Source organism: Arsukibacterium sp. MJ3 (assembly GCF_000987765.1).
In the GTDB taxonomy this organism is placed as follows: Bacteria; Pseudomonadota; Gammaproteobacteria; order Enterobacterales; family Alteromonadaceae; genus Alishewanella.
Genome location: NZ_LAHP01000017.1, coordinates 1 through 57,671, shown reverse-complemented (window position 1 = coordinate 57,671; position 57,671 = coordinate 1). Strand labels below are relative to the sequence as shown.

The following is a 57,671-nucleotide window of genomic DNA, read 5'->3' as shown; positions in this document are numbered from 1 at the left end:
GAGCAATCAACAGCATTACCGGTACAAATTTTTCTGTGGCAGGGAAACGAGTTACGAAACTTTTTTGAAGCCCGAACCTCTGCTGCCATTATTGTGCTGCTGGCGTTAATGTTGTCGTTAAACGCCCTGGCTATTTGGCTACGCAAAAAGTATGAAAAACGCTGGTAAGCAATTACAACCCAGCCTACTTAAGAATATTAACCGAACAAGTTGTAACTACGGCGGAATTAGCGATGACAGAAATTGATACTACTAGCAGCGGCAAAGTGAAAATGACAGCGCGTGATGTCAAGGTGTTTTATGGTGATAATGAAGCCATACACGGTGTCAATATGGATATTATTGAAAACGAAGTTATTGCTTTCATTGGTCCATCAGGTTGTGGCAAATCGACTTTTTTACGCTGTTTTAATCGTATGAACGATACCATTGATATTTGTCGGGTTACCGGCAGTATTAAAATGGATGGCCGTGATATTTATGACCCATCATTGGACGTGGTGCAATTACGTGCACAAGTCGGTATGGTATTTCAGAAACCCAACCCCTTCCCAAAATCAATTTATGAAAATATTGCTTACGGTCCGCGCTTACATGGCCTGGCTTCACGTAAGTCTGAATTGAACGACGTGGTCGAGTCAAGCCTGCGCCGGGCGGGTTTGTGGAATGAAGTTAAAGATCGGCTCGATCAGCCAGGTACCGGGTTATCGGGTGGCCAGCAGCAACGATTATGTATTGCCCGAAGCATTGCGGTAAGCCCTGATGTTATTTTGATGGATGAACCCTGCTCAGCATTAGACCCAATCGCCACCTCGATTATCGAAGAGCTGATTGATGAGTTAAAGCAAAACTTTACGATTGTTATTGTTACTCACAATATGCAGCAGGCAGCACGGGTATCTGATCGCACGGCGTTTTTTCATCTGGGCGACCTAATTGAAATTGGTTCTACCAACGAAGTGTTTACCAACCCAAAACTGAAAAGAACAGAAGACTACATTACCGGCCGCTATGGTTAAGATATTGCGGCACGTCATAAAAGCATCATTTAATAGTCATAAAAATGCCATGCTGTCATTTAAGTGTCATACAATAACCCTATCATGGCGGTCGATGGCAATGGTGGTAGCGGCTGCGGCAGCTTTAATCAGAATTAACTCAGGAACAGATGATGAAAAAATCAACTTTAGTTTTGGCAATGGCGTTGGCAGGGGCTGCCACTGTTCAGGCTGATCCGGTGACCGTGTATGGGCAGTTAAATGTATCAGCCCAGTCTAGTGACGAAGGCGATGGCCGATTTTCTGAGTTAAAGAGCAATAGCTCACGGTTTGGTTTGAAAGGTGATTATGCGCTGGACAATGACCTAACACTGGTTTACCAGTTAGAGTGGGGTGTGGACATGGCTGATGTTGGTGGTGGTGACAATATTACTTCACGTAATCAGTATGTTGGTGTAAAAGGTAACTTTGGTGAAGTACGTCTAGGCCGCCATGACACGGCACTAAAAGACGCCCAAGGTAAAATTGATTTATTCAGTGATTACGAAGCTGACGTTAAAAACCTGTGGCGTGGCGAAGTTCGTGCCAATGACTCAGTAACCTATTACACCCCAACTTACAATAACTTTGGTGTGCATTTAACCTATATTATGGAAGATGCTGCTGACGCTGAAGATGCGTTTTCTGCTTCAGTGTATTACGGTGATGAAAACCTGAAAAACACTGCTTATTATGCCGCGGTATCAATGGATTCTGATGTGGCAGGCTTTGATGCCATGCGTGTGCAAGCACAGGGTAAAGTGGCTGCAGTTAAGCTGGGTGCTATTTACCATAGCCAGGAAAATATTGTTAGTGGCCTGGAGCAGGATGGCTGGTTGTTAAGTGCCGCTTACCCGATGGGTAAAACTGAACTAAAAGCCCAGTATCAAACACTGGAGGATAACGATGCCGTTAGTGTTGGCGTAGATTATAAAGCGGGTAAAAATACCACGTTGTTCGCTTGGTACAGTAGTTTTAACTTTGACATTACTGCACCAGATCGTGACTATCTTGCTGTAGGCATTAAACATAAATTTTAATCTAATAGGTTAAACAATAACGCCGGTCATTGACCGGCGTTATTGTTTTTAGCAAAAGTATACTGTAGAAACCAGTTTAGTATTTATAGGAAAAACTTAAGCTAGCGCTCTGGCCTTCAACCCGTTTTTGCAAGATTTGCCCTTGCTGCAGTATTTCAACATCCTTATCCAGCAGATTTTTCAAGCTCAATTTCAGCGTCATGTTCTCCACTGGTGTATAACCATAAGTGAAATCCAGTGAATGAAACGGCTGCTCAAAAGCGTCGTCTTTGTCATTAACCCCGGCAAAGGCTATCCGTTTGCCAAACACGTTGTAAGTAACAGTGGCATTGTGCTGATTGTTGTCTGAGTCAAACCCCAGTTGCAGGTTAGCAACGTATTTGGAATGGCCGCTTAAACCGCGGGTTAAATTGGTTAAATCAGCACCAGGAAAAGGCTGAATGCTGATTTCCGATTCGCTTAGGGTTAAATTGCCAGCAACAAAGAAGTTATTGGTCACTTGCCAGAACTCACCACCAAACATATTGAGCTGTTGCAAAAACTCTGCTTCGGCGCCATACACCTTGCCACTTTGCGCGTTACGAAAAGACATTAACAGGTTACCGTCAGAGCCAGACAGTTCAATCGCTTCAATCGGATTTTCCAGGTCTTTATAGAACAGACCGAAACTGTAGTTACGGTTGTCATAGTACCATTCAAGACGGGCATCAAAACTGCTGATGTCGGTGCTCTTTAAGCCGGTAAAGCCCGTCACTTTAAAGTCAGTTAATGGGTCAACGTACAACACCGGCGTTACTTCACGTAAGTCAGGCCGAACTACGGTTTGGCTGTAACCAAACCGTGCTTGCAAATCATCGTTAACAAACCAGGTAAACGATAATGCTGGGTAGAAGCCGTCTTCCAGTAGAACTGAGTCTGTAATAGTGCCACTAATAGCACCATCCGCTTTTAAGGGGAGTGATAGCTGTTTAAAGTCTTCGTACCGCACCCCTACATTCAACCGGAACTGGTAATCATAAATAAGTTCCAGTGCGGCGTAGCCGGCGTCAATCATCTGGGCGGCCAGATAATCGTCTGCCTGAGTGGTGACATTAGAAATTTTAAAACGGTTGGCAGGGTTTACTATGCTACTGTCAGCGAAAATTTCTGAGAAACGACCAGACAGTTGCTGCAAGCTGAAGCCGACGGTATCAAAGTTAAAACGGTCAGTTTGCGCATTACGGCTGCGCTCAAAGTACGCATAGCCGCCGGTCAGGGTTAGTTCGGTTTTACCCAACGTCAGTGGTAGCGAGGCGTTCCAGCTAAGGTTTTCCGTGTTATCGCTCATATCACTGAAACTGTAATTTACCCCATTCTGGTTACGACGCAAAAAAGAGAATACGCTGCCATCAGCCTGTGTTTCATTCAGATAACGAAACTCTACTTCACCCGGGGCATAACGGCGTGCTTTAGCATCGGTATATTGCCAGTCAACGGCCAGGTCCATTAAATAGGGGAAGTTATGCTTGCCACGCAACTGGTTACTTAGCATGCTGCGCTCTTCGTATAAAATGCTGGTATCGGTATTAAAACGGTTAGTTTCGTTGATGGTTTCGATACTGTCACCGTTTTTAATTTTTATCTCATCTTTGGTGTCACGCAGGTAAATGGTTGACGTTTCCAGGCGGTGATCTACCCCAAGCTCCAGGCCAAAGTTCACCATACCCGACAGCTTTACCTGATGTTCAGTGCCTTTAATATCATCGTACAGGTTTAACGGCACCAGGTTGTCACCTGACACCGAGTAATATCGCTCCTGCTCTTCAATATTTTGGGTCGAACGATCGTAACTCAGGCCTGTCATCACCCCAAATACCACATTTTTTGCCAGGTCAAAACGGGTTCCGAACGAGACACTGCCATCAAAATCGGGTTTAACGCTGCTGCGGCTGATATCAATATCACGATTAAACGCTGTACCCAGTTCTCGGACAATTGTTTCAGCTTGTGCCAGATTAACCGCATTAATGCCGCCTAACGCTTCGGCAATATTAACCGGTGTTAACACCCCAAACTGCTGCTGTGCCGCTGCCAGCTCGGCTGAAATACCGCGCAAACCGTCATCTTTACCGCGCCAGTCATCACCACCGCCGTTATAGTTAAAGCCATCATCGCTGTTCAGGCTGTTGTAACTGGTACCAACGGCGATATTAAAACTGGTTTGCAAGGGAATAGCGGTGGTGCGGATGTTGACATTACCACCGCCAAAAGCGGCAGGTAGCTCAGGTGAGTAAGCCTTTTGCACCACCAGGCTTTCAATAATACCGGCCGGGAACATATCTAATGGAATAACGTTACGGGTTGGATCGGGACTTGGCACCATGGCACCATTTAATAGCGTGCTGGAGTAGCGCTCCCCTAAACCACGAACGTAAATAAACTTATCTTTTACCAGGGTTAAGCCTGTTACCCGACGCAGGGCGGCGGCGGCATTGCTGTCACCTGCACGAGAAATTTGTTCCATACCGAGCACCTCGGCAACATAGGGCTGCTCGCGGCGCTCTGCCGCAGCGGAAGCGGCGGAACTGAGTAGACGGCCCGATACAGAAATACGTTCAACATCGGCTTCATCTTGTAGCGGTGCGGCTGGGGTTTGCTGAGCGATGGTGCTCAGCGATACCAGTGCGGTTGCCGTGCTAAGCGCCAGCAACACGCTGCGGCCAACACGACTGAAATTAAACTTTTGTATGCTGCTCATCTGAACGTGTCCTATCAGCTTTTGCTATTACATCTGTGTCGCATTGCACTTACTTAGGGCAGTACAATGCGTTGGTATAAAACAACACTGCCAGGCTTAGCTGGCAGTGTGTGTTGCTGTTAGTCTTCTAAACCAACGGTCCAGCCTGCAGTCCAGTCATTGCTGGCGCCCACTGCACCAATAAAGTTGACGGCTTCGAAAAAGTTATCAAGCGCAGACATATCTTTTGGTGCAGTAGCATCGATAGTAAATATTCCGTTCAGTACCGCGGCCTGGTTGGCAGCTACACTGTTACTTTGTTGACCCAGGAACCACTGCTCGGTAGTGGTGCCGTTACCCAAGTCGCCTTTAAAGGGCTCTGCACAGGCAATGACCGAATGTGTCATGGTTAATGAACCGGCTGCCGCTAAGGCTTTTGTTTCAGCTGAGTCAAATTCCAGACATTCGCCCATAGTGGTTGGGCCGGTAATAACAAAGTTGGCTAACTGGGCGTTAGTGCCGGCACGCAGCAATACGCCTTCAGAGTCGTCATCGCCATCGAAGCTGTTGCCGATTATGGTCATGTTGGCGATCATTGGGTTAGAAACCGGCAGCGCAGTGAAGTTACCTGACTGGTTGTCGCCTTCAATACCACGGTTAGCTTTAGCGCCGTCAGCGGCATGCTTTACCAGTACAAATTGCAGTTTGCCGTTCCAGCCATCAGCCCAATCTACTGAGTCGTCGCCGTTGGCTGTTAACACCACGTTTTTACAACTCACGCTGCCACCGAACATTTCGATACCATCATCGACGTTCTGGTGTACCTGAATATTGCTGCATTTAGTACCTGAACCTACACCGGCAAAGGTAATACCGTTTAATTCGTTATCCGGGATAACTTCGAAACCGGCATGCTTAACCACTACGTAGTTTAATGTTCCGCTATTATCGGTGGTATTAGGGCCACCATAAGGGCCTGCTTCACCTTCTGCCTGAATTTCACATGCGGCCAGGTTAGCCTGGTCACATTTGTTCGATGGTGCTTTACCCAGCAATACCAAACCGCCCCATTGACCCGCTGCAGTGGGTGAGCCTATTACGTCTTGTACTGATGTCATGGTAATAGGGTTAGCCGCTGTGCCGTTAGCTTCGATTTTCGAGCCGCGGGTTACTACCAGGAAGTCGGCACCCGATTTACCATAAATCGTCACGCCAGGCTGTACCGTTAATGTTGCTGCTGTGCTGTTATCCACACCCACCCGTACCCGACCGTTTAACACATAGTCAGCGCCAGCCGCTAGCGTGACGTTAGTGGTAATGTCACCGCTTAATTGACAGTTAATTCGACCGGTTAAGCTGTTTACTTCAGAGGTGCCAGCGGGACAAGCTGCTAAGTCGTCATCTGCATGTAAGCCAAATGTCCAGCCTTCAGTCCAGTCGGTGCTGCCATTGAAAGCACCAATATAAGTGACATTGTCAAACCATGAGTCAACATTGTTTGACACGTTATAGCCATTTCCCAGTGCCGGTGAGTTTGGCGCCGGAATATAGCCACCTAGTAAGGCATCACCTACGATATTACCTGGCTGTGCCAGGAACCAGGCTTGTGCATCTAAGGTAACGTTGCCATTGCCATCAACACTATTTTTAAAGGGTTCAGCACAATCAATAATGGAGTTTCGAAATACAATACTACCGCTGGTAGCATTGGTTATTGTCTCAGCAGAGTTGATTTCAAAACACTCGCCCATGCCAGTCGGGCCGGTAACGATAATGTTGTATAATTCGCCCGCCGTGCCGGCACGCAGTAAAATACCTTCTGAGTCGTCATCACCATCGAAGTTATTACCAATAATGGTCATGTTAGCAATACGGGGGTTACTTACTGGCTGAGCGGTAAAGTTACCTGATTGATTATCGGCCTCAATGCCACGGTTAGCTTTAGTGCCATTTTGGTTGTGAACCACCAACACGTGCTGCATGCGGCCACTCCAGCCATCAGCCCAATCTAACGAGTCATCGCGATTACCGGTTAATACTACATATTTGGCATCTACCGTTCCGCCGAAAAATTCAACGCCGTCGTCCAGGTTGTTGTGTACCTGAATGTACTCGACGTCAGTGCCACTGCCCACGCCGGCAAAGGTAATACCGTTTAATTCGTTATCCGGAATAACTTCAAAGCCTGCATAACGCACCTGCACATAACGCAGTGCACCGCTGTCATCTTCTGGATTTGCACCGCCGTATGGGCCGGCTTCGCCTTCTGCTTGAATTTCACACGTGGCCAGACTAGCCTGATCACATTTATTGCTTGGTGCATTACCTAAAATAACCAAACCGCCCCATTCGGCATGCGAGTTTTCATCTGACAAACCTAGCATGTCATTAACTGAGGTCATCACGATAGGGTTAGACACGGTGCCAATGGCTTGAATTTTTGAGCCGCGTGCAACAACCAAATAATCGGCACCGCTTTTGCCATAAACAAAGGTACCTGGCTCGATAGTCAGGGTAGCGCTGTTCGCATTGTCGTTACCGACAGTCACTTTGCCGCTCAGAGCCCAGGCAATATCGTTACTCAGGCGGGTATCGCTGGTAATGTTACCGCTAATTTCACACACGGGCAGCTCAACACCGGCTAAGCTGCTACCTACGGTGGCAAAGGCTGGGCAGGCACTAGTTACTGGTGGCGGGGTAGGGGTGCCAGTTGGAGGCGGCGTAGGGGTGCTTCCGGCAGCATTCACTACCAGATCGCCGCCACAGCCCGCCAGCATTAATGCTGATGCTACTGCGCTTAGTTTTAATAAGTTGCGTAAAGCCATTACTGTTTCTCCGTATCAATTAATTTAGCTAGTGCGAAAAAGTTGGCTGAACACTAACCTTGCGTCGTGACGTTTTTATTACAGTGCGCACTGTAATAACATAACGATATGGCAGGGACAGTAATGACGCGGTTTAGCAGGTAGGGTGTCAAAAATAATTCACGCAACTGTCATATATAAGACTCGGGAGAAAGTGTATTTATTGTTTTTAATATGTATATTATTTGTTTTTTATGGGGTGAGCGCGAAGTTATGATTGCTGATTAAGTGTAATGCAGTAGTGATAAAACTAGCTGAATACAGCTTTTCATAAAAATGTCATACTTAGCGGTAATACTAGCCGGCATAACCTTAAATTAGTTAACCTATGTAGCCTTTGGTGGGATCCTATGTCGTCAAGAAGAATATTGGTAGTAGAAGATGAAGCGCCAATTCGGGATATGTTGTGTTTTGTGTTAGAGCAAAACGGCTATCAGGCCAGCACGGCAGAAGACTTTGATTCGGCGCTAAATCAGCTGATTGAGCCCTATCCTGATTTAGTTCTGCTTGACTGGATGATCCCGGGCGGCAGCGGTATTCAACTGGCTAAAAAAATGAAGCAGCATGAGCTAACCCGTGCTATTCCTATTATTATGATTACCGCCCGCGGCGAGGAAGAAGACAAAATACGCGGTTTAGAAGTGGGTGCCGATGATTATGTTACCAAACCCTTTTCACCAAAAGAGTTAATGGCGCGAATTAAAGCGGTGATCCGTCGGGTAGCCCCTACCAGTCTGGATGAAGTTATTGAGGTGCATGGTTTAAAACTGGACCCGGTATCGCATCGGGTGACGGCCGAAGAGCAGTCATTGGATATGGGCCCGACCGAGTTTCGGTTGCTGCATTTTTTTATGACGCACCAAGAGCGGGTTTATAGCCGTGAGCAACTGCTTGATCATGTGTGGGGCACCAATGTTTATGTAGAAGATCGCACAGTAGATGTGCATATTCGCCGTTTACGCAAAGCGATTTCTCTGGTGGGGCATGATAAACTGGTACAAACAGTGCGGGGCTCCGGCTATCGCTTCTCTGCTAAGTAGGTGTTATGCGGCCACAGCTTTCTAAAGGGAAGATCTTTAGCAAAATCCTGGTTTTTTATACCCTGGCAGGGCTAATTGGTTGGCCTTTTGGCCAGAGCACGTTATTTATGCTGCTGCTAAGCCTGATTTTGCTGGCATCTAATTATAAGCATCTGTATTTAATTACGAAATGGTTATGGCATGACCGTAAGCTCACGCCACCGGAAGGCAACGGCTTTTGGCAGCAAATTTTCGACGGAATTTACTACCAGCAGCGGCGTGAGCGTAAAAAGCGCAAAGAGTTACGTAATTTAGTGCGCCGTTTTCGAGATGGCGCCGAAGCCCTACCTGAGGCTGTGGTGGTGTTAACCAGCGATTGGAGCATTGTCTGGTGTAATAAACTGGCGCAAATGTTGGTTGGGTTACGCTGGCCCAGTGACGAGGGGCAGCGCATTGATAACCTGGTACGTAATCCTGAGTTTCAACATTTTTTAAAGCAAAAACAGTTTCAACAGCCGTTAGAAATCAGTGCCAGCGGCAGCAGTAATCTGGTGCTGGAATGTAAAATGATGCCATATGGTAGTGAACAATACTTACTGATTATTAGGGATATCACCCAGCTAAAGCAATTAGAGCAAATTCGCAAAGATTTTGTTGCCAACGTATCGCATGAACTACGAACACCATTAACGGTATTGCAAGGCTATCTGGAAGTGATTGATGCCGAGCATTTACCTGACCCCGCTATGTGGCAAAAAGCCCATAAAGTGATGCTGGAACAAACCCGAAGGATGGATGGTTTGGTGCAGCAATTGCTAACGCTGTCACGAATTGAAGCCTCGTCGCGGGTGCAGTTTGATGATGTGATTGATGTTCCTGCCATGTTGCATACGCTGGAGCAGGAAGCGCAGGCGCTAAACCGTGAAAAGCAGCATAACATCAGCTTTAATATCGATACTGAGCTAAACGTCACCGGCGTAACAGAAGAGCTACGTAGTGTATTTTCTAATTTGGTCACCAATGCTATTAAATACACGCCAACAGGGGGTGAAATAAGCGTTAGCTGGCAGCGACAGCATCAACGGGCGGTGTTCGCCGTGAATGATAATGGTGTGGGTATTGCCTCGCATCATGTAAAGCGCTTAACCGAACGTTTTTACCGCGTTGACCCGTCGCGAGCGCGCAATACCGGTGGTACTGGCCTGGGCTTAGCCATTGTTAAGCACGTATTATCACGCCACAACAGCCAGCTGATGATCTTTAGCGAACCTGGCCGCGGCAGTAGTTTCTCATTTACCATACCCGCCGAGCTGGTGCTGGGCAATACTAAGAGCGCCCCTATTAAGAAAGCCAAGTTTAAAGTGAAGTAGGCTATTATCCGATCAACGTTAATTGCTTAAACTTGTTGATACCTGAAGCAATCAACATGATGATCGTTCACCATGCCGCAGGCCTGCATATGGGCGTAAATAATTGTTGAACCGATAAAGGTAAAACCGCGCTTTTTTAAATCTTTGCTCATGGCCTCTGACTCGGGGCTGGTTGCGCGGTTATCTGCTGGGCTTACGATGTAGTTTTGCTGCGGTGTACCGTTAACAAAACGCCATTGATAGGCACTGAAACTGCCAAATGCTGCCTGCACCTCTAAAAATCGTGCCGCGTTATTAATCGCGGCAGCTATTTTCAGGCGATTACGGATAATACCAGAATTTTGCAACAACTCGGCGGCTTTAGTTTTATTAAAAGCCGCAACCTTAGCTGGGTCAAAATAGGCAAAAGCCGCGCGATAATTATCGCGCTTTTTAAGTACCGTATACCAGCTAAGCCCGGCTTGAGCCGCTTCTAAGGTTAAAAACTCAAACAGCGTGTTATCGTCATACACCGGAACGCCCCATTCGGTGTCGTGGTAGGCAATATAATCCGGTTTGCTTAAATCTACCCAATGACAGCGGCACGGTGCAGGCATGTGGTTGTCCTGGTTACTGGCTATGTTTTGGCGGCTGGGCCAGGTAGTCTAAAGCCAGTCCGGTTAATGCTCGTACCCCGTTTACTAACGCGTCTTCATTCACATCAAACATTGGCGAGTGATTGGGTGGCACGTCGCTAAGAGCTTTACCTTCAGGTGAAATGCCCAGAAAGAAAAACATTCCTGGTATTTGCTGTTGGTAAAACGAGAAATCTTCAGCGCCGGTAATTGGCTTTATTGATGCTACACCATGCTTACCAGCCGCCCATTGCAGGCTTGGCATGGCCCAGTGGGTTAATGTTGGGTCGTTCCAGGTAACCGCAGCAAAGTTATGTACATGAAATTCAGCCTCTGCGCCGCTGGCTTTGGCAATATGTTTGCTGGTATGCGCCATGCGGGCAATTAAGTCCTCGCGCATGTCGCTGTCAAAAGTACGAATGGTGCCTTCCAGTTTCACCTCATCAGGAATAATGTTCCAACGAATGCCGCCATGTACCTGACCAAAAGACACTACGGCAGGGGCTTTAGTGACGTCAATCTGTCGTGCTGGTATCAGGTTAATGGCGTTAATGAGTTGGCCCGTAACGTTTATCGGATCGATGCCGCGCCAGGGGCTGGAGCCATGCACTTGTTTGCCTTTTACCGTAATTTGAAAGCTGTCGGCGGCGGCCATAATGCCTTCAGTTTTTACCTGCAACTGCCCCGGGTTGCCCGGCCAGACATGCAAGCCAAAAATAGCCGACGGCGTTGGATTAGCAAACAAACCCTCAGCCAGCATCATTTTGGCGCCGCCTTCCTCACCGGCTGGCGGGCCTTCTTCTGCCGGTTGGAAGATAAACATAATCGTGCCAGCCAGTTCAGCTTGTTGTTGGCTTAGTACTTCTGCGGCGCCCATGAGTATGGCCACGTGGGCGTCATGCCCACAGGCATGCATAACACCGGTTTGCTGGCCGTTAAACTCACTAACTACTTTGGATGCAAAGGATAAACCTGTTTGCTCGGTTACTGGCAGTGCGTCCATGTCGGCGCGTAGCGCAACTACCGGGCCGGGTTTAGCACCTGTTAAAATGCCTACCACGCCGGTGTGGGCAATGCCGGTACGTACCTCTAAGCCAAGTTTTTCTAAATGCGCGGCAACTTTGGCCGCGGTGCGCACTTCACGGTTCGACAGCTCTGGGTGCTGGTGAATGTCGCGCCGCCATTCAATGACCTTTGGCATTACTTTTTCAATTTGCAGGCTTAGCGCTGGCCGCTGCTCTGCATTTAGCTGCTGTTCTGCTTCTGGCCGCGGCTGTGCTATACGCTGCTGGGCAATAGCAAATGGCGCATATAAAAAAGGCAATAAACTTAAACTTAGACTTAAATTTAACAATGACCAACGCATGGCAGCTCCTTATTAGTTCAGATAACCAGCTCCATTGCACCGGGGCAATCGAGCCGAAAGGCAATTCTTTTTAAGGATTTTTGTTCTAGTTGTAAATCAGCAGCCAACACGCTTTGCTGTGCCAGCCAAGGCGCCGGTAACAGTAGTTGTAGCTGTTGAGCGTTGGCGCTGGTGGTAAAATCCGGTACAAAATCGTCTCGGCGTTTTTGGTTAAGCAATACGGCAAGGCGCAGTAACACCAACAAATTTACTACTTGTGGCAACTGATAAAGGCTGAACATTGGAAATTCGTCGGCCCGGATTTTCCGGCGATGAAAGCGCACCAAACAGGCCAGCAACTGCTGCTGTTCCTGATTAAAGCCCGGCAGGTTGGCGTTTTGTAGTATGTAGGCAGAGTGTTTTTGAATGCCTGAAGAATTAATATGCAGGCCAATTTCATAAACCCTGCAAGCAAATTGTAATAGCAGGCCATCGTCATCAGTAAGGCCCCAGGCTAGCTGCACCTGAGTAAACAAGGCGTTTGCCGTGTGTTGCACTCGTTGAGTTTGCGCTTCATCAACGGTATAACGGCGCATCATGCTGCTGATGGTGTGTTCGCGGGTATCGTGATGCTGCAGGCGCTCGCTCATTTCATACAACACGCCTTCGCGCAGTGCCGCATCGACATAGACCATTTCGTCAATTTGTAACATCTTAAAAGCGGCTATTAAAATCGCCAGGCCAGGGCAAAGCAGTATTTTACGATCCTCGGTCAGGCCAGATAAATCCAGCTCGCTGGCGTGTTCATATTGCAGTAAATGTTGCTTTAATGCCGTTAAATCGTTTAGGCGCAAACTGTTGTTGTTCCCGCCAAACCCAGTAATAACATCTTTAATGGTTTTCACCGTGCCAGAGGTACCCACTGCCTGCTGCCAGCCGGCGCTGCGAAAACTACTAACAATAGGCTCTAATTCCTGCTCGGCTTGTAATATGGCGCGCTCAAAGCGGCGTAAGCTAATTTTACCCTGCTGAAAATGGCTGAGGCCATAACTAACACAGCCCATGTTGCGGCTGCTTAATCGCAGCGGTTGTAAGCCCTCACCAATAGCAAATTCAGTACTGCCACCGCCAATATCGATGACCAGCCGTTTGGCACTGAAATGCTCAAAGTGGGCCACTCCCTGATAAATATAGCGCGCTTCTTCCTGACCGGAAATAACTTCAATGGGAAATGGGAACACCACTTTGGCGCGGCGTAAAAAGGTGGACGAGTTTCTGGCTCGGCGTAAGGTGTAGGTGGCAATAACCCTTACCGCGTTTGGAGCAAAGGGCTGCAACGTGTCAGCAAATTGGGCCAGCACCTGTAAGCCGCGCTCTATGGCCTCCTCACTTAGCACCAATTCATCATTCAGGCCTTCAGCCAGCTGCACTTTTTGTTTTTCGCGATGCAGCAGCTGTAGTGAGCCGTCAACTACCCTGGCAATCACCATATGGAAACTATTTGAGCCAAGGTCAACCGCCGCCATATAACCAGCGTCTGAAGAGGCTTCGTGTTCAGAGTGTATCAATTGTCTGTATCTACCTGTACCGCCTGTTGTCGCGCCAAGAAATCATAAATTTCCTGCTGGGAGCGTACATTACGCTTATTGCCGCGTTTAACATAGGCATTAGAATGTTTAGCGTCGATAATACGCGCCTTAACGTTATCTCGCCACTGGATATCTAAGGTGCTGATAATTTGCTGCTTGATGCGACTGTCATAAACAGGAACTCCCACTTCGACCCGCTGGTCGATATTACGGGTCATCCAGTCTGCTGAGGATATATACAAGGCAGTATCGCCGCCATTATGAAATAAATACACCCGGGCATGCTCTAGATAACGGTCTAGTACGCTGATAATCTTAATATTCTGGCTAATACCGGCCAGACCCGGTAATAACGAGCACATACCCCGGATAATCATACGAATTTTAACCCCGGCCTGGCTGGCTTTATAAAGTAGCTGGACAATCTCTTCGTCGACCAGATTATTTATTTTTAAGAAAATTTCCGCTTTACGCCCGGCTACCGCAAAGTCTATTTCGCGTTGAATTAAACTCAGTAGCCTGGGACGGCTCCAAGTCGGTGAAACGATCAGGTGTTGAAAATTAAAGGGACGATACGAGTACTGAATAAACTCAAAAACCTGATCAATTTCGGCGGTAATTTCGTTATGACAGGTAAACAAGCTCATGTCGGTGTAAATACGGGCCGTTTTCTCATTAAAATTACCGGTACCAATATGGCCATAGCGTATGGCCTTACCTTTCTCCTGACGCGTGATCAGGCATAACTTAGAATGAATTTTTAAAGTGGTTTGTCCAAAAATTACTTCAATACCGGCTTCGGTCATCCGCCGGGCCCAGTTAATATTATTCTCCTCATCAAAGCGCGCTTTTAATTCCACCACCACCGTCACTTTTTTGCCATTACGCACCGCATCAAGTAGCGAGTGGATAACCCGTGAGTGTTTCGCTACCCGGTACATGGTCATTTTAATATGGCTGACCTTAGGGTCGAACGAGGCCTGGCGAACCCACTCGGTAAAATAACTAAAATTATGATAGGGGTAATACAGCATGATATCGGTGGCACGAATAGCATTAAAACTGGTCGAGTAACGCTCAAAATCGGGGCTTTGCAGAGGCTCCATTGGCGGGAATTCCATGCTCTGGTGGCCAAGATTGGGGAAACCGATAAAATCTTTAAAATTGCGATAACGACTACCGGCAATCAGCGCATCAGCAGAGCTGGTCCCTAACTGTTTGGTCAATACTTTTAACATTTGTTCAGGCATCGCTGCATCGTACACCAATCGGGTTGGTTCTGATTTTAAGCGCTGGCGGATCCCTTTGGACATTTTATCTATCAGGCTTTGGTCCAGCGTATCACTTATATTGTATTCGGCATCACGGGTCAGCTTGAGGGAAAAGCTGCAAATAGTATCGAATTGGAAGAAACCATTAAACAAATCGCTGGCGCAGTGGTTGATAATGTCGTCTAACAACAAAATTTGCCGGCGGTAGTGGCCATTTTTTTTACGGGTGTTCAACTGCAGTGGTAGCTCGATAAAACGCGATACCTCAGCGGTAGGTACTTCTATAATGGCATAATCGGGTTTGCCACTGCCGGTCATTTCTACCATTAGGTAAGTGGTATTATCCTCCAGAGTTTTACCTAAAGAGGTATCAGTGCTGGATAAAATAATAGGTGAAATATGCCGTTTTACTTCGCGTCTAAAAAACGCTTTTACCCACATAGACTGGGCGTCGGTCAGTTTGCTATCGTCTATTAATTCGATATTGTGTTTGCGCAGTTCCAGCTGAATATCCAGATAAATCTTATTAAATTGTTTACCCAGCTCCATTACCTGCAGTTGAATTTGCTGTAATAGCGTTTCCGCATCCTCATGTTCCCATGTCTGGTATTTTTTCAGCAAAATACGTCGTTTTACGTCGGCAACCCGTACCCGGAAAAATTCATCAAGATTGTTGGAGTAAATACCTAGAAACCGAAGCCGCTCAATAGGCGGGTTGCGGGTGTCAGCCGCTTCTTGTAATACTCTGCCATTAAATGCCAGCCAGCTAAGCTCACGTGGAAACAATGGGAAGTCGTTGCTTTTACCGCTTGATGCCTGGGTTGATACTGCTTGATCCATTCTGATTGCTCCTGCTTACTGCCTGCAAAGCACACTATGGCATTTTTGTGACAAAATGATGAAACATAATACCCCAGCTTGGCTGGGGTTGGATGGGTGGAGTATTTCAGATGGCAGGCTAGTCATCGTGGTGCAGTGGCAGCTTAGCCTTCTACATCAACCACAATATCGGCCGCTATAGCTTCAAGTGCTTTTATTACTTCATCGCGGCTTAAACCGGCTGGCAGTTGCACGGTAGCTTCTGCATGAAACAGCGGCACGCCCCAGTTGGGTGCACTTTGTTTATTACTGGCGAAGTGCACAATGTTGGTGCCTTTGTGCTTAATAACCGATGACAATTCCCGTACTATGCCAGGCCGGTCATTACCGGTAATCACAAAGCGCAGTTGTTGTTGCTTATTCAGCTCGCTGTGCTCACCTTGTTGTATTTTTATATCTAAATCGCTGATAGCGCTTAGGGCAGTGACTAAAGCGCCAAGTTCCGGCTCTGCCACTTCAATTTGCACGATACCGGCAAAATAACCTGCCAGGTGACTGAGGTTGCTGGCCATCCAGTTACCGTTATATTCGTTAATAACTCGGGCTAATTGTTCTACTAAACCTGCTTTATCTTTACCTATAACGGTAAGGACTAACTGCTTCATATTAAAATTCCCTTACTTTCATCTACGGTTAATACACGCGTTGCACGAGCCGTTAAATACATATGTCAAAAGTGTTTAGAGTGTAGACGCAACTTTCTGTTTTTCAAACGCCCGTTAACTATTTATTTTTCGTTTACTGCCTTGTCACTGTCTTGTCATTGTCTGCTGTTATAAGATAATGCGGTCAAAGGCTAGGTGCAGGAGAAAAACGAGTGACAATGCTGCCAATAATACCGCGAGCAAACGAAAGCAGCAAACCTTGGGCACAACGTAGTGTTCTCACTTTTTTTTTGCTGATTGCCAGTAGTTTGCCTCAGCTTGCTGCAGCACCCAGCGGCAACCTGTCGAGTGTCGGCTCGGATACCCTGCATCAGGTGATGCAATTATGGGGCGAGGAATATAATCGCCGCTTTCCAGAGGTGAATTTTCAGTTACAAAGTAATGGCTCGTCTACTGCGCCTGTTGCGTTAATTGAGGGAACGGCAGGGCTGGGGCCCATGAGCAGGATGATGCGCGAAACGGAATTACAGCAATTTACTCAACGTTTTGGTTATCCGCCGACTGCGGTGCCGGTAGCTATCGATTTGCTGGCAGTATATGTTCATCCGGCTAATCCGCTAAAGCAGATCAGTTTGCCGCAATTAGATGCGATGTTTTCAATAAACCGCCGCTGTGGTGGTGTTAACGATATTCAACAATGGGGTGATCTTGGCTTACCAGGGCGTTGGCAATCGCGTTTTATCAATTTGTATAGCCGCAACTCCGTGTCGGGTACCTATGGTTATTTTAAACAATTTGTATTGTGTAATGGTGATATTAAAGCCCGCACTAACCAGTTGGCAGGTTCATCGGCCATGCTTAAGGCGATTAGTCAGTCTGAGTCGGGCATAGGTTATTCCGGGATCGGTTATGCAAATGTCGGCGTTAAAGTGCTGCCTTTGCTGCTGGCCAATGGGTCGGTAGTTGCGCCCACGGTTGCCAACGCCCTGGCAGGTAACTATCCACTGGCTCGACAATTGTATATTTATGTCAATTATGAACCCGGTAAGCCATTAGCGGCAAATGAACAGGCGTTTTTAAGCCTGGTGCTGTCACGAAACGGTCAAAAGCTGGTTGGTCAGGACGGGTTTTTGCCCCTGCCGGTGGCAACAATTGAGCACTGGCGGGCTCTTTTGGGCTTGCCGGCTGAGTTAGCACAACCATGAGTAAGTCGCTACTACTGCAGCGCCGCCGGCGCTGGTATAATCGATTATTTAAAGCCTTAATAGGCTTGTCAGGGGTTAGCGTATTATTAATGCTGGCAGCGCTGTTTATATATCTATTCAGTGAGGTAGTGCCGTTGTTGCGGCCGGTAACGGGCGAACCGCTGGCGCCGTTGTCGTTACCGGAGCAGGTGGTTACCCCTGATGTGGCCGGCAATCGTCTTGGTTGGCCAGTGACCCCGGCGCTATATGCTATTTCTGTAAGTGGCTATTATCAACTCGTGGCAAGTTCAGAGGGGCAGGCTTGTTTTTATACCCGTCAGCAAGTAAGTGGTTGTCAGCAGCAATGGTGGCTGACCGAAAGCGTGGATACATTAACCAGTATCAGCTGGTTGTCGGCAGAGCAGGCATTGCTGGCGGGGTATAAAAGTGGTCGCTTGCAGCAATGGTTTTTAGTGCCTGACAACAGTGGTATTGTTAAATTGCAGTTGGTAAGAGAGTTACCTGCGCAATCTTCGGCAATTCTTCACATTGCGCCAGAGCAAAATAGACGCGGTTTTGCTACGCTAAACGCCGCTGGCCAACTGGCATTGTATTATTCTGCTGCTGGCCGGCCACTGTGGCAACGTGCTACGGGCTTAACGGCTGATGAAACGGATATTAAGGCCGTTGAGTTTTCAGCAGATAATAAGCTGCTCAGTGTTTACAGCGCTAATCAGCAATATCGTTTTACATTGGATAATCCGCATCCGGAAGTAAACTGGCAAACCTTATGGCACAGCGTGTGGTATGAGGGTTTTAGCCAGCCTGACTATGTGTGGCAAACGTCTTCGGCTAGTGACGATTACCAACCTAAATTTTCCTTAATCCCGTTAACGATTGGTACGCTAAAAGCGGCCTTTTACGCCATGTTGTTTGCTGCGCCGCTAGCTATTATGGCGGCAATTTATACGGCGTGCTTTTTACCCGCCGGGCCGCGACAGCGCATTAAAGCGTTAATAGAGCTAATGGCTGCGTTTCCAACGGTTATTTTGGGCTTTATTGCGGCAGTGTGGCTGGCACCGGTAATAGAAAGTAATTTACTGGGGTTATTGCTGTGGGTGTTGGTATTGCCATTAAGTGTGCTAGCACTGGCGGCCGTGTGGCCCCGATTGCCATCAAGCTGGCAACATCGATGCAGTGGTGGTAGCGAAGTTATAGTGTTAATGGTGTGGCTAATGGTAGTTAGCGGCATCGTTTTTTTTGCGGCGCAGTATTTGGACAGCTGGCTATTTACCGATGGCTTTCGTTTTTATCTGGATAAACTGGGGGTATATTATGAGCAGCGTAATGCACTGGTTATTGGTATCGCGATGGGTTTTGCTGTTGTGCCGGGTATATTTGCCATCGCAGATGATGTGCTACATCAGGTACCACCGCAGTTAACTCGTGGTGCCTTGGCATTAGGAGCTACGCCATGGCAGGCTGTTATACGGATTAGTTTACCTTTGGCGGCACCTGGTCTTATCGCCGCATGCCTGGTTGGCTTTGGGCGGGCCATGGGCGAAACCATGATCATTCTGATGGCCACCGGTAATAGCCCTATCACCAACTTTAACCTGTTTGAAGGTTTACGCAGCTTGACTGCAACTCTGGCTATCGAGCTGCCTGAGGCGACGGTAGGCAGTAGCCATTTTCGGGTGCTGTTTGTAGCAGCGTTGTTGTTGTTGTTGTTTACCTTTTTGGCTAATACTGCTGCTGAAATTGTCCGTCAGCGACTGCGCAAAAAATATCAGAGGTTGTAGCGATGCAGCAAAATTGGTCTCGTAAGGGTACGCCCTGGATTTGGTTAAACGCTGCTGCCGTTGCCCTTAGTTTATTATTGGTGGGCAGTTTACTGGCTTTTATTATGGTGCAAAGTATCGGAGTATTCTGGCCGTCAGAAGCGTCGGGGCACTTTGGCCATAAAGTGTGGCTATATCTGCAAAACTGGTGGCAATTTTTAAGTGGCTCTTCGGTTGAAGGGGGTATTTTTCCTGCCATACTGGGCACCGTACTGATGGTGTTGCTGATGTCAATCTTGGTTACGCCCCTTGGGGTGTTTGCCGCCGTGTATATGCATGAGTATGCCAAAGATGGCCCCTTTATTCGATTGATCCGGGTTGCGGTGCATAATCTGGCGGGCGTACCATCTATTGTTTATGGGGTATTTGGCCTGGGATTTTTTGTTTATTTTCTTGGTGGTAGCATTGATAACCTGTTTTACAGTGACCGCTTGCCGACACCTACCTTTGGCACCCCAGGGCTATTATGGGTGTCGTTAACTTTGGCGTTGCTAACACTGCCGGTAGTTATTGTTGCCACTGAGCAAGGTTTGGCGGGTATTCCAAAAAGCCTGCGCTTAGGTTGCTTTGCTTTAGGGGCAACCAAAGCGGAAGTTATGTGGCGAATTGTATTGCCCCAGGCGTCACCGGCGATGGTAACGGCATTAATGCTAGCCATTGCCAGAGCCGCAGGTGAAGTGGCACCATTGGTGTTTGTTGGTGTGGTTGGTTCTGCTCCGGCTTTGCCGATAAGTACAGAATTTCCTTATTTGCAGCTGCAGCAGCAAATAATGAGTCTGGGCATGCACATATACGATGCCGGTATGCAAAGCCCTGCTGCGCAAAGTGCTGAACCGTTAGTGTTCGCTTCAGCCCTGGTGTTAATTGTGCTTATTTTTATGTTGAATTTTGCTGCTTATCGTTTTCGGAAGCGACTCAATTTACGTTATCGAAACCGGGCTGCAGCTGAGTCATAAAAATGTAACAATGGCAGGATAGTATATGAACATGGAAATTGTCGCTAAACTGGACGTGCAGGATTTATCGGTTAAATTTGCTGACAAAACGGTGTTGCAACGGATTAATTTACGGATCCCTGAGCACAAAATTACCGCGTTTATTGGTCCGTCAGGCTGCGGTAAGTCGAGTTTGTTACGCAGTTTTAACCGAATGAATGAGCTGCTGGAAGACACAACAACGACTGGCCGGGTACTGTTGGATGGCAAGAATGTCTATCAGCCTGATGTCGAGGTAGCTGAATTACGCCGCAGAGTCGGTATTGTATTTCAGAAACCCAATCCATTTCCGCACAGCGTGTATGAGAACGTGGCATTTGGTTTGCGCTTACAAGGTATTAAGCAGGAACGTAAACTGGATGAGCTGGTGGAGTCGGCACTAAAAAAAGCAGCGCTGTGGAATGAGGTGCGCGATCGTTTGCATGCGAGTGCTGTTAATTTGTCTGGCGGCCAGCAGCAACGATTAGTGATTGCCCGCGCTATAGCGATTGAACCGGAAGTATTATTACTGGATGAACCCGCTTCAGCGTTAGATCCAATTTCGACATTAAAAATTGAAGAACTAATGTATGATTTAAAGCAACACTATACCATAGTGATTGTGACGCATAATATGCAACAAGCTGCCCGGGTGTCTGATTTCACCGCCTTTTTAAATATGGGGCAACTGATAGAGTTTGATGAAACGAACAAGATGTTTACTGATCCAAGCCAGCGCGCCACCGAAGATTATATCACCGGGCGTTTTGGTTAATCGGCAGCAAACAGAACATTTACTAGTAGCAAGGGTCAGTTCATGGATAAGTTAAATTTATCAAAGCATATCTCTAGCCAGTTTAACGACGAGATAGAGCAAGTTCGCAATCATGTTATGGCGATGGGTGGGTTGATTGAGCGTCAACTGTTTGATGCCTTGGCCGCTATAGCCAACAGTGACGCTGAACTGGCGCAGCTAGTCATTGCTAATGATCTAAAAGTAAATGACTGGGAGCTGCAAATTGATCAAGAGTGCACCCGGATAATTGCCAAGCGCCAGCCTGCGGCCAGTGATTTACGTTTAATTATGGCCATTTTAAAAACCATTGCCGATTTAGAGCGGATTGGCGATGAAACCCGGCGTATCGCTAAGGTAGCATTAGAATCGTTTAATAGTACTCAGCAAGATTTACTGGTTAATTTGGATAATTTAGGACGCCATGTTGGGCAGATGTTGCATGATGTATTAGATGCCTTTGCCAGAATGGATGTAGAAGCCGCGCTAACTGTGCACAAAGAAGATAAAAAAGTCGATCGGGAATACGAAGCGATTACCCGGCAGCTAATGACCTATATGATTGAAGATCCACGCTCAATACCAAAAATTATGAACGTGCTCTGGTCGGCGCGATCACTGGAGCGAATTGGCGATCGTTGTAAGAATTTATCTGAATACATTATCTTTTTTGTTAAAGGTAAAGTAGTACGACATAGCTCCGAAGAAATTTTAGAAAAAGAGGCACGTAGCTAACTTTTCGCTTTGCCGCTCGCTTTTTAATAACGCCTCAACCAGACTTCTGGCTGAGGTGTTTTATTTTATCTGCTAATATTTCATTTTTATTGCAGTTTGATTGCAGTTACAATGCGCGCCGACCTTATTAACCCTGACTATTATGGGGCCACGTTATGCCAGGTAATACTTTTTTATCCGTGTTTGCTAAATCACCAATTAAGCCTATCGAAGACCATATTCGTAAAGTGCACGAAGCAAGTGAATATTTACTGCCATTTTTTGCTGCGGTTTATCAAAAAGACTGGATTAAAGCCGCCGAGGTGCGCAAGAGTATTGTCGATTTGGAAAAAGAAGCCGACAGATTAAAGCGGGAAATTCGCATTAATTTACCTCGTGGTCTGTTTTTGCCGGTTGATCGGACGGATATTCTGGAGTTAGTGTCCCAACAAGACAAAATCGCCAATAAAGCCAAAGATATTTCTGGCCGGGTGTTGGGGCGTGAGCTGGAAATTCCGGAGGCTATTCAAACCGATTTTTATGCCTATATTCAGCGTTGCATCGACGCTACCGCAATGGCTTCTGAAGTAATTAACGAGCTTGATGAATTGTTGGAAACGGGTTTCCGCGGTCGTGAGGTAGAACTGGTTATTAAAATGGTTGAAAAGCTTGACGCCATAGAAAATGACACCGATGAAATGCAAATTAAATTACGTAAGGCGGTTAGGGCAGTCGAATCCCAATTAAATCCGGTCGATGTTATGTTCTTATATCGCACGGTAGAGTGGATCGGCGACCTGGCGGATATTGCTCAGAAAGTAGGTGCCCGCCTTGAAATTATGCTCGCCCGTTAATTAAAAAAGGTATTACTGATGGACATAATTCAATCATACGGCCTCATCTTGATTATATTGGCTGCAGTGTTTGGTTTTTTGATGGCTTATGGGGTCGGTGCTAATGATGTTGCCAATGCCATGGGCACTTCGGTTGGCTCAAAAGCGCTGACCATTAAACAGGCTATTTTTATTGCCGCCATTTTTGAATTTGCCGGGGCTTACCTGGCGGGTGGTTCGGTAACTTCAACTATTCGTGGCGGCATTACCGATGCCGCATTTTTTGTTGATACCCCTGAGCTGATGGTATACGGCATGATTGCCGCTTTGTTAGCCGCAGCGACCTGGCTAATTGTTGCTTCTTATTATGGTTGGCCGGTGTCGACGACTCACTCAATTGTGGGTTCTATCATTGGTTTTGCCGCAGTTGGCGTTGGTGTTGATGCGGTGCATTGGGACAAGGTAGGCGGTATTGTCGGCAGCTGGGTAGTAACACCTGTAATAGCCGGTATTATGGCGTACTTGTTTTTTATGAGTGCACAAAAGCTAATTTTTGATACCGATAACCCCATCGTTAATGCTAAAAAGTATGTGCCGTTTTATATGGCGTTTGCTGCCTTTATTATGTCGCTGGTAACCGTGCAAAAGGGCTTAAAGCACATTGGGCTTGATTTAAGCACACTGCATGGTTATTACCTGGCACTGTCGCTTGGCGCAATAATAGGGTTAATAGGTAAACTGGTTATTAGCCGGATTAAGATTGATCCTGCGGCTGACAAAAAAATGCAGTTTAATAATGTTGAGCGAATTTTCAGTGTATTGATGATTACCACCGCCTGTTGTATGGCGTTTGCTCATGGTTCTAACGATGTTGCAAATGCCATTGGCCCGCTTGCTGCAGTAGTAAGTGTGGTGAGTTCGGGTGGTGTGATAACCAATAATGCGTCTTTAGCCTGGTGGATCTTGCCATTAGGCGGTATTGGTATTGTTATTGGCTTGGCTACTTTGGGTGCCCGGGTTATTAAAACCGTGGGTACTGCGATAACGCATTTAACCCCTAGCCGCGGTTTTGCTGCTGAGCTATCGGCTGCTTCTACAGTAGTTATAGCCTCAGGTGCCGGTTTGCCGATATCGACTACGCAAACTCTGGTGGGCGCAGTATTAGGTGTTGGCTTAGCTCGCGGTATTGCTGCACTCAATTTAGGGGTAGTGCGGAATATCTTTATTTCCTGGGTTATTACCCTACCTGTTGGCGCTGGCCTGGCTATTATATTTTTCTATATCTTGCGGTTCTTATTTAGCCTGTAATGGCCGCCGCAGTGAGCTAAAAACGGGCTGAAATTCAGCCCGTTTTTTATTTAGTGCATTATTTACAGCATTAATTACAATCTTACGTTGTTGAAACGTCTTTTTATGTAAGCTTACGGCTGGTATTCACTGACCAACGTTAAACCCGATACGGCTCTAAAGCCATATACTGACATATGCCAGACGCCAGCTTGTGGGTTAGCAATAACACAGCTTTCATCATTACCGTTTCGGTTTGGTCGGCAGTCATAGTTGCCAGCGCTGGGCATGCTGCCATACTTCAAATATAAATCGGCATCGCCACGGCCGCCACTAATGGTTACGCTTAATCCATTCATGCCTGCCGGAACCTCCAGCGTATAATGTTGCCAGCTGCGGCGAGCTACATTGATATTGGTGATAGTTTCACCACCTGCATCGGGTAAATCAGGTTCATCTGCTGCGGTAAAACTGCCGGTCAGACTGACATCAGCAAAGGCGCTAAAACCGATCATTTTTACATAATAGGTCCCTTCCTGAGTTGAGTCGATATTGCAGGTTTCATTGTTGCCGAATAAATAAGGCCGGCAATCCCAATCTGCTGCTGTTGGTTCTGCACCAAACTTCACATACATATCAGCATCACCAGTACCACCACTCATTACAAAAGTCAGCTCAGTTGCCATTGGGGACACAGCAAGAGTGAACACTAACTCTGCACCTAAACCGCCGGCTAAATTGGCTACAGTAACGCCATTTTCCAGCGCCGTTGTTGTTGGCGGCGTGGGTTCGTCCGGCCCATCACCTGAGCCGCTGCATCCATACTCAGCCAGGTAATCCACCGCATCTTTCGCTTGAACTAAACCAAAGCCATAGGAGGTATCGCGACCTGCAGCGCCTAAATCTTCGGCGCTAGCGGCCAGTGCTGAGCGTATTTCAGCATTGGTACACGTCGGGAAGTAACTCCAAACCAGCGCCGCAACACCGGCGACATGAGGTGATGCCATTGAGGTGCCGCTCATCAGGCCGTAGTTACTGGAACCCGATACAAGATTGGCGATGCTACCCTGCTGTGTCAGCAGCAGCTGGCCATCTTCTTGCGCTATGCTTACCGCTGGTATAGTGGCAGTAGTGCCCTCAACGGTTCCACTGAAACTGCCCGGCACATTATTATAAATAATGGCAGCCAAGCCACCACCGGCCTGACACGATTCTACTTTTTGGGAGAAAGTCACTTCACCGCGAGAAATTAAACACACTTTGCCTGCAACATCAGTACAGGCTTCAAGTGCCAGACCACAATCCGAAAACTCAGCATCGACGTTACCACTGACTGAGCCGGACATTGGATTGGCATCATAAAATAGTCCGTTTACATTAAGCTGCGCTTCCAGAGCGGTGCCTTCAGGATAAGTAGAGCGAACATCGACCCCAGGGCCGGCCAATTCTACCTGAATGTTGCGCTGCGAGAAGTCAGCCAGCGTTTTAGTGTTGTCTACTGCCGCAACGGAGACGACTGAGTCATATGACGCCGGGTAAGACAAGGCTGTATTGCCATCATTACCTGCTGCCGCTATCAGTAATAAGCCCGCATCGAAGGCGGCCTGCATGGCATTGCTTTCGGTAGCACTTGGTGCTGCACCGCCTAAACTCATATTGACCACAGTAGCGCCGGCTGCAGCACAAGCGTTTACTGCACTGGCCAGGGACGAAGAATACCCCCAACCAGCGGCATTAAAGACTTTAATAATGTGCATATTGAGCTGACCGTTTGGCATTACGCCTACTACGCCGGTGTCATTGTTCAGTGCGCCTATGGTGCCGGCAACATGGGTACCATGTGGACCGCCGGCATCAAACCAGTTACCGGTGCCGCTATCGTTTGTACCACTGATATTGCCTGAGGCAAAATCTTCATGCGGCAAGTCTAAGCCAGAATCGATTACGCAAACGGTCTGATTACTGGCAAATGCATCACTGACCAAATCAGCTTGCACCATGGTAAAGCCATAGGGTATTTGTTGCATCATCGGATAACGGCGGGGGTCAACTTCAATTAATTCTATATTGGGATCGGCTTTAAGCAGGTTAATCAGGCCAGGCCGCAATTCAACCGCAATAGCCCGTTGTTCAGACAACAAATGATGTATGCGCGCGCCCTGACGTTGCAACTTACTGCTGTTTGCTTCCAGTTGAGCCAAAATCGCGTCTTTGGCCTGCTTATGTTGGCTTAGCACATAATTTTGTTGTTTATTAAGCCCTAAACTACTGTCTTTGTATTTAATAATATAACGATTGTCATCAGAGGACGGGCTTGCAGGGGCTGCCAGCGCATAGTTTACCGCCAGTGCCAGTAAGCTGCAGCTGGCCATGATTAATGGTTTAGTTAGTTTGGACATAGTTCACCCTCCAAGGTGATTTGTTATAATAAGTTGATCCTTCAGGCTTGGTGACGGACTGCCCAACTCGTCACCAGTGGTCATGTATGTGCCTGCTGCCCGTTGCTAAGAGGGTTTTTATACCGAGTCGTCAAAGCAGTACTGCTGACATTGCACACAATGATAAGACCAAGCTATAACAATTGCATAATTGTTTCAATTTGTAATTTACAAATAAAACAAATAATAAGTTTAAGCGGCTGAGAAACGTCTAATTTAAATAAATGAGTAATAATGGCTTGTTGTTTTTAGCTAAAAAAAAGACAAATGTTAATTAAGCTAGCCGCTCGACCTGAGGCGTTCAATGCTTTATATTGATTAAAATAATTGAGTGATTTGTTTTTATTAATCGGAATTTTTAATGAAAAGACTGCCCAGTATTAAACAATTACAGTATTTGCTGGCGTTACATGAGTACCAGCATTTTGGCCGTGCTGCCGAGGCGTGCTTTATTGGTCAGTCAACCTTAAGTGCGGCTATTGCCAATCTGGAAGAAACCATGCATACCCAGCTGTTAGAGCGGGATCATAAAACCTTTATTTTTACTTCCTTAGGCGAGGATGTGGTGCGCCAGGCCCGCCATATTATCGAGCAGTGTGAAGAGTTGACTGAATTTGCCAAGTCTCAGGGTAAACCGATGGCCGGACCATTCCGATTGGGCTGTATTCCAACCATAGCGCCTTTTGTATTAAGTGAAGTAATGGCGCTATGCCGCGAACGATACCCTGACTTGCAACTGCTATTGCGCGAAGATACCTCCGACAATTCATTACATGCACTGGCAGAAGGCCGGCTGGATATGGTGCTGTTGGCGTTACCCTACGAAACAGGGGCGTTTCATACTGAAATACTGGCGCAGGACGCCTTTAAACTGGTGTTGCACAAAGATTGGCTAGGCCGGGGCTTTAATCAGGATATTAGTCAGTGGCCGGACGAAAGTATTTTTTTACTGGAACGGGAGCATTGCTTAACCGGCCATGCCGTAAAAGCCTGTGAGCTGCAGGATAGCCGCAAGGTTAACCCGTTTTTTGCCACCAGCCTGCATACCCTAACGCAAATGGTGAATAATAAACTGGGTGTAACTTTTATGCCGCAAATGGCGATAAATACCGGCTTACTTGATGGCACCGAGTTAATAACTCAGCCGCCAACCAGTGGTAACGCTTATCGTGATATCGGTGTAGCCTGGCGGCCAACGTCGAGTAAAGCACGAAGCTATCGTTTAATGACTAGCCTTATCAGCGAAGTATTACTGCAAAAATGCCAGTAATATCCGGCGTTGTTCTGCTAGAATAGCCCACTTTAAGCCGGTACCTTTTGGTCGGTAAAGCCAAACAGAGACATATTATGCACGTTAAAGATTTCTCCTTCGAATTACCCGAGCAGCTTATTGCTCATTTTCCGAAAGCCGAACGTTCAACCAGCCGCTTATTGGCAATGGATAAACACAGTGGTGTGTTAAGCCAGCATATTTTTAAAGAGCTGGTCGATTTATTACAGCCCGGTGACTTACTGGTATTTAACAATACCAAAGTGATACCCGCACGCTTATTTGGCCAGAAAGTGTCTGGCGGTAAAGTGGAAGTGCTGGTAGAAAGGATGTTGGATGATAAACGCTTTTTAGCGCATGTTCGCGCCAGTAAAGCCCCTAAAGCGGGCACTATTTTGTTGCTGGAAAATGCCGCGGAAGTAAAAATGATCCAGCGCCATGATGAGCTATTTGAGCTTGAAATGGTAAGTGATGAGCCAGTACTGGCGATGCTGGAGCGCTTAGGCCATATGCCACTGCCGCCTTATATTGACCGGCCTGATACAGCAGAAGATAAAGCGCGATATCAGACCGTGTATAACGAAAAACCCGGCGCGGTAGCCGCACCTACAGCAGGGTTACACTTCGACCAGCCGCTGCTGGATAAGCTGCAAGCGAAAGGGGTTGAGTTTGCCTTTATTACGTTACATGTTGGTGCAGGTACCTTTCAGCCGGTGCGGGTAGATAATGTGCTGGAGCACAAGATGCACGCCGAGTATATCGAGGTACCACAACAGGTTGTTGCTGCGGTTGCGGCTTGTAAAGCCCGTGGCAATAAGGTTGTTGCTGTTGGCACGACGTCGGTGCGCTCGCTGGAGTCGGCGGCGCAGCAAGGTGGTGGTAAACTTATTGCCTATAACGGTGATACACAAATTTTTATCTACCCTGGTTACGAATTTAAGGTTATTGATGCGCTAATTACGAACTTTCATTTGCCAGAGTCAACGCTAATAATGCTGGTATCAGCGTTTAGTTGCCGCGAACATGTAATGAACGCCTACCAAACGGCAATTAATGAAGAGTATCGGTTTTACTCTTATGGCGATGCCATGTTTATCAGTTGAGTTCCGTTTAGCTTATCAGCAGTATGCTGTTATAATCTTGGCGCGAAAAAGCCAGACTGTTTTTCTGGTATATAAGGATAGTGATGAAGTTTGAACTAGATACTACCGATGGCAGAGCCCGTCGAGGCCGGCTGATTTTTGAGCGTGGCATTGTGGAAACGCCGGCTTTTATGCCGGTAGGTACCTACGGCACGGTAAAAGCGATGACGCCAGAAGAGCTTGATGCCAGCGGGGCGCAAATTTGTTTGGGTAATACCTTTCATTTAATGCTGCGCCCCGGCACTGATATTATTAAAAAGCACGGTGATTTACACGATTTTATGCACTGGCATAAACCAATTCTGACCGACTCTGGCGGCTTTCAGGTATTTAGCCTGGGCGAGCTTAGAAAAATTACCGAAGAGGGTGTTAAATTCCGTTCACCATTAAATGGTGAGCGAATTATGTTAACGCCAGAGCGTTCAATGGAAGTACAGCGTGATTTAGGTTCCGACGTGGTAATGATTTTTGATGAATGTACGCCATACCCCGCGACAGAGCAGCAGGCGAAAAAATCGATGGAAATGTCACTGCGCTGGGCTAAACGCAGTAAAGATGCCCATGCTGACAATCCGGCCGCGTTATTCGGTATTATTCAGGGCGGCATGTACCCTAATTTGCGTGACGTATCACTGCAGGGCTTGGAAGACATTGGTTTTGATGGCTATGCCATCGGTGGCTTATCGGTGGGTGAGCCGAAACAGGATATGATTACTATTCTTAATCACACCACCGGCCAGATGCCCAGCCATAAACCCCGCTATTTGATGGGGGTGGGTAAGCCGGAAGATATCGTTGAAGCTGTGCGCCGTGGTATTGATATGTTCGATTGCGTGATGCCCACCCGCAACGCCCGGAATGGTCACTTATTCGTCCATTCTGGCGTGATTAAAATTCGTAATGCCAAGCACAAAGATGATATTGCGCCATTAGATGTAGATTGTGATTGTTACACTTGTAAAAATTATTCTAGGTCATATCTACATCATCTGGATCGCTGCAATGAAATTCTTGGCGCCAGACTGAATACTATGCATAATTTGCATCATTATCAAAAACTGATGCAGGGATTGCGCGAGGCTATAGCCGCTGGTACCTTGGAGCAGTTTGTCAGTGAGTTTTATGCGAAGCGCGATTTACCGGTACCTGCACTGGAGCACCCTGCAGTTGCTGTTGATAACACCGAAACACCTGTTACCACTAACTAAATACATAAATTAAAACATTACTATTTTATACATTACTAAGGGGATAACCATGAGTTTATTTATCAGCAATGCCTATGCCGACAGCGCTGCCGCTGCACCACAAGGTGGTGGTTGGGATTTAATTATTATGTTGCTGGCGTTTGGCCTGATTTTCTATTTTTTAATTTACCGGCCACAGGCCAAGCGGGTAAAAGAGCACCGCAATCTGATGACGGCACTGGGTAAAGGCGACGAAGTACTAACTCAGGGCGGTATTGTTGGACGTATCAGCAAAATTGCAGATGATAAAGACTTCGTCACTGTTGCTGTAAACGACACTACTGAAGTAACAGTTCAGAAATCAGCAATTAGTGCTGTTTTACCAAAAGGCACGTTAAAGTCGCTGTAAGCGACTGAGCTTAGAAAAAGGATCAACTTGTGTTAAACAAAAATCCTCTCTGGCGGTATTTGGTGGTAATAGGAGTGTTGCTTGCAGCATTCCTTTATGCATTACCAAATGTGTACCCGGAAGATCCGGCATTAAATATAAATGCCAGTCGCGGCGGGGTGGTTAGCGAAACTACCCGCACTGAACTTGAACAGGCTTTCCTTGCCGCTAATATTACTGCCAAAGCGGTAACATTGCAGGAAGGACAGCTATTAGCCCGATTTGGCAGTGCTGAAGATCAGCTGCGCGCCCGGGAAGTGGCTGAGCGCTTTTTAGGTGGCAGTTACATTACGGCGCTTAATATGGTGCCTACCACACCGGCATGGCTACGCGCTATTGGCGCTAGCCCGATGAAGTTAGGGCTGGATTTACGTGGTGGGGTGCACTTTTTAATGGCAGTGGACATGAAAGCCGCTGTCGATAAAAATATTAACGATTTAGTGCAGGCTTTTCGGGTTGACTTGCGCGAAGAGCGGGTGCGCTATCGGGCCGTTCAGGCTGACTTAGACGCCGGCCAGGTGCAGATTTTGCTACGAAACGCTGAAGATGTGGCCGCGGCACGTGATGCACTGGGTAAAAACGATCGCGAGTTATTGTTCACTGAGGGCGCGGTTGAACACAGCCTGTTGGTTAGCCTCAGCGAAAACCGTATTCGTGAAATTCGTGAATACGCACTGGAACAAAATATTACTATTATTCGTAACCGGGTAAATGAGATTGGTGTGGCAGAACCGCTAGTGCAGCGACAAGGTGCCGACCGGATTATTGTCCAGTTGCCTGGTGTGCAGGACCCGGCACAAGCTAAAGAAATACTCGGTGCAACCGCCACACTGGAATTCAGGTTGGTTGATACGGATGCTGATTTAGGTGCTGCTTTAGACGGGCGTCTGCCAGCCGGTGCTAGTTTATACCGTGATCGCAATGGTCAACCCTATTTACTGGAAAACCGTACCATGTTGACCGGTGATCATATTACCGGAGCTACCTCGAGTTATGATGAGTACTCGCGGCCACAAGTGAGTATTTCACTGGATGCACAGGGCGGTAACTTATTGTCTAACGCCACCCGCAGCACTATTGGCCGGCAAATGGCTACGGTGTTTATTGAATACAAGCCAGGTGAAGAACGCGCCGCTGATGGCACACCTGTGTTAGTGAAATATGAAGAAGTTATCAATGCTGCTACTATTCAGGCACGCTTAGGCCGCAGTTTCCGCATTACGGGTATAGATAACCCGGCAGAAGCGCAAAACCTGGCATTGTTGTTACGGGCGGGTGCGTTAATTGCACCCACGCAAATCATTGAAGAACGTACCATAGGCCCAAGCCTGGGTAAGGAAAACATTGATTTGGGTATGAAAGCCATTATGTGGGGTATGGTATTCGTACTGATTTTCATGGTGCTGTACTACAAGGCTTTTGGCTTAGTGGCTAACTGTGCATTGATTGCTAACCTGATTTTGATTACCGGCTTTATGTCAATGATCCCAGGTGCAACGTTAACCTTACCTGGTATGGCGGGTATTGTACTGACAGTGGGTATGGCAGTAGATGCCAACGTGCTTATTTTCGAACGGATCCGTGAAGAACTGGCTGAAGGGCGAAGTGTGCAGCAGGCTATTCATCATGGTTATGACAGGGCTTTTGCTACTATTGCCGACTCCAATATTACCACTTTGTTGGTTGCGCTGATCCTGTTTGGTATTGGTACTGGTCCGGTAAAAGGTTTCGCCATTACCCTGGCGATTGGTATTTTAACCTCAATTTTCACCTCAGTGGTCGGAACCCGATTACTGGTTAATTTATTCTGGGGTGGCCGCCGCACGCAGTCACTGCCGATGTAAGGAGGCAGTGTGAGAATATTTCGCTTTACTGAACCGCTTAATTTTATGCGGTTAAAAATACCCGCGTTGATGTTATCAATGCTCTTAGTAATTGCGTCGCTGGTGACAATTGGTGTCAAAGGCATGAACTGGGGCTTGGATTTTACGGGCGGTACGGTTATTGAAGTAGGTTACAACGGCGGAGCCGATTTATCTCAGGTCCGGCAGGTGTTAGCTGACAGTGGTTACCCGGATGCTGTAGTGCAGTACTTTGGCTCTAGTGAAGACGTGGCGATTAGAATATCGCCACGCGAGGGCGTTGAGCAGTCAACAATTTCTAATGAAATACTTCGTGCACTAACGGTGACTTCAAGCGAGCCAATTGAAATGCGCCGGGTAGAGTTTGTCGGGCCAAGCGTGGGTGATGAGCTAAAAGAGCAAGGTGGTTTAGCCATGCTGGCTGCCTTAATAGGTATTTTACTGTACGTAACCATGCGCTTTGAATGGCGTTTGTCGGTGGGTGCAGTCGTGTCTTTGGCACACGACGTTATTATAACGCTGGGCCTGTTTTCATTATTGCAACTGGAGTTTGACTTAACGGTACTGGCGGCAATTCTGGCGCTGATAGGTTACTCGATAAACGATACCATAGTGGTGTTTGACCGCATCAGAGAAAGTTTCCGAAAATTGCGCGACGCCACTGTTAACGAAACTATTAATGATGCGGTTACCGCAACGTTAAACCGTACGGTCATTACCTCATTAACCACTATTATTGTGTTGATCGTGTTGTTTACCATGGGCGGCGCACTTATTCATAATTTTGCTACGGCGCTGTTGTTTGGTATTGCCATTGGTACTTACTCGTCGGTGTTTGTGGCCAGCGCTGTTGCGGCACAGCTGGGTATTAGCCGCGATGATATGTTGCCGCCACCACCGCCGGAAAAAGAAGGCGAAGGTACCGAACCTTTGCTGTAATATCGACATTTATATGTTACAAATGCCAGTCTATGACTGGCATTTTTTTTAACTGAGGTATCATTATGACGGCCCAACATGCACCAGGTTTTATTGCCTTGGTTAATCAGGCAAAAGCTGAAATCAATGAAATTAGCATTACTGAATTGCAGCAGCATAATCAACCCTTTGTGCTACTGGATATTCGGGAAGACCATGAGTGGGCTAAAGGTCATTTACCGGAAGCAATGCATTTAGGTAAAGGCATTATTGAACGGGACATTGAGCAGACAGTACCAGATAAAAAACAGAAAATAGTATTGTATTGTGGTGGTGGTTATCGCTCTGCGCTATCAGCACAAACCTTAAAAAATATGGGGTATCAGCAGGTATTTAGCTTAGCAGGAGGTTATCGGCAGTGGACTGAGCAAGGATTGACGGTAGAGGTACCGGTTTAGCGCTTGACGGTTACCCGCAAAGCGCTAAACGGCGGTATTATTTTGCTAAGGTTTCGGATAAATGAGGTCGCATGCCCTTTACCATCGCTTGCAGTACTTTAGGGCTGGCAGCAACGATATTGCCGCTTTTCATCTGGTTAGAGCCGCCAATAAAATCGCAGACCATGCCGCCGGCTTCACGCACAATTAGCTCACCTGCAGCAATATCCCAAGGTTTTAAACCAATTTCAAAGAAACCGTCAAAGCGGCCGGCAGCGACATAGGCTAGATCCAGCGCAGCAGAGCCGGTGCGACGCATATCGGCACAGTCAGCAAAAAAACTGTTGAATATTTTGCTATAGCTGTCTAAATGATGTTTCGCTTTAAACGGAAAGCCAGTAGCGAGAATAGCGCCGGTCATATCAGGCAGGGCAGTGACCCGGATACGGGTGCCGTTTAGCTGTGCACCGCGACCACGTGAGGCAGTAAATAGCTCACCGCGCAGTGGATCAAAGATCACTGCCTGGTCTAGTTTACCCTGGTGTTTTAAGGCGATAGACACGGCGAAGTGCGGAATGCCTTTAATAAAGTTGGTTGTGCCGTCCAATGGGTCAATGATCCACTGGAACTCGCTGTCGCTGTTGCCGTAATCGCCATGTTCTTCACCCACAATACCGTGAGTAGGAAAAGATTTCTTCAAAATTGCAACTATAGCTTGTTCAGCTTCTTTATCGACGTTAGTGACAAAGTCATTGCTGCCTTTTTGTTGCTTTTGTACCATATCTAGTTGGCCACAGGCACGGGCAATAATGTTGCCGGCACTACGGGCAGCACGAATAGCGATGTTTAACATCGGATGCATAGCGATTACCTTATTTTAAAAAGAGCGTTTAAAAATAACTGTATAAAGAACAAACAAAAGAGCGGCGCGTAGTGTAGCGGTTACAGCCAAAAAGTAAAGATAATTGGCGCCGAAAGTATAAAGTCAATCGCTTACTTATTCCTGTTACATTGTTTTACCTGAAAGCGTTAACGCTACGCTAACTATTCATATAATATTCAGCTGAGTTACGCACAATATAAAACATCAAGACATACTAATTCGGTGAGGGTGTTATGAATATAACTAAACTGGTACTGGCAGGCGCGTTAATCATTAGTCTCGCAGGCTGTGGTGCGCTTCACACTTCGGTCGCCAAGCGCAATCTGGATGTGCAAACTAAAATGTCATCTAGTATTTTTCTGGATCCGGTAGAGCCGGGCAAGCGCACTATTTTTGTTGATGTGCGCAATACCTCTGATAAACCAGAATTTGATATTAAACCGCAAGTAGTCGCTAACTTGCTGGCCAGGGGATATCAGGTGATAGATAGCCCGGGGCAAGCGCATTATTGGTTGCAGGCAAATGTATTGCAAGTAGGGCGTACTAATGGCCGTGAAGCCAATCGTGCATTCGCTGCCGGCCCCGGCATGGCAGGCGGTGCGGTAACCGGTTATGCCATTCACCGGGCAACTGGGGGTTCAGGCGCAGCAGGTTTGGGTGCTGCTGTGGCTGGTGCGACAGCGGGTACTATTGTTGATGCACTGGTTGAAGATGTGTACTACACCGCTATAACCGATATTCAGATTATGGAGCGCTTTAGCGGCACGGTAAGTGAGCGCTCAGACCACCAATTATTGCAAGGTGACAGTGGTAGCACTAGCTCAACGTATCAGCGACAGACCGATATGCGAAAATATCAGAGCAGAGTGTTAAGTTATGCTAATCAAGCCAATTTAAAGTGGCCAGAAGCGGCACCACAGCTTACTGATGGCGTAGCACGCTCATTGGCAGGGCTGTTCTAAATGCGTTTGTTACTGACGCTGCTGCTGTTGTTGCCATTAACTGGCTGTATGGCACTGCATACCTCAGTGGCAAAGGGCAAACTTGACGTACAAACCCGCATGAGCGAAACCGTATATTTAGATCCGGTAGAAGCTGAATTCAGAACGGTTTTTATTGATATTCGCCAGACGGCGGCCGAGTACCGGCTACCACTGGCAGCAGATGTTCGTAACCTGCTGCTGAGCAGGGGCTATAAACTGGTTGATTCACCTCAGCAAGCGCAGTACTGGCTGCAGGTAAACGTGCGAACCGTGTTAAAAGAGCGGCCAGAAGTGGTGTTAGCCAGTGGCGAATATAATATGAGCCCGGAGCAAATTCATCAGCTGTTATATCCGGGTATCGCCCTGCCTGCGGCGACACAACAAAGCCGCAATGCACAGCGCCGTGCTAGTAATGTGGCCGTGTATGCCGATGCCAGCTATGGTACCAATATTGATGGCAAAGATATTGCCAGGACTTTAGTGGTGCTCGCTGCCTGGGCGGGGGCCGAATACATGGGAAATCAGTTGGTGCAGGATAAGTATTTTACTATGCTAACCGACATTCAGCTGGCTGAGCGCATTGCTCCGGACAGTATTGGCAGAGTGCAGGAAGTAAGCCGCCAGAATTTAGAGCAAGGCGATAGCGGCAATACTGAACTGTTGTGGGAGCTTTCGACTGACCGGCGCAAGTACCAAATAAAGGTAGTAAGTTTTGCCAATAAAGCTAACCTTAGCTGGGACGATGCTGAGCAGCCATTACATGATGGCTTGCTGCGCTCGCTGGCCGGTATTTTTTAAGTACTACTGTGCTAACGTTAGGCGTTATTTCCAATATTGCTCTACGGTGATATTGCCGGGGGTTCGCCGTAAATTTTTCTTTAAACCCATACTTTCCAGAACTGCTTTAGTATCAGTAATCATCTGTGGGTTACCACAGAGCATTACTTGTGACTTTTCATTAAGCCCCTGACCACAGTGTTGCTGCAATTGCTGTGAAGTGATTAAGTTTGGGATGCGATCTTGTAAAGCGCCTGGGTGTGGCTCACGGGTAACAATGGGTTGGTAATGTAGTTGGCCAGGATACTGCTTGGCAAAACCCGCAATTAATTCTTGATAAGCCAGATCAGCCGCGCTGCGCACACTGTGAATTAAGATAATTTTGGCAAAGCGTTGATAAGGCTCGCTGGTTGCCAGCATTGACAAATAGGGACCTATGCCGGTACCCGTTGCTATCAGCCACAAATTGTCGCCATCTGGTATTTCATCCAGAATAAAAAACCCCGTAGGAGGGTGGCTAATACCCAGCGTATCACCCGGTGTAAGTTGTTGTAACAGTGGCGATAACAGGCCATCGGCCACGGTGCTGATTAAAAACTCCTGATAGTCGCTATCCGGTGGGTTTACCAGTGAGTACGCCCGCTGCAGCCGACCCTCTGGGCCTTCAAGTGCCAGCCTGACAAACTGTCCGGCAATAAATGGCAATGGCCCGGTTTTGGCTTTAATACTAAATAAACTGCTAGTCCAATGAATTGTTTCAGCGACGGTAGCGTTTAACCATTGCGCCATAGGGTTCTCCGGTTTACCTTAATTTTAACATCATAGCAGCTTAGTACAGAGGGCGTAATGGAAACGATCAGCTGGCAAGATTTTGCCAAAGTAGAATTACGGGTAGGCACTATCATCGCGGTAGAGGATTTCCCACAAGCCCGCAAGCCCGCCTATAAACTGCAATTGGATTTTGGCAGCGAAATTGGCATTAAAAAATCTAGTGCGCAAATCACCACGCTATACAGTAAAGAGCAGCTAGTGGGTAAGCAGGTGATGGCCGTAGTCAATTTCCCACTCAAACAAATTGGACCGATGCAGTCGGAGTGTTTAGTAACCGGCTTTGCCCGAAAAGATGGCGCTATTGTGCTGGTAACGGTAGATAGCCCGGTGCCGAATGGTGCTAAGCTGGGCTAGCAGAGTAATACAATAAGGCCGCAAAGCGGCCTTATTGTATTCTAAAGAACATACCACTAAAGCAAAAACTTAATGGCGCCAGCTTTAATGTTTAAAGTGCCTTACGCCGGTAAACACCATGGCCATACCGTGTTCGTCGGCGGCGGCAATCACTTCGCCGTCGCGCATAGAGCCACCCGGCTGAATTACTGCAGTAATGCCTGCGGCAGCGGCAGCATCAATACCGTCGCGAAACGGAAAGAAGGCGTCGGAAGCCATTACGGAGCCTGCTACTTCTAAGTTTTCGTCGGCTGCTTTAATACCAGCGATTTTTGCGCTGTATACCCGGCTCATTTGGCCGGCACCAACGCCAATGGTCATGCTGTTTTTGACATAAACAATGGCGTTAGATTTAACGAACTTGGCTACTTTCCAGCAGAACAGTAAGTCTGTTAATTCTTGCTCATTTGGCTGGCGCTTGGTGACTACCTGTAAATCAGCAGCGATGATTTTTGCCTGATCGCGGTCTTGCAGTAGCATACCGCCGTTAACCTGTTTCATATCCAGTGCTGCTGATGCCGCGCTCAATTCACCACAAACTAACAGGCGAACGTTTGGCTTAGTACCAACCACGGCAACTGCCGCATCAGAAGCCGAAGGCGCAATAATCACTTCTACAAACTGGCGGCTGATGATGTCTTTGGCAGTGGTGTCATCCAGTTCGCGGTTAAAGGCAATAATGCCACCAAAGGCTGAGGTTGGGTCGGTCTGATAAGCGCGGTTATAAGCAACCAAAATACTATCACCAATAGCGACACCGCAAGGATTAGCATGCTTAACGATAACGCAGGCCGGTTCACTGAATTCTTTTACACATTCCAGCGCGGCATCCGTATCGGCAATATTGTTATAAGATAAAGCCTTGCCCTGCAGCTGAGTAGCTGTTGCTACTGAAGCTTCGACTGTGCCATCTTGCACATAAAACGCCGCACTCTGATGGCTGTTTTCGCCATAGCGTAAGTCTTGTTTTTTAACGAACTGACTATTAAAGGTGCGTGGAAATGGGCTGGCAGGTTCTGTCGGCGTGTCATAGGCCGGCAACATGGCGCCAAAGTAGTTGGCAATCATGCCATCATACTGCGCCGTGTGTTCAAAGGCACTAATAGCCAGGCTAAAGCGGGTAGCATGTCTGGTGGCGCCGCCGTTGGCCTGCATTTCGGCCATTACAATGTCATAATCTTTGGCATTAACTACAATAGTGACATCTTTGTAATTTTTTGCAGCGGCACGCACCATGGTTGGGCCACCAATATCGATGTTTTCAATGGCGTCTTCTAGCGAGCAGCCTGGCTTGGCTACGGTGCGGGCAAACGGATACAGGTTTACGACGACTAAGTCGATAGGTTCAATGTTGTGATCAGCCATCACATTTTCATCAACCCCACGCCGGGCTAAAATACCGCCATGAATTTTCGGGTGCAGGGTTTTTACCCGGCCATCCATAATTTCCGGGTGGCCAGTGTAATCAGACACTTCAGTTACCTGAATACCATGCTCGGCCAATAGTTTAGCGGTGCCGCCAGTAGACAAAATATCAACGTGCCGGGCGGCTAAGGCCCTTGCAAATTCCACGATACCGGTTTTATCAGACACACTTAACAGTGCGCGGCGAATAGGGCGTAGTGTCGTCATGTTTATACTCTCTTGTCGCTTGCTAATAACAAATTTTAATTAAACCAATAAAAAAGCACCCGAAGGTGCTTAGTGGCGAGACCGGGGCCTCGCGGTGGCATTAACTCATGCCGTATTGTTTTAGCTTCTTGCGCAGCGTACCGCGGTTGATGCCCATCAGGTTGGCCGCGCGGGTTTGATTGCCGCGGGTGTATTTCATCACCTCCTCCAGTAATGGACGCTCTAACTCTGACAATACCAGTTCATAAAGGTCGTTAACATCTTGACCGTTTAACTGTTGCAGGTAGTTGGCGACGGCTTTTTGCACGGCGTTGCTTAACGCTTGTGGCTTTTCCTGAGTTTGAACATGGGCATTAGTAATAAATGGCGAAGTAACGTTCGAATTAAACATTGCTTATCTCTTTTGCGTTAGGTTGCTGCTAGTTGATGAAAATAGTCGTTTAATGCCTCAAATTGGCGCTCGGCCTGTTCAATGGCATTGAATTCGCTGCGAAACACACCCTGGGCATCATGCTCAGCTAAATACCAGCCAACGTGCTTGCGGGCTATTCGAGGCCCTAAATGCACGCCGTATAGCTGATGTAAACCCTGCACATGCTCCAGCATGATTTGCTGCACTTCGGCAATGGCCGGTGCAGCCAGTTTTTTACCTGTCGCCAGATAATGGGTTACTTCCCTGAAAATCCAGGGACGACCCTGTGCCGCGCGGCCAATCATTATGGCGTCGGCACCGGTATACTCGAGCACAAACTGTGCTTTTTCCGGTGTAGAGATATCGCCATTGGCAATAACCGGTAATAACACCGCCTGTTTAATGGCTTTTATGGTGTCGTATTCGGCCTCGCCTTTGTACATGCAGGCCTTTGTTCTGCCGTGCACAGCCAATGCCTGAATGCCGTTGTCTTCTGCAATCCGGGCAATCTGCACCCCGTTGCGATGCTCGGGGTCCCAACCTGTACGAATTTTTAAGGTTACCGGCACGTTCACGGCGTTAACCACAGCGCGAATAATCTGCTCTACCAGTTCCGGGTATTGCAGTAACGCTGAACCGGCCAGTTTTTTATTGACCTTTTTTGCCGGGCAACCCATGTTGATATCAATAATATCAGCACCAATATCTACATTGTATTGCGCAGCAGCGGCCATTTGAGCCGGATCACTACCGGCAATTTGTACCGAACGAATGCCCGACTCCTGTCGGTGGCCCATGCGGTTTTGTGACTTTTCGCTTTGCCAGACCTGAGGGTTGCTCGAAAGCATCTCAGATACCGCTAACGCAGCACCAAACCGGCGGCAAAGTTCACGAAAAGTGTGATCAGTTACGCCAGCCATCGGTGCACAAATTACCTTGTTCGCTAACTGATAAGGACCTATGCGCACCGTGTAATCCAAGGCTCTACCCATAAGGGGCGCTAAGTTTACGGATTTTTGCCAACAAAGCAAAGGTTATTATTTAAACAAAACAGCAATTAATCTGGCCTTTCAGGGATTGACATTCGCTAAAAGGCTGAAAAGATGTGTTTTCCTGTTGCTGCATGTCCGTAAACAATGGCTTGGCAAAAAAGATAATTGCAAGGCTGTTTGTTTTATCACCAGCTAATTTGCCACTTAAGATCGGTTTTTACGCGCACTTAATCTGACCCATTCGTCTTGCTCAGCAACCGGATCAAAGCTAAATTGATGCTGGTAGGCAGCAATAACGTGTTGCGCCTGGCTTTGTAAAATACCGGATAATGCCAGCAGTCCGCCAGGTTTTACATAGCTACTGATCACCTGACTAAGTTCAGCCAGTGGCCCAGCCAGAATATTAGCGACGACGACATCGGCTTGTAAGTTGGGCTGATCTTTGGCTAAGTACAGCTCTATTTGACCGCTCACCTCATTGCGGGCAGCGTTGGCTGTGCTGGCTTCTATCGCCTGCGGGTCAATATCAATGCCAATCACTCTCTTTGCGCCCAGTTTTAGCGCGGCAATGCCCAAAATACCTGAGCCACAACCAAAATCGACCACGGTTTGCCCCAATGTAATGTGCTGATCTAGCCACTGCATGCATAAGGCGGTGGTAGGGTGGGTGCCGGTACCAAAGGCTAAACCCGGGTCAAGCATAACATTAACCGCTGTCGGGTCGGGAATGTCGCACCAGCTAGGGCAAACCCATAGCCGTTGGCCAAATTTAATCGGGTGGAAGCTGTCCATCCATTCCCGCACCCAGTCTTTATCTTCTAATTGCTCTAGTTTGTAGGTTACACCGTCTTTAAATAACGCCACTTTATGTAGCTCACTTAGCACATTATCCATGGGGTGCTCGGCATCAAACAGGCCAACTACAATGGTATTGGTCCAGTAAATAACCTCGCCAGGCAGTGGCTCATAAATAGGCGTGTCATGGGCATCAATAAAGCTGACGGCTTGCGCGCCCCAACTCATTAGCATATCGCTGACCTGCTCGGCTTTCTTTTCAGTGGTGTTTATACGTAGCTGGATCCAGGGCATGTGTTATCTCTCACAGAAAATTTGCCGCATTATAGCAAAAAGGCCGCAATTGCGGCCTTTAATCTGTATAAACACCTTAGACGCGGTGCTTACTTCATTGCCAGTTTTTTCTCCAGGTAATGAATATTGGTGCCACCTTTGCAAAACTCCGTATCGCGCATAATATCTTTGTGCAGCGGAATATTGGTTTTGATGCCTTCGACCACTAGCTCATCTAGCGCATTGCGCATTCTGGCGATAGCAATCTCGCGATTTTCACCGTAAGTAATCAGTTTACCTACCATTGAGTCGTAGTTAGGCGGTACCGTGTAATCAGCATAGATATGTGAATCCCAGCGCACACCATTACCACCGGCTGGATGGAAACGGGTAATTTTACCCGGTGAAGGGATAAAAGTAACCGGATCTTCAGCATTAATCCGGCATTCTACTGCATGACCGCGGATCACAATGTCTTCTTGTTTCAGAGTTAATGGCATACCAGATGCAATGCGTAGCTGCTCTTTAATTAAGTCGACACCACTGATCATTTCAGTTACCGGATGTTCAACCTGAATCCGGGTATTCATTTCAATAAAGAAAAACTCGCCATCTTCAAACAAAAATTCAAAGGTGCCGGCGCCGCGATAATTCATAACTTTACAGGCATCAACACAGCGACCACCGATAAAGGCCCGCAATTCAGGAGTAATACCTGGAGCCGGTGCTTCTTCTACTACTTTTTGGTGACGGCGTTGCATAGAGCAATCGCGCTCGCCAAGGTGAATAGCATGGCCCTGGCCGTCAGCTAATACCTGAATTTCGATGTGCCGTGGGTTTTCCAGGAATTTCTCCATGTACACCATGTCATTACCAAAAGCCGCTTTTGCTTCGGCTTTGGTCATTTCAATCGAGCTTACTAACTCTGCTTCGCTTCGCACCACGCGCATGCCGCGGCCGCCGCCGCCGCCGGCGGCTTTAACAATAATCGGATAACCAATGCGATTAGCAATGACTTTATTCAGTTCAGCATCGTCGCCTACTGCGCCGTCTGAGCCAGGTACACAAGGCACACCGGCTTTTTTCATTGCTTCAATGGCCGATACTTTATCGCCCATTAGCCGAATAGAATCGGGGTGCGGGCCAATAAACACTAAGCCACTTTCTTCAACCTGCTGCGCAAAATCAGCCCGTTCGGCTAAAAAACCATAACCCGGGTGAATAGCTTGGGCATTGGTTACTTCAGCAGCAGCAATTAACGCCGGAATATTTAAGTAACTTTGCGGTGAAGGTGCCGGGCCAATACAAATTGTCTCATCGGCCAATAACACGTGCTTTAAATTACGATCGACAGTGGAGTGTACCGCCACCGTTTTAATACCGAGTTCTTTGCAGGCGCGCAAGATACGCAGCGCAATTTCGCCCCGGTTGGCAATTAATACTTTTTCTAGCATCGGTCAGCCTTTTTCGGTTATTCGAGAATAAATAACGGCTGATCAAATTCGACTGGGTCGCCGTTTTCAACCAGAATTTCTTTTACCACGCCAGCTTTATCCGACTGGATTTGGTTCATCATTTTCATGGCTTCAACAATACACAGGGTATCACCCACTTGTACGGTCTGGCCTACTTCAACAAAGTTTTTAGAGGTAGGCGATGCTGCCCGGTAAAAAGAGCCAACCATCGGCGATTTAACCACTTGCCCATTGAAAACCGGTTTAGCCGGTTCAGTGGCTATTGCGGCTGGAGCTGCCGCTGGGGCTTGCATTTGTGGTTGGGCATAGTGCATTGGTTGCATTGGCGCAAAATGCTGTACCGGGCTATGGCGGCTAATACGCACTGACTCTTCACCTTCGGTAATTTCTAGCTCAGAAATGCCAGATTCTTCCAGCAATTCAATTAATTTTTTAATTTTTCTAATATCCATGTCTGTCGCCTGATGTTAGTGAATTTATTTGGTTGTATGTAATGCTGCTACTGCGGCATCGAGCGCGTAGTGGTAACCTTTGGCACCCAGGCCGCAGATCACACCTTTTGCAATATCAGCTAAATAAGAGTGTCGCCGGAATGCTTCCCGGGCATGCACGTTGGATAAATGAATTTCAATAAAAGGAATAGCCACTGCTAACAATGCATCCCGCATGGCTATGCTGGTGTGAGTAAAGGCGCCAGGATTAATTAAAATATAATCTTGTTGCCCCAGGCTTTGTTGTATAGCGTTTATTAGTTCGTGTTCGGCATTTGATTGAAAATGGCTAAGGTTAACATTCAGTGTAGTCGCTTGGCTTTGCAACTCCTGGACTATATCGCTCAGGCTGGCGGTCCCGTATACCGATGGCTCACGCACACCAAGCATGTTTAGGTTTGGGCCATTTAACAATAAAATTCGGTAATTTGCCGCCATTTGTGCTGTATTTCCGCTAAATGTAATGAATGAACTTTATCTTACGAGAGCTGAAGCAAAAATGCACCTGTTTGCTGAATTCCAAACATTACTGCACCCGTGAACAGCCGATAAGCGCCTTATTATAGTGAAATCGTGACAAATGGCAGCAAAATACTGGTCTTATCAGCCAGAGTGGCTAAAACGAGGTTGGTGAAATAAACCAATATAGCAGTTGAAACGCTGGCCAGCACCGAGCTCAACGGCGGGTAGCTGGCCAGAAAACGGTTACCTTACGGTGTGGTCAGTGCCGCTAAATGCTCGGCAAAAGGCGTAGCGGCCATAAAACCGGTTACCCGGGCACTGGTCAGTTCCTCACCCGCAGGGCTGAAAAACAACAAGGTGGGTAAGCCCAACACCTGAAAGTGATTCAGTAGCTTTTCATCAGAGCGACTCATTTTCGTTACATCAATTTTAATCAGCCGCATTTTACTGGTTTGTGCCTGTACTTGAGCAGCAGGAAAAGTAAATTGCTCAAACTCTTTACAGGCTATACACCAGTCGGCGTATAAATCGACCAGCGTATATTCATTTGCTGCTTTTGCTATTGCCAGTTGCTGCTCAAGCCCGGCTAAGTCTGCTACATCAATAAATTGCACCTTATCGCTTTGATTGCTGCTGGCTGCCCCGGTTAGTTGAGACGATGCTTGACCCGGACCAAAATACTGCCAGTTAAACAATAAGGTCACCAGTAGTAACAACTGACCGCTAATCAATAGGCTGGCTTTGACCGTTGAGCCTGTTTGTTCGAACAGTAGTTTAAATAAATAACCGGTTACCAGCAGGCTCAGTAATGACGCCAGCAGAATAACCTGCCAAAAGGGCAGTAGTCGTTCTAATAGAATGATCGGTACCAGCAGCAGGATAAAACCAAAAGCGGTTTTCACAATATTCATCCAGGCACCCGCTTTAGGCAGCAGCTTGCCACCAGAAGTGCCTAGCAATAGCAGTGGCAAGCCCATGCCCAAGCTTAAAATATACAGTGTGAGTGCGCCGAGCATTAAGTCACCGCTTTGCGCTACATACAACAGGGCGGCAGATAGTGGCGCGGTGGTGCAGGGCGAGGCGATAAGGCCTGACAAAGCCCCCATGATAAAAGCACCTTTTAAACTGCCGCCTTGCTGCTTATTACTGATGGCACTGACTTTAGCCTGCCAGCTGGCGGGTAATTGAAAATTAATGCGGCCAAACATGGCGAGTGCCAGCAACACAAAAATAATACTGGCAACAATTAACACTGCCGGATGCTGCATCCATGCCTGAAATTTAACGCCTAGGCTAGCGACTACTAACCCCAGCGCAGAATACATTAATGCCATACCCTGGATATAACTAAACGACAAACCAAAAGCGCGGCGAGTGCTCAGTTGTTTACCTTGGCCAACAATAATACTGCTTAAAATAGGGTACATTGGGAAAACACAGGGGGTAAAAGCCAGGCCTAGGCCCAGCAGGAAAAACACCCCCATGTTTAGCCAGATTGAACCACTGCTAAGCCGTTCTGCCAGGCCAAACTGGCTAGAGGTAGGAACATTTGTTGTAGTGGGTTGCCCAGCTGATGTAGGCGTTTGACTGGTTACAGATAAAGGAATTTCTTTATTTACCGGTGGATAGCACAGGCCTGCTTCAGCACAGCCCATATATTGAATACGTAAAAAGGCATCTTCGGCAATATCGGCCAACGGGATTTTCAACGTAAGCTGATGGTAGTAAACCTCGCTAACGCCAAAAAACTCATCTTCAATTTGCATGCTGGCCGGGTAGGTCGGATGAGAAAAACTTACCGCTACTCCACCAAATTTAAATTTATCACGATATAAATAATAGCCATCGGCAATGGTCCAACTAACGATTAATTCGTCGTCTTGTTGCCGAAAATCCATTTCAAACGCTTGCTCTACGGGTAAAAAACTATCTTCAGCCTGCAGCAGACTTTTGAGCACTGACGTTTGCTGCGCCTGCACCGGCAAAGTGCTAAGCCCCAGTCCCATAAGGGTAAACCACAACAGAAATGGCAATAAAAACACGTTAGACATCAGTTAAACCTTCTTATTAATACGCTGAACCTTGGCTTGTAACAACGGCATTGTACGTTAATGTCGGCTTAGTAGTCTTTTTGCTTGCGACCAAACCCTGGTAGCAACAGACCTGCTGCAACAATATATTATTTCACTACATACTTAATTACTGCTTAAGAAATACGGCGAAGCAAAACAATTTAGGCGGGTTACCAAGAAAATTTCAGTTTACCCCTTGGATTTATTTTGCTGCTACCCCATATACCGAACACGCATTTTAACACCCATGTTAAAACTCAAAAACGCTTTAGGAGATTAGAGCATGAATATTCGTCCTTTACATGATCGTGTCATCATTAAACGCTTAGAAGCAGAAAGTAAGTCTGCTGGCGGCATCGTTTTAACCGGCGCTTCTGCCGAAAAATCTAGCCGTGGCGAAGTGGTTGCAGTTGGCAATGGTCGCATTTTGGATAGCGGTGACGTGAAGCCGTTAGACGTAAAAGTAGGCGACAAAGTATTATTTGGTGCCTATGTTGAACGCACTGAAAAAGTAGACGGTCAGGAATTTGTGATCACTAAAGAAGACAATATCTTAGGTGTGATCCTTGATTAAGCTGCACTATATAAGCTGCATTATATAAGTTGCACTTAGCATCATCGTTTAACTTTAAACTGAATTAAGGAATTTTTAAAATGGCTGCAAAAGACGTACGTTTTGGCGACGAAGCTCGCAATAAGATGCTCAAAGGCGTAAATATTCTGGCAAATGCGGTACGGGTAACTCTGGGTCCGAAAGGCCGTAACGTTATTCTGGACAAATCATTTGGCTCACCCATTATCACCAAAGATGGTGTGTCGGTTGCAAAAGAAATTGAACTGGAAGACAAGTTCGAAAACATGGGCGCACAAATGGTGAAAGAGGTTGCCTCTAAAGCCAATGATGAAGCCGGTGATGGTACGACTACCGCGACCGTATTAGCGCAAACCATTATTAATGAAGGTGTTAAAGCGGTTGCGGCCGGCATGAATCCAATGGATTTAAAGCGTGGTATCGACAAAGCTGTTATTGCTGCGGTGGAAGAGCTGAAGAAATTGTCACAACCTTGTGCCGACACCAAAGCGATTGCTCAGGTTGGTACCATTTCAGCTAACTCTGACGAAGAAATTGGCAAAATCATTGCCGATGCCATGGATAAAGTGGGTAAAGAAGGTGTTATTACCGTTGAAGAAGGCCAGGGTTTAGCCAACGAGCTGGACGTGGTTGAAGGTATGCAATTTGACCGTGGTTACTTGTCCCCTTACTTCATCAACAACCAGGAAGCTGGCCAGGTAGAACTGGACAGCCCGTTTATTCTAACGGTTGATAAGAAAATTTCTAATATCCGTGAGTTATTACCGGTATTAGAAGGTGTTGCAAAATCAGGCAAGCCATTGCTAATTATTGCTGAAGATTTAGAAGGTGAAGCCTTAGCCACACTGGTCGTTAACAACATGCGCGGCATTGTGAAAGTGTCTGCTGTTAAAGCCCCAGGTTTTGGTGATCGTCGCAAAGCCATGCTGCAAGACATTGCTACCTTAGCTGGCGGTACGGTTATTTCTGAAGAAATCGGTATGGAGCTTGAAAAAGCTACGCTGGAAGATTTAGGTACGGCCAAGCGCGTAGTGATCACCAAAGACAACACCACCATTATTGATGGTGCTGGTGAGCAAGGCGCAATTGATGGTCGTGTTAAGCAAATTCGTCAGCAAATTGAAGAAGCGACTTCAGATTACGATAAAGAAAAACTGCAAGAGCGCTTGGCTAAACTGGCCGGCGGTGTTGCAGTTATCAAAGTGGGCGCAACCACTGAGATGGAAATGAAAGAGAAGAAAGCCCGCGTTGAAGATGCATTACATGCTACTCGTGCCGCAGTAGAAGAAGGCGTAGTACCTGGCGGCGGTGTTGCTCTGGTACGTGTTGCAGCCAAGTTAATTAGCTTAACCGGTGCAAATGAAGATCAAACGCACGGTATTAAAATTGCTCTGCGCGCGATGGAGTCGCCACTGCGTCAAATTGTAGCGAATGCCGGTGAAGAGCCGTCAGTAGTGGTTAATAAAGTGAAAGAAGGTACTGGTAACTACGGTTACAATGCGGCTACCGACGTTTACGGTGACATGTTAGAAATGGGTATTTTGGATCCAACCAAAGTAACCCGTTCAGCACTGCAATTTGCTGCGTCAATTGGTTCATTAATGATCACTACTGAAGCAATGATCACTGAAATGCCAAAAGATGACAGCCCAGGCATGCCTGATATGGGCGGCATGGGTGGTATGGGCGGCATGATGTAATAGCATTATTGCTGCTAAAAAAGCTCCCGGGTAACAGCGGGGGCTTTTTTTTGTACATTTTTTCACAAAATGGCTCTAGTATTAATACACTTTAGCCAAGCACCGCTGGCTGGTTATGCTCTATAGTATAATTAAGCGCCAAACTAACTGCGATGATCGTGGTTAAATTGTACAACGTAATTTAATAGCAATATTAAGCCGAGTGAACGATTGAGAGGTAATGATGAAAACAGTTCTGATAGCAAGCTTTGCCCTGGCATTGTCAGCCCCGGCACTAAGTAACACCGATGCCGGCGCGGCATTAGAACTAAACTGGCAAGATGTCGATAAATTTAGTGATATTCGCGCGGCGAACGATTCTCGCAGTCGTTTTGAAGAAAGAGTAAAGCGCAATATTGAGACGTTTTTTCAGGAGATGGCTAGCGAATTACCTGAAGGCTACACCTGGCAAGCAACCATAACTGATGTTGACCTGGCAGGGCAAGTTGATTATTTCGCCATGGGTACCGGTCAGGCGATTCGGGTAATTAGAGAAATTCACTCGCCCGCTATTCGCTTTAACCACCTGTTACGTGATCAGTTTGGTGAAGAAGTGGTGGGTGGCGAAGAACGATTACGCGATATGGGCTTTATGAGCCGGCTATCGCCACGTGGCAATACACCGGAGTTTTCGTTTGAACGGCAGATGTTACAAGACTGGTTTGACAAAGAGTTACAACCGAAAGTTAGCCAGCACGCGGCGTTACCTGCCAAAGTAAGCCAGCCAGAGCGTTAAAGTTGCTGTAATACGTTAAGCTTGTCATTCCAAAAAGCGAGCAACGTTGCGATAAATCTCCAATGCTTGCTCACTTTTACACTATGGCTATTTAATGACGACTTGTCGAAACTCGGCTAAGGTTTTATGTAAAAGTTGTAATTGTTTAACCACCCGGGCCAAGGTAGCAGTATTAAACTGCTGACTTAGCCGGATAGCGGCAACCTGCTCTGCTGCCTCGCTTAAATAAGGTATAAAGCGGTTGCTGTTAACGTTAAACTCGGCACTCGCAGGGAAAATACTCTGATATTTCACATGTCCCTGTTGTTGCAGTTGCTCTAATACGGCATCGGCGTCTAACGCTTTGCGGTATAACTCTTTCAGGTTTTCATCAAGTTGGTTTAATAAGGTATCCATAACAGGCCTGGTCAAATGTTTATGGCGTTATTATGCCATAGGCTGTGTACTGAATCAGCAAGGACAATAAACGATAGTACCGCGGTGATAAAACTAATTTATGACAAGCCGTTTCTTTGTGTTTTGATTTGTTATATTATATCGTTTTTTAACTTCAGCACGGCGGGTTTAAATTGTGTTAGCTAAAGCTAGGGTGTTATTCGATAAAGTGGGTATTACCGTAACGTCGCTTTGTGCCATTCACTGCATAATGCTGCCGGTGTTATTGCCAATACTGCCATTATTGGGTTTAACCGTTAACCACAACCACGCCTTTGAGCGAATTGTGCTGCTGATCACCATGGCATTGGGCTTTATCACACTGTTTATTGGCTTTCATCGCTATCACCGTAAGTTGTATCCTTTTTATTCACTGTTTCTGGGTGGCTTTATTTATTGGCAGAAAGATGGTTGGGGCCCAGAGTATGAACATACTATTCTGTTTATAGGTGCGGCCTTAGTGGTGCTGGCTCATATCCTGAATATGCGATTATGTAATCAGTGTGAAAGTTGCGATACCGAACACCACGCCGACAAGCCCGCTTAAATAGCGGGTTTTTTATTCAGCACGCCGCGGCTACGAGCCGGAAAGTTGCAAAAAATCCCATCTACGCCATAGCCGGTTAATCGTTTAATATCATCTGGCTCATCTACTGTATAGACAAACACTTTTAAGCCGCGCGCTTTGGCATCATCAACCATGGCCTGATTAATAAAGCTAACATCACAATGCACTGAGTAAGCCTGTAACATTGTGGCAAATGCGGCGTAGTCTAGTGGCAGGCTGGCGGTTAGCGCTCCGAGCTTTAAGTCGGGCCGTTTGAGCTTAATTGCGGCAAGCAAATGATGATTAAACGAAGAGATAAGCAGCTGCTGACAATCAAAACCGAGTTGCTGCTCTGCTTTGTTCAGCAGCGCTAACAACGGTGCCGCAGTATCCGGGCCTTTTAATTCAATATTTAGCCAACATTTACCCTGAATAAGTTTAAGCACTTGCCACAAGGTAGGAATACGTTGGCCCTGGCCGGCATCCAATTGCTGCAATTGTGCCAGCGAATATTGATATATACTGCCGGTGCCATTGGTGGTACGCGCTAAATGGTGGTCGTGAATAACAATTAACTCGCCGGCCACGGCAAAGACATCCAGCTCAATCGCATCAGCGCTCTGTGCCAGTGCGTGCTCAAACGCCAGCAAGGTATTTTCGGGAAATTCGCCGCTGGCGCCACGGTGGGCAATGATTTGCATAACGCGTTCTCCATTTCTCCGAACACTGACGGCCACTTCGTACTTTTTGCTGTGACACGCCGTGAACCCATACATAGGGCTCGTTTTCGCCCGTGCTGGGCTTCAACGGTTACCGCAAAAAGTACATACGTGTCCGTCAGGTATGGTTATTAACTTACGTCAATTCTGCAAAAGGCGCGCCCATGCGGGTGACGGTGCCGGGTTGCTGATCGGCCAGAAAGTCTACTTTACCAGCCGGGAAGGCCAGTACTATGGTAGAGCCCAGTTTAAAGCGACCCATTTCAGCGCCTTTTTCCAGCGTAATAGCGGTATGGCCGGTTGCCGGGTAGCGCCAGCGAAAAATACTTTTACCGGTAGGCGGGGTAATGGTGCCCGCCCACACGGTTTCAATGCTCGCCACTATGGTGGCGCCTACCAATACCAGCGCCATTGGCCCGAACGCGGTATCAAAAATAGTTACTACCCGCTCATTACGGGCAAATAAATCCGGTACATTGGCAGCGGTTAACGGATTAACCGAAAACAGCTCGCCCGGGATATAGATCATCTCGCGCAAGGTGCCACTTACCGGCATATGAATACGGTGATAGTCTTTTGGTGCCAGGTAAATAGTCGCAAAACCGCCGCCAGCAAATGGGGCAGCGGTTTGTTTTAAGCCACCAAGCAAACTTTGTAATGAGTAACTGTGGTTTTTAGCCTGCACTAGCTGGCCATCAACAATGGGGCCTAGTTGGCTAATAGCGCCATCTACCGGATGCGCAACCACATTGGTCTCAATGGCCAGCGGCCGGATGCCATCTTTTAATGGCCGGGTGAAAAACTGATTAAAGCTAGCGTAGTCTTCTGGTCGCTCAAACTGCGCTTCGGTCATGTCAATGTTATAGGCGCTAATAAACCGTTTAATTAGGAAATGGCTAAACCAGCCGAGTTCGGCGGCGGCCAACTTGCCGACTAAGCGTGACAGTAAATGTTTTGGCATCAGGTACTGCAGGGTAATTTTAACTTTATCCATAATGGCACTAACCTTAATTTAAAAATAATTGGGTTTATCCTGCGCCATGCTGGCGAGAATTTTTAAATAACTGTCATAGCGCTCAATGCTAATGTCGTTTTGCTGCACGCCATGCACAATGGCGCAGCCAGGATCACTAATATGCTTACAATCCCGAAACTTGCAGCGACCAAGCCAGGGTTGAAATTCGATAAAGCCTTCAGTCACTTCTTGGGCTGATAAGTGCCATAAGGCAAATTCCCGAATACCGGGCGAGTCAATTAAATCACCGCCCTCTGGCAAATGATACAGTCTGGATACCGTAGTGGTGTGCTGGCCTAATCCAGAATTTTCAGACACCTCTCGGGTGGCGGCAGTAAGACCTGGCATCAGGTTATTCATTAATGACGATTTACCCACACCTGACTGGCCGACAAAAATACTGGTGCCACTGTGGATTTGTTGCAAAAGTTCAGGCATGCCTTGGCCAGATTTAGCACTCACCAGCAAATAATCATAGCCAACTTTTTGGTACAAACTTAATTGCTCTACCAGTTGTTGATGCTGCTGCTCTGTCAGCAAATCGACCTTATTAATCACCAGTAGTGGTTTAATATGGGTTATTTCGGCCGCTACCAGGTAACGGTCGATAATATTTAATGAGAGTGCCGGTAATATGGCCGAGACAATAATCATTAAATCGATATTGGCGGCTACCGGTTTTAAGCCATCATAAAAGTCTGGTCGCAGCAGTACCGAGCTTCGGTCTTCTACGGCCTCAATTACGCCATCAATACTGCCGGTGCCTTGCTTCGCGCGGCGCCAGAGCACCTTATCGCCGGTTACTACCGAGCTGATGGTACGGCGCATGCTGCAACGCACAATTTTACCGCTGTTATCTTCAATATCGGCATGCTGGCCAAAACGGCTAATTACTAGGCCGGGCTCCGGCGCCAGCAGTACATCTTCATCCCATTGCACGGTGGTGGTTTTTTTTGTACCGCGTAGTCGCTTTTGCTCATTTTGGGCAATTCGATCTGTTTGGCGTTTAGTCAGGTGTTTTTTTTTGGTCACGTGCTGTTTATACCGTTTTGCGCATTCAGGCGCTTTCAGTGTTAGGCTTAAGGCGTGTATCATACCTGTAATCTTAATTTGAACAAAGCAGCACGCAGCAGAGGAATCTTTATGGCAACAAATGACAGTAATTTGATCTGGCTGGATTTGGAAATGACTGGTTTAGAGCCAAAAACCGATGTAATTTTAGAGATGGCAACCATTGTTACTGACAGTCAGTTAAACGTTTTGGCTGAAGGGCCAGTGTTTGCAATTAAAACCGCTGCCACGGTGCTGGACAATATGAATGCCTGGTGTGTAGAGCAGCACGGTAAAAGTGGCTTAACCGCCCGTTGTCTGGCCAGTAACACCAGCCTGGAAGATGCTGCCAAGCAGACCATTGAATTTTTAAGCCAGTATGTGGCTAAAGGTAAATCACCAATGTGTGGTAATAGTATTGGTCAGGACCGGCGCTTTTTAGCAGAATATGCGCCAGAGCTGGAAGGCTACTTTCATTATCGTAACCTGGATGTTAGTACCGTAAAAGAATTAGCCCGCCGCTGGCACCCTGAAGTGTTAAACAACGTACAAAAAGCCGGTAGCCATTTAGCGCTGGACGATATTCGTGAGTCGATTGCTGAATTAGTAACCTATCGTCAGTATTTTTTTAAATTACCTTAATAAAGTACTTGCATAAGCGCGCTGATTTTGTAAAATGCGCGCCATCACAACGCAATAGCGTTAGTAGATGCGAGTATAGCTCAGCTGGTAGAGCGCGACCTTGCCAAGGTCGAGGTCACGAGTTCGAATCTCGTTACTCGCTCCAAATTCGAACAAAAAACCGCTTATAAGCGGTTTTTTTGTTATTTAACTTTGCTACACTCAGACAAACTGATCAATAGTAGTAAATATGGTGGGATCTCCTTGTGTGCGCAATTGCTGTCTTGACCAACAAGACTGCTGTTTAGGCTGTGGCCGGTTACTTGCAGAAATTCTGGAGTGGCAGCAGGCTGGTACCGCGCGTCAACAGCAAATTGTGTCATTGGCACAACAGCGTTTAGACGCAAGATCAACGAGTTTTACGCATCCCGTGGCAAGCCCTTCTGAATAATTCTTACCAATCGCTCGGTTGCCCGGGGTAACAAATTTGCTGCCTGCCAGCTTTTGCGTTGTTGTTGCGCTACTGCCCAGTTAATGTGTTCCAGTACTAAAGCAGTGCTTGTGGCTTTTGCCGCTTGCAACGACGCTACTATATTAGCCTCATAAGGTGCATTGCCCAGCGCTACCGCAATATTACGTTGCCAGCGCTCGAAGCCAATTCGCCGAATGGCACTCCCTTCGGTATGGCGTAAAAACGTGGTTTCATCCCAGGCAAACAGTTGCAACAAGCCTTGATCTTGCCACTGCTCTCGGCGCTGAAAATCACTTTCAATACTGAGCGGCGCATCGCGGTTTTGTGGACACACCAGCTGACAGTCGTCGCATCCGTAAATACGGTTGCCGATTAAGGGCCGTAGTTCCTCTGGAATAGCGGTTTTTAATTCTATGGTTAGGTAGGAAATGCAGCGCCGGCCATCCACTACATAGGGCGCCACAATAGCGCCGGTCGGGCAACTGGTAATACAGGCGACACAACTGCCACAATCGCCTTGATGAGGTTCATCAACCGGCAGTGGAATATCGACTAACAATTCACCTAAAAAAAACCAGGAACCGCTGCCATGGTTAAGTAACAAACTGTGTTTACCCACCCAGCCCAGGCCAGCACGCTGTGCCAGCGGCCGCTCCAGCACCGGCGCTGAGTCCACAAAGGGCCGAAAACCGAGCTCAGGAACAGCGAGTTTTATCTTTTCTGCCAGTTGTTTTAAGCGCTTGCGTACCAGCTTGTGATAATCACGGCCCAGCGCGTAGCGGCTAATATAGGCTTTAGTGGGGTCGGCCAGGTTAGTGGCAAAACCGGCCTGACCGGGCAGGTAATCCATACGAACACTTAATACCCTAAGGGTACCAGGCAGCAGTTCTGCCGGGCGGGCGCGCAACATGCCATGTTCAGCCATATATTGCATGTCGCCATGAAAGCCCTGCGCCAACCACGCCGCTAAACGGGGCTCTTCGCTACTGATATCGGTACCAGTAATGCCCAGTTGCTGAAAGCCCAGCTCTAACGCCCACTGTTTAATTTGGGTGGCAAGAAGCTGATAATCGATAGCCATGTTCGTTGTTCCACGTTTCATAAAATGGGATGCTGCAGCCAGTTATTGTCTTAAATGTGTTCTAAAAAGCCATATCACTTTATCATAGCGCTGTAATTGGCGGGAACCCGATATTCATTTTCTGGTCAGATCTAACAGTGAATACTGTTACCAAAGCAATGGTTTTACTGGCCCGGCTTTGCCATTGTTTGTTAACATGAGCACCGATAACACCAGTAACGGCAAATTAAGCGATTTACCCGGAGTCTCGTGACAAGCAACTATATATCAGTTCTGGCAGATGAAGCGGCAACATTGGCTTTAGCTGGCCAATTAGCCACAAGGCTACAGGGTGGCCAGGTAATATTTTTACGCGGTAGTCTAGGCGCGGGAAAAACCACGTTTAGCCGTGGAGTTTTGCACGCGCTGGGCCATCAGGGTAAGGTAAAAAGTCCCACTTATACTTTAGTGGAGCCTTATCAGGTAGCCAATTTTGCGGTGTACCATTTTGATTTATATCGATTGGCCGATCCGGAAGAGCTCGAGTTTATGGGGATCCGCGATTATTTTAACGCCCAAAGTGTATGCCTGCTGGAATGGCCAGAACAAGGTCAGGGATATTTACCTGAACCTGATCTCGACATACACTTAACGTATCTTGATGCACAGCGTCAAGTAACCATAAGCGCAGGTACAGCAGCTGGCCGCGCCATACTAGATGCAATAAGAGATGATGAAAAATAATAATAAATTTCTTAGCTGCGCCGGTTTAACCATTTTATGGTTTTTTTCAGCGTTAAGTTATGCCAGTAATCAGGTGCAAAGTATCCGTATTTGGCCTTCACCGGATAACACCAGGGTGGTATTTGATTTATCGGCCGCACCACAATATAAAAGTTTTAGTCTGGACAATCCGGATCGACTGGTTATTGACCTAAGTAATATTGTTGGCGGCGCTGCATTACCCAAAATAAAGGGCGATTCACCACTGATTAAATCTATTCGCAGCAGCGGCGATAATAACAGTATGCGAATAGTGCTCGACTTAAGCAGCCCACTAAAACCGACGGTTTTTTCGTTAACGCCTACCGCCCCTTATGGTCACCGCTTGGTAATAGATTTACCCGACAAGCAACGCGTAGTAAATCGGCCCCCACCGAGTATCAGAGCTGCCCGCGATATTATTATTGCTATTGATGCTGGCCATGGTGGTGAAGACCCCGGCTCTATTGGCCCTAGCGGTTATTATGAAAAAAACCTGACGCTGCCCATCGCTAATCGTTTAGCCGAGCTTATTAATAAAGAGCCCGGTATGAGGGCTGTAATGGTGCGCACCGGCGATTATTTTATTCATGTGAATCGTCGCACTGAATTGGCCCGTAGCCAGCAAGCTGATTTACTTGTGTCAATTCATGCCGATGCCTTTACTTCACCACAGCCTAAAGGTGCCTCAGTTTGGGTGTTATCTTTACGCCGGGCAACCACCGAAGTGGGCCGTATGCTGGAGCAAACTGAACGCCATTCTGAATTATTAGGTGGGGTGGCAGAAGTGATTCGCGATTCTGCTAATGAGCGTTATCTGGCGCAAACGGTACTGGATTTATCCATGAATCATTCAATGGTAACGGCGTATCAGGCGGCTAATCAGGTGTTGGCTGAACTGGGTAAAATTACATCCTTACATCAGGCAAAACCTCAGGCTGCCAGCCTGGGGGTATTACGATCGCCGGATATACCATCAATTCTGGTTGAAGTAGGTTTTATTTCTAATCCACAGGAAGAGAAGAATTTAAAATCGGCTGGTCATCAGGCTCGTTTAGCGCAATCGCTGCAACGCGCACTGAAGCGGCACTTTGAACTTGCGCCACCGGCCGACTCTTTATTTGCACAGCAGCGATCCCGTGAGCATAAAGTACAAGCTGGCGAATCATTGTCATTGCTGGCACAGCGCTATGAAGTGTCGGTTGATGCGCTGCGTAACCATAACCAATTGGCGAATGACAGCATTCGGATTGGTCAGGTATTACGGATCCCCTGAACATGACCATCAAAATACTGCCACCACAGCTGGCGAACCAGATTGCCGCTGGCGAAGTGGTAGAAAGACCGGCTTCGGTCGTTAAAGAGCTGGTTGAAAACAGCCTTGATGCGGGTGCCAGCCACATTGACATTGATATTGAAAAAGGCGGCAGCAAGCTTATCCGAATACGGGACAATGGTGCCGGTATCGCTGAGCAAGAGTTAACGTTAGCCTTAAGCCGGCATGCTACCAGTAAAATCAGTGAACTTGATGACTTAGCCCAGATAACCAGTTTAGGATTTCGCGGCGAAGCTTTAGCCAGTATCAGTTCAGTGTCGCGGTTGACCCTTACTTCAAAGCCGGCACAACAACCTGCTGCCTGGCAAGCTCAGGCTGAAGGGCGCAACATGGATGTCACGGTAAAACCGGCTGCCCACCCAGATGGCACTAGTATTGAAGTGGTAGATTTGTTTTTCAATACCCCTGCCAGGCGTAAATTTTTGCGTAGTGACAAAAC

At 47.2% G+C, this 57,671-nt stretch carries 54 protein-coding genes and 1 tRNA gene (1 of these 55 running past the window's edge); 32 read left to right on the top strand and 23 right to left on the bottom strand.

Annotated elements, in window-relative coordinates:
- From pstA (VT06_RS12770) to VT06_RS12760, 3 genes are all read left to right on the top strand, one after another.
- Positions 1 to 168, top strand: the 3' end of a protein-coding gene (gene pstA, locus VT06_RS12770) for a phosphate ABC transporter permease PstA (protein ID WP_082122529.1). Its footprint begins 1,218 nt before the window's first position; only the last 168 of its 1,386 coding nucleotides appear in the window; the start codon falls outside the window, past its left edge; the stop codon is at positions 166 to 168.
- Between the two features lie 65 nt (positions 169 to 233).
- Positions 234 to 1,019 carry a phosphate ABC transporter ATP-binding protein PstB gene (gene pstB, locus VT06_RS12765; RefSeq protein WP_046554705.1) on the top strand — a complete coding sequence of 262 codons (786 nt, stop codon included), beginning with the start codon at positions 234 to 236 and terminating at the stop codon, positions 1,017 to 1,019.
- A gap of 152 nt (positions 1,020 to 1,171) precedes the next feature.
- Positions 1,172 to 2,077 carry a porin gene (locus VT06_RS12760; RefSeq protein ID WP_046554704.1) on the top strand — a complete coding sequence of 302 codons (906 nt, stop codon included), beginning with the start codon at positions 1,172 to 1,174 and terminating at the stop codon, positions 2,075 to 2,077.
- 76 nt (positions 2,078 to 2,153) lie between these two features.
- Here the strand turns inward: VT06_RS12760 and VT06_RS12755 are convergent, their stop codons facing one another.
- Positions 2,154 to 4,814: a TonB-dependent receptor domain-containing protein gene (locus VT06_RS12755; protein ID WP_046554703.1), complete on the bottom strand. Its 2,661-nt coding sequence runs from the start codon at positions 4,812 to 4,814 to the stop codon at positions 2,154 to 2,156.
- A 119-nt stretch (positions 4,815 to 4,933) separates the two neighbouring features.
- On the bottom strand, positions 4,934 to 7,618 hold the full coding sequence (locus VT06_RS12750; RefSeq protein WP_046554702.1) for a hypothetical protein: 2,685 nt from the start codon (positions 7,616 to 7,618) through the stop codon (positions 4,934 to 4,936).
- Positions 7,619 to 8,007: 389 nt separating this feature from the next.
- Here VT06_RS12750 and phoB point away from each other — a divergent pair, with 389 nt between their 5' ends.
- Both phoB and phoR read left to right on the top strand, forming a co-directional pair.
- Positions 8,008 to 8,697, top strand: a complete 690-nt coding sequence (gene phoB / locus VT06_RS12745) for a phosphate regulon transcriptional regulator PhoB (protein WP_046554701.1) — start codon at positions 8,008 to 8,010, stop codon at positions 8,695 to 8,697.
- A 5-nt stretch (positions 8,698 to 8,702) separates the two neighbouring features.
- The gene (phoR, locus tag VT06_RS12740; protein ID WP_046554700.1) at positions 8,703 to 10,046 is read left to right on the top strand and encodes a phosphate regulon sensor histidine kinase PhoR; all 1,344 of its coding nucleotides are present in this window, start codon (positions 8,703 to 8,705) and stop codon (positions 10,044 to 10,046) included.
- A 26-nt stretch (positions 10,047 to 10,072) separates the two neighbouring features.
- Here the strand turns inward: phoR and VT06_RS12735 are convergent, their stop codons facing one another.
- From VT06_RS12735 to VT06_RS12715, 5 genes are all read right to left on the bottom strand, one after another.
- Entirely contained in the window at positions 10,073 to 10,642 is a 570-nt protein-coding gene (locus tag VT06_RS12735) for a DNA-3-methyladenine glycosylase I (protein WP_046554699.1), read from the bottom strand.
- Positions 10,643 to 10,655: 13 nt separating this feature from the next.
- The gene (locus VT06_RS12730; protein WP_052750260.1) at positions 10,656 to 12,026 is read right to left on the bottom strand and encodes an amidohydrolase; all 1,371 of its coding nucleotides are present in this window, start codon (positions 12,024 to 12,026) and stop codon (positions 10,656 to 10,658) included.
- Positions 12,027 to 12,043: 17 nt separating this feature from the next.
- Positions 12,044 to 13,573 (bottom strand): exopolyphosphatase, encoded by a 1,530-nt coding sequence (locus VT06_RS12725; RefSeq protein WP_235357429.1) that lies wholly within the window; start codon positions 13,571 to 13,573, stop codon positions 12,044 to 12,046.
- On the bottom strand, positions 13,570 to 15,705 hold the full coding sequence (ppk1, locus tag VT06_RS12720; RefSeq protein ID WP_046554698.1) for a polyphosphate kinase 1: 2,136 nt from the start codon (positions 15,703 to 15,705) through the stop codon (positions 13,570 to 13,572). The genes VT06_RS12725 and ppk1 overlap by 4 nt, the downstream gene beginning before the upstream one ends.
- A gap of 143 nt (positions 15,706 to 15,848) precedes the next feature.
- Positions 15,849 to 16,349, bottom strand: coding sequence for a glycine cleavage system protein R (locus VT06_RS12715; protein ID WP_046554697.1), 501 nt, complete (start codon positions 16,347 to 16,349; stop codon positions 15,849 to 15,851).
- 218 nt (positions 16,350 to 16,567) lie between these two features.
- Between VT06_RS12715 and VT06_RS12710 the strand changes: the two genes are divergently transcribed.
- The 7 genes from VT06_RS12710 (at position 16,568) to VT06_RS12680 (ending at position 23,996) form a co-directional block, all read left to right on the top strand.
- Complete coding sequence (locus VT06_RS12710; RefSeq protein ID WP_082122528.1) at positions 16,568 to 17,554, top strand: PstS family phosphate ABC transporter substrate-binding protein; 987 nt, start codon at positions 16,568 to 16,570, stop codon at positions 17,552 to 17,554.
- The gene (locus VT06_RS12705) at positions 17,551 to 19,335 is read left to right on the top strand and encodes an ABC transporter permease subunit (RefSeq protein WP_046554696.1); all 1,785 of its coding nucleotides are present in this window, start codon (positions 17,551 to 17,553) and stop codon (positions 19,333 to 19,335) included. Before VT06_RS12710 ends, VT06_RS12705 begins: the two co-directional genes overlap by 4 nt.
- Before the next feature lie 2 nt (positions 19,336 to 19,337).
- Positions 19,338 to 20,330, top strand: a complete 993-nt coding sequence (pstA, locus tag VT06_RS12700; RefSeq protein WP_052750259.1) for a phosphate ABC transporter permease PstA — start codon at positions 19,338 to 19,340, stop codon at positions 20,328 to 20,330.
- A 25-nt stretch (positions 20,331 to 20,355) separates the two neighbouring features.
- A complete protein-coding gene (pstB, locus tag VT06_RS12695) occupies positions 20,356 to 21,123 on the top strand; it encodes a phosphate ABC transporter ATP-binding protein PstB (RefSeq protein ID WP_046554695.1) in 768 nt (255 codons plus the stop codon).
- A gap of 42 nt (positions 21,124 to 21,165) precedes the next feature.
- A complete protein-coding gene (gene phoU, locus VT06_RS12690; protein ID WP_046554694.1) occupies positions 21,166 to 21,876 on the top strand; it encodes a phosphate signaling complex protein PhoU in 711 nt (236 codons plus the stop codon).
- 155 nt (positions 21,877 to 22,031) lie between these two features.
- Positions 22,032 to 22,709 carry a TIGR00153 family protein gene (locus VT06_RS12685; protein ID WP_046554693.1) on the top strand — a complete coding sequence of 226 codons (678 nt, stop codon included), beginning with the start codon at positions 22,032 to 22,034 and terminating at the stop codon, positions 22,707 to 22,709.
- An 18-nt stretch (positions 22,710 to 22,727) separates the two neighbouring features.
- Positions 22,728 to 23,996, top strand: coding sequence for an inorganic phosphate transporter (locus tag VT06_RS12680; protein WP_046554692.1), 1,269 nt, complete (start codon positions 22,728 to 22,730; stop codon positions 23,994 to 23,996).
- 113 nt (positions 23,997 to 24,109) lie between these two features.
- On the opposite strand, the gene VT06_RS12675 is transcribed toward VT06_RS12680, so the two are convergent.
- On the bottom strand, positions 24,110 to 26,374 hold the full coding sequence (locus VT06_RS12675; RefSeq protein WP_046554691.1) for a S8 family serine peptidase: 2,265 nt from the start codon (positions 26,372 to 26,374) through the stop codon (positions 24,110 to 24,112).
- Positions 26,375 to 26,774: 400 nt separating this feature from the next.
- Here VT06_RS12675 and VT06_RS12670 point away from each other — a divergent pair, with 400 nt between their 5' ends.
- From VT06_RS12670 to VT06_RS12640, 7 genes are all read left to right on the top strand, one after another.
- Positions 26,775 to 27,683, top strand: a complete 909-nt coding sequence (locus VT06_RS12670; protein ID WP_046554690.1) for a hydrogen peroxide-inducible genes activator — start codon at positions 26,775 to 26,777, stop codon at positions 27,681 to 27,683.
- Positions 27,684 to 27,760: 77 nt separating this feature from the next.
- On the top strand, positions 27,761 to 28,786 hold the full coding sequence (gene queA / locus VT06_RS12665; RefSeq protein WP_046554727.1) for a tRNA preQ1(34) S-adenosylmethionine ribosyltransferase-isomerase QueA: 1,026 nt from the start codon (positions 27,761 to 27,763) through the stop codon (positions 28,784 to 28,786).
- 83 nt (positions 28,787 to 28,869) lie between these two features.
- Positions 28,870 to 30,033 carry a tRNA guanosine(34) transglycosylase Tgt gene (gene tgt, locus VT06_RS12660; RefSeq protein WP_046554689.1) on the top strand — a complete coding sequence of 388 codons (1,164 nt, stop codon included), beginning with the start codon at positions 28,870 to 28,872 and terminating at the stop codon, positions 30,031 to 30,033.
- A gap of 49 nt (positions 30,034 to 30,082) precedes the next feature.
- The gene (gene yajC, locus VT06_RS12655) at positions 30,083 to 30,421 is read left to right on the top strand and encodes a preprotein translocase subunit YajC (RefSeq protein ID WP_046554688.1); all 339 of its coding nucleotides are present in this window, start codon (positions 30,083 to 30,085) and stop codon (positions 30,419 to 30,421) included.
- Between the two features lie 29 nt (positions 30,422 to 30,450).
- The gene (gene secD / locus VT06_RS12650) at positions 30,451 to 32,304 is read left to right on the top strand and encodes a protein translocase subunit SecD (protein WP_046554687.1); all 1,854 of its coding nucleotides are present in this window, start codon (positions 30,451 to 30,453) and stop codon (positions 32,302 to 32,304) included.
- 9 nt (positions 32,305 to 32,313) lie between these two features.
- The gene (secF, locus tag VT06_RS12645; protein WP_046554686.1) at positions 32,314 to 33,261 is read left to right on the top strand and encodes a protein translocase subunit SecF; all 948 of its coding nucleotides are present in this window, start codon (positions 32,314 to 32,316) and stop codon (positions 33,259 to 33,261) included.
- 65 nt (positions 33,262 to 33,326) lie between these two features.
- Positions 33,327 to 33,698, top strand: a complete 372-nt coding sequence (locus VT06_RS12640; protein WP_046554685.1) for a rhodanese-like domain-containing protein — start codon at positions 33,327 to 33,329, stop codon at positions 33,696 to 33,698.
- Positions 33,699 to 33,735: 37 nt separating this feature from the next.
- Here the strand turns inward: VT06_RS12640 and suhB are convergent, their stop codons facing one another.
- The gene (gene suhB / locus VT06_RS12635) at positions 33,736 to 34,539 is read right to left on the bottom strand and encodes an inositol-1-monophosphatase (protein WP_046554684.1); all 804 of its coding nucleotides are present in this window, start codon (positions 34,537 to 34,539) and stop codon (positions 33,736 to 33,738) included.
- Between the two features lie 254 nt (positions 34,540 to 34,793).
- Here suhB and VT06_RS12630 point away from each other — a divergent pair, with 254 nt between their 5' ends.
- Positions 34,794 to 35,522, top strand: a complete 729-nt coding sequence (locus VT06_RS12630) for a complement resistance protein TraT (protein ID WP_046554683.1) — start codon at positions 34,794 to 34,796, stop codon at positions 35,520 to 35,522.
- Positions 35,523 to 36,341, top strand: a complete 819-nt coding sequence (gene traT / locus VT06_RS12625; protein ID WP_046554682.1) for a complement resistance protein TraT — start codon at positions 35,523 to 35,525, stop codon at positions 36,339 to 36,341.
- Between the two features lie 24 nt (positions 36,342 to 36,365).
- On the opposite strand, the gene VT06_RS12620 is transcribed toward traT, so the two are convergent.
- Positions 36,366 to 37,109 carry a ferredoxin--NADP reductase gene (locus VT06_RS12620; protein ID WP_046554681.1) on the bottom strand — a complete coding sequence of 248 codons (744 nt, stop codon included), beginning with the start codon at positions 37,107 to 37,109 and terminating at the stop codon, positions 36,366 to 36,368.
- 57 nt (positions 37,110 to 37,166) lie between these two features.
- Between VT06_RS12620 and VT06_RS12615 the strand changes: the two genes are divergently transcribed.
- Complete coding sequence (locus tag VT06_RS12615) at positions 37,167 to 37,505, top strand: tRNA-binding protein (RefSeq protein WP_046554680.1); 339 nt, start codon at positions 37,167 to 37,169, stop codon at positions 37,503 to 37,505.
- Between the two features lie 84 nt (positions 37,506 to 37,589).
- On the opposite strand, the gene purH is transcribed toward VT06_RS12615, so the two are convergent.
- From purH to dsbD, 8 genes are all read right to left on the bottom strand, one after another.
- Positions 37,590 to 39,176 carry a bifunctional phosphoribosylaminoimidazolecarboxamide formyltransferase/IMP cyclohydrolase gene (gene purH / locus VT06_RS12610; protein ID WP_046554679.1) on the bottom strand — a complete coding sequence of 529 codons (1,587 nt, stop codon included), beginning with the start codon at positions 39,174 to 39,176 and terminating at the stop codon, positions 37,590 to 37,592.
- 100 nt (positions 39,177 to 39,276) lie between these two features.
- Positions 39,277 to 39,567: a DNA-binding transcriptional regulator Fis gene (gene fis / locus VT06_RS12605; RefSeq protein WP_019676480.1), complete on the bottom strand. Its 291-nt coding sequence runs from the start codon at positions 39,565 to 39,567 to the stop codon at positions 39,277 to 39,279.
- Between the two features lie 17 nt (positions 39,568 to 39,584).
- Complete coding sequence (gene dusB / locus VT06_RS12600) at positions 39,585 to 40,580, bottom strand: tRNA dihydrouridine synthase DusB (protein ID WP_235357428.1); 996 nt, start codon at positions 40,578 to 40,580, stop codon at positions 39,585 to 39,587.
- 204 nt (positions 40,581 to 40,784) lie between these two features.
- Entirely contained in the window at positions 40,785 to 41,669 is an 885-nt protein-coding gene (prmA, locus tag VT06_RS12595) for a 50S ribosomal protein L11 methyltransferase (protein ID WP_046554677.1), read from the bottom strand.
- A gap of 89 nt (positions 41,670 to 41,758) precedes the next feature.
- Entirely contained in the window at positions 41,759 to 43,102 is a 1,344-nt protein-coding gene (gene accC / locus VT06_RS12590; RefSeq protein WP_046554676.1) for an acetyl-CoA carboxylase biotin carboxylase subunit, read from the bottom strand.
- A gap of 17 nt (positions 43,103 to 43,119) precedes the next feature.
- Positions 43,120 to 43,575, bottom strand: coding sequence for an acetyl-CoA carboxylase biotin carboxyl carrier protein (accB, locus tag VT06_RS12585; RefSeq protein WP_046554675.1), 456 nt, complete (start codon positions 43,573 to 43,575; stop codon positions 43,120 to 43,122).
- A gap of 24 nt (positions 43,576 to 43,599) precedes the next feature.
- Positions 43,600 to 44,052, bottom strand: coding sequence for a type II 3-dehydroquinate dehydratase (gene aroQ, locus VT06_RS12580; protein ID WP_046554674.1), 453 nt, complete (start codon positions 44,050 to 44,052; stop codon positions 43,600 to 43,602).
- Between the two features lie 272 nt (positions 44,053 to 44,324).
- On the bottom strand, positions 44,325 to 46,127 hold the full coding sequence (gene dsbD, locus VT06_RS12575) for a protein-disulfide reductase DsbD (protein ID WP_046554673.1): 1,803 nt from the start codon (positions 46,125 to 46,127) through the stop codon (positions 44,325 to 44,327).
- A 304-nt stretch (positions 46,128 to 46,431) separates the two neighbouring features.
- On the opposite strand from dsbD, the gene VT06_RS12570 reads away from it, so the two are divergent.
- The 3 genes from VT06_RS12570 (at position 46,432) to VT06_RS12560 (ending at position 49,215) form a co-directional block, all read left to right on the top strand.
- Positions 46,432 to 46,722, top strand: a complete 291-nt coding sequence (locus VT06_RS12570; RefSeq protein WP_046554672.1) for a co-chaperone GroES — start codon at positions 46,432 to 46,434, stop codon at positions 46,720 to 46,722.
- 80 nt (positions 46,723 to 46,802) lie between these two features.
- On the top strand, positions 46,803 to 48,440 hold the full coding sequence (gene groL / locus VT06_RS12565; protein WP_046554671.1) for a chaperonin GroEL: 1,638 nt from the start codon (positions 46,803 to 46,805) through the stop codon (positions 48,438 to 48,440).
- Positions 48,441 to 48,660: 220 nt separating this feature from the next.
- Positions 48,661 to 49,215, top strand: coding sequence for a DUF3016 domain-containing protein (locus VT06_RS12560; RefSeq protein ID WP_235357427.1), 555 nt, complete (start codon positions 48,661 to 48,663; stop codon positions 49,213 to 49,215).
- An 87-nt stretch (positions 49,216 to 49,302) separates the two neighbouring features.
- Here VT06_RS12560 and VT06_RS12555 read toward each other — a convergent pair whose 3' ends face one another.
- The gene (locus VT06_RS12555) at positions 49,303 to 49,611 is read right to left on the bottom strand and encodes a hypothetical protein (protein ID WP_046554669.1); all 309 of its coding nucleotides are present in this window, start codon (positions 49,609 to 49,611) and stop codon (positions 49,303 to 49,305) included.
- A 175-nt stretch (positions 49,612 to 49,786) separates the two neighbouring features.
- Between VT06_RS12555 and VT06_RS12550 the strand changes: the two genes are divergently transcribed.
- Positions 49,787 to 50,197, top strand: coding sequence for a MerC domain-containing protein (locus VT06_RS12550; protein WP_046554668.1), 411 nt, complete (start codon positions 49,787 to 49,789; stop codon positions 50,195 to 50,197).
- Here the strand turns inward: VT06_RS12550 and VT06_RS12545 are convergent.
- The 3 genes from VT06_RS12545 to rsgA form a co-directional block, all read right to left on the bottom strand.
- Positions 50,194 to 50,898 carry a glycerophosphodiester phosphodiesterase family protein gene (locus tag VT06_RS12545; protein WP_046554667.1) on the bottom strand — a complete coding sequence of 235 codons (705 nt, stop codon included), beginning with the start codon at positions 50,896 to 50,898 and terminating at the stop codon, positions 50,194 to 50,196. The two genes, VT06_RS12550 and VT06_RS12545, sit on opposite strands and share 4 nt — an antisense overlap.
- A gap of 154 nt (positions 50,899 to 51,052) precedes the next feature.
- Complete coding sequence (gene asd, locus VT06_RS12540) at positions 51,053 to 51,910, bottom strand: archaetidylserine decarboxylase (RefSeq protein WP_046554666.1); 858 nt, start codon at positions 51,908 to 51,910, stop codon at positions 51,053 to 51,055.
- A gap of 18 nt (positions 51,911 to 51,928) precedes the next feature.
- Positions 51,929 to 52,963, bottom strand: coding sequence for a small ribosomal subunit biogenesis GTPase RsgA (gene rsgA / locus VT06_RS12535; RefSeq protein WP_046554726.1), 1,035 nt, complete (start codon positions 52,961 to 52,963; stop codon positions 51,929 to 51,931).
- A 111-nt stretch (positions 52,964 to 53,074) separates the two neighbouring features.
- On the opposite strand from rsgA, the gene orn reads away from it, so the two are divergent.
- The 3 genes from orn (at position 53,075) to VT06_RS17840 (ending at position 54,053) form a co-directional block, all read left to right on the top strand.
- A complete protein-coding gene (orn, locus tag VT06_RS12530; RefSeq protein ID WP_046554665.1) occupies positions 53,075 to 53,623 on the top strand; it encodes an oligoribonuclease in 549 nt (182 codons plus the stop codon).
- A gap of 69 nt (positions 53,624 to 53,692) precedes the next feature.
- Positions 53,693 to 53,768 (top strand) — tRNA-Gly (locus VT06_RS12525).
- An 84-nt stretch (positions 53,769 to 53,852) separates the two neighbouring features.
- Positions 53,853 to 54,053 (top strand): DUF1289 domain-containing protein, encoded by a 201-nt coding sequence (locus tag VT06_RS17840; RefSeq protein WP_082122527.1) that lies wholly within the window; start codon positions 53,853 to 53,855, stop codon positions 54,051 to 54,053.
- Here VT06_RS17840 and queG read toward each other — a convergent pair.
- Positions 54,022 to 55,176, bottom strand: coding sequence for a tRNA epoxyqueuosine(34) reductase QueG (gene queG, locus VT06_RS12520; RefSeq protein ID WP_235357426.1), 1,155 nt, complete (start codon positions 55,174 to 55,176; stop codon positions 54,022 to 54,024). The two genes, VT06_RS17840 and queG, sit on opposite strands and share 32 nt — an antisense overlap.
- Before the next feature lie 228 nt (positions 55,177 to 55,404).
- Here queG and tsaE point away from each other — a divergent pair, with 228 nt between their 5' ends.
- From tsaE to mutL, 3 genes are all read left to right on the top strand, one after another.
- Positions 55,405 to 55,878 (top strand): tRNA (adenosine(37)-N6)-threonylcarbamoyltransferase complex ATPase subunit type 1 TsaE, encoded by a 474-nt coding sequence (gene tsaE, locus VT06_RS12515; RefSeq protein ID WP_046554663.1) that lies wholly within the window; start codon positions 55,405 to 55,407, stop codon positions 55,876 to 55,878.
- Positions 55,865 to 57,172 carry an N-acetylmuramoyl-L-alanine amidase gene (locus tag VT06_RS12510; RefSeq protein WP_046554662.1) on the top strand — a complete coding sequence of 436 codons (1,308 nt, stop codon included), beginning with the start codon at positions 55,865 to 55,867 and terminating at the stop codon, positions 57,170 to 57,172. The genes tsaE and VT06_RS12510 overlap by 14 nt, the downstream gene beginning before the upstream one ends.
- Before the next feature lie 2 nt (positions 57,173 to 57,174).
- A partial coding sequence (gene mutL, locus VT06_RS12505) for a DNA mismatch repair endonuclease MutL (RefSeq protein WP_046554661.1) occupies positions 57,175 to 57,671 on the top strand: 497 nt, incomplete at its 3' end.

Bases quoted from the DNA above. Each gene is read 5' to 3' on its own strand.
- accB (WP_046554675.1), bottom strand. From the start codon at position 43,575: ATGGATATTAGAAAAATTAAAAAATTAATTGAATTGCTGGAAGAATCT.
- queA (WP_046554727.1), top strand. From the start codon at position 27,761: ATGCACGTTAAAGATTTCTCCTTCGAATTACCCGAGCAGCTTATTGCT.
- VT06_RS12715 (WP_046554697.1), bottom strand. From the start codon at position 16,349: ATGAAGCAGTTAGTCCTTACCGTTATAGGTAAAGATAAAGCAGGTTTA.
- purH (WP_046554679.1), bottom strand. From the start codon at position 39,176: ATGACGACACTACGCCCTATTCGCCGCGCACTGTTAAGTGTGTCTGAT.
- VT06_RS12570 (WP_046554672.1), top strand. From the start codon at position 46,432: ATGAATATTCGTCCTTTACATGATCGTGTCATCATTAAACGCTTAGAA.
- VT06_RS12750 (WP_046554702.1), bottom strand. From the start codon at position 7,618: ATGGCTTTACGCAACTTATTAAAACTAAGCGCAGTAGCATCAGCATTA.
- yajC (WP_046554688.1), top strand. From the start codon at position 30,083: ATGAGTTTATTTATCAGCAATGCCTATGCCGACAGCGCTGCCGCTGCA.
- orn (WP_046554665.1), top strand. From the start codon at position 53,075: ATGGCAACAAATGACAGTAATTTGATCTGGCTGGATTTGGAAATGACT.
- VT06_RS12735 (WP_046554699.1), bottom strand. From the start codon at position 10,642: ATGCCTGCACCGTGCCGCTGTCATTGGGTAGATTTAAGCAAACCGGAT.
- fis (WP_019676480.1), bottom strand. From the start codon at position 39,567: ATGTTTAATTCGAACGTTACTTCGCCATTTATTACTAATGCCCATGTT.
- ppk1 (WP_046554698.1), bottom strand. From the start codon at position 15,705: ATGGATCAAGCAGTATCAACCCAGGCATCAAGCGGTAAAAGCAACGAC.
- pstA (WP_052750259.1), top strand. From the start codon at position 19,338: ATGCAGCAAAATTGGTCTCGTAAGGGTACGCCCTGGATTTGGTTAAAC.
- VT06_RS12705 (WP_046554696.1), top strand. From the start codon at position 17,551: ATGAGTAAGTCGCTACTACTGCAGCGCCGCCGGCGCTGGTATAATCGA.
- VT06_RS12545 (WP_046554667.1), bottom strand. From the start codon at position 50,898: ATGCAAATCATTGCCCACCGTGGCGCCAGCGGCGAATTTCCCGAAAAT.
- VT06_RS12755 (WP_046554703.1), bottom strand. From the start codon at position 4,814: ATGAGCAGCATACAAAAGTTTAATTTCAGTCGTGTTGGCCGCAGCGTG.
- suhB (WP_046554684.1), bottom strand. From the start codon at position 34,539: ATGCATCCGATGTTAAACATCGCTATTCGTGCTGCCCGTAGTGCCGGC.
- phoB (WP_046554701.1), top strand. From the start codon at position 8,008: ATGTCGTCAAGAAGAATATTGGTAGTAGAAGATGAAGCGCCAATTCGG.
- VT06_RS12620 (WP_046554681.1), bottom strand. From the start codon at position 37,109: ATGGCGCAATGGTTAAACGCTACCGTCGCTGAAACAATTCATTGGACT.
- VT06_RS12710 (WP_082122528.1), top strand. From the start codon at position 16,568: ATGCTGCCAATAATACCGCGAGCAAACGAAAGCAGCAAACCTTGGGCA.
- VT06_RS12555 (WP_046554669.1), bottom strand. From the start codon at position 49,611: ATGGATACCTTATTAAACCAACTTGATGAAAACCTGAAAGAGTTATAC.
- groL (WP_046554671.1), top strand. From the start codon at position 46,803: ATGGCTGCAAAAGACGTACGTTTTGGCGACGAAGCTCGCAATAAGATG.
- VT06_RS12680 (WP_046554692.1), top strand. From the start codon at position 22,728: ATGGACATAATTCAATCATACGGCCTCATCTTGATTATATTGGCTGCA.
- VT06_RS12730 (WP_052750260.1), bottom strand. From the start codon at position 12,026: ATGCGTTGGTCATTGTTAAATTTAAGTCTAAGTTTAAGTTTATTGCCT.
- pstB (WP_046554705.1), top strand. From the start codon at position 234: ATGACAGAAATTGATACTACTAGCAGCGGCAAAGTGAAAATGACAGCG.
- phoU (WP_046554694.1), top strand. From the start codon at position 21,166: ATGGATAAGTTAAATTTATCAAAGCATATCTCTAGCCAGTTTAACGAC.
- VT06_RS12640 (WP_046554685.1), top strand. From the start codon at position 33,327: ATGACGGCCCAACATGCACCAGGTTTTATTGCCTTGGTTAATCAGGCA.
- phoR (WP_046554700.1), top strand. From the start codon at position 8,703: ATGCGGCCACAGCTTTCTAAAGGGAAGATCTTTAGCAAAATCCTGGTT.
- VT06_RS12675 (WP_046554691.1), bottom strand. From the start codon at position 26,374: ATGTCCAAACTAACTAAACCATTAATCATGGCCAGCTGCAGCTTACTG.
- pstB (WP_046554695.1), top strand. From the start codon at position 20,356: ATGAACATGGAAATTGTCGCTAAACTGGACGTGCAGGATTTATCGGTT.
- VT06_RS12685 (WP_046554693.1), top strand. From the start codon at position 22,032: ATGCCAGGTAATACTTTTTTATCCGTGTTTGCTAAATCACCAATTAAG.
- prmA (WP_046554677.1), bottom strand. From the start codon at position 41,669: ATGCCCTGGATCCAGCTACGTATAAACACCACTGAAAAGAAAGCCGAG.
- VT06_RS12670 (WP_046554690.1), top strand. From the start codon at position 26,775: ATGAAAAGACTGCCCAGTATTAAACAATTACAGTATTTGCTGGCGTTA.
- VT06_RS12560 (WP_235357427.1), top strand. From the start codon at position 48,661: ATGATGAAAACAGTTCTGATAGCAAGCTTTGCCCTGGCATTGTCAGCC.
- dsbD (WP_046554673.1), bottom strand. From the start codon at position 46,127: ATGTCTAACGTGTTTTTATTGCCATTTCTGTTGTGGTTTACCCTTATG.
- tgt (WP_046554689.1), top strand. From the start codon at position 28,870: ATGAAGTTTGAACTAGATACTACCGATGGCAGAGCCCGTCGAGGCCGG.
- queG (WP_235357426.1), bottom strand. From the start codon at position 55,176: ATGAAACGTGGAACAACGAACATGGCTATCGATTATCAGCTTCTTGCC.
- VT06_RS17840 (WP_082122527.1), top strand. From the start codon at position 53,853: ATGGTGGGATCTCCTTGTGTGCGCAATTGCTGTCTTGACCAACAAGAC.
- VT06_RS12760 (WP_046554704.1), top strand. From the start codon at position 1,172: ATGAAAAAATCAACTTTAGTTTTGGCAATGGCGTTGGCAGGGGCTGCC.
- dusB (WP_235357428.1), bottom strand. From the start codon at position 40,580: ATGGGTAGAGCCTTGGATTACACGGTGCGCATAGGTCCTTATCAGTTA.
- VT06_RS12615 (WP_046554680.1), top strand. From the start codon at position 37,167: ATGGAAACGATCAGCTGGCAAGATTTTGCCAAAGTAGAATTACGGGTA.
- aroQ (WP_046554674.1), bottom strand. From the start codon at position 44,052: ATGGCGGCAAATTACCGAATTTTATTGTTAAATGGCCCAAACCTAAAC.
- asd (WP_046554666.1), bottom strand. From the start codon at position 51,910: ATGGATAAAGTTAAAATTACCCTGCAGTACCTGATGCCAAAACATTTA.
- traT (WP_046554682.1), top strand. From the start codon at position 35,523: ATGCGTTTGTTACTGACGCTGCTGCTGTTGTTGCCATTAACTGGCTGT.
- accC (WP_046554676.1), bottom strand. From the start codon at position 43,102: ATGCTAGAAAAAGTATTAATTGCCAACCGGGGCGAAATTGCGCTGCGT.
- VT06_RS12630 (WP_046554683.1), top strand. From the start codon at position 34,794: ATGAATATAACTAAACTGGTACTGGCAGGCGCGTTAATCATTAGTCTC.
- VT06_RS12510 (WP_046554662.1), top strand. From the start codon at position 55,865: ATGATGAAAAATAATAATAAATTTCTTAGCTGCGCCGGTTTAACCATT.